Origin of the sequence: Longimicrobium sp. (genome assembly GCF_036388275.1) — a bacterium.
Taxonomy (GTDB): domain Bacteria; phylum Gemmatimonadota; class Gemmatimonadetes; order Longimicrobiales; family Longimicrobiaceae; genus Longimicrobium.
In genome coordinates this window covers 1-43,366 of the sequence record NZ_DASVSF010000080.1, presented here as the reverse complement: position 1 = coordinate 43,366, position 43,366 = coordinate 1, and the positions used below count along the sequence as shown (strand labels likewise).

Annotated in this window: 44 protein-coding genes; 15 read left to right on the top strand and 29 right to left on the bottom strand. The window is 68.9% G+C overall.

Annotated features, from left to right (window positions below):
* Positions 1-477 precede the first annotated feature (477 nt).
* On the bottom strand, positions 478-2,424 hold the full coding sequence (locus tag VF632_RS16850; protein ID WP_331024091.1) for a M1 family metallopeptidase: 1,947 nt from the start codon (positions 2,422-2,424) through the stop codon (positions 478-480).
* Between the two features lie 162 nt (positions 2,425-2,586).
* Here VF632_RS16850 and rocF point away from each other — a divergent pair, with 162 nt between their 5' ends.
* Entirely contained in the window at positions 2,587-3,528 is a 942-nt protein-coding gene (rocF, locus tag VF632_RS16845) for an arginase (protein ID WP_331024090.1), read from the top strand.
* Positions 3,529-3,550: 22 nt separating this feature from the next.
* On the opposite strand, the gene VF632_RS16840 is transcribed toward rocF, so the two are convergent.
* Positions 3,551-4,351 (bottom strand): DUF5715 family protein, encoded by an 801-nt coding sequence (locus VF632_RS16840; protein ID WP_331024089.1) that lies wholly within the window; start codon positions 4,349-4,351, stop codon positions 3,551-3,553.
* A gap of 196 nt (positions 4,352-4,547) precedes the next feature.
* On the opposite strand from VF632_RS16840, the gene VF632_RS16835 reads away from it, so the two are divergent.
* Both VF632_RS16835 and VF632_RS16830 read left to right on the top strand, forming a co-directional pair.
* Positions 4,548-6,932, top strand: coding sequence for a glutamine--tRNA ligase/YqeY domain fusion protein (locus VF632_RS16835; RefSeq protein WP_331024088.1), 2,385 nt, complete (start codon positions 4,548-4,550; stop codon positions 6,930-6,932).
* Positions 6,933-7,068: 136 nt separating this feature from the next.
* Positions 7,069-7,281, top strand: coding sequence for a hypothetical protein (locus VF632_RS16830; RefSeq protein ID WP_331024087.1), 213 nt, complete (start codon positions 7,069-7,071; stop codon positions 7,279-7,281).
* Positions 7,282-7,600: 319 nt separating this feature from the next.
* Here VF632_RS16830 and VF632_RS16825 read toward each other — a convergent pair whose 3' ends face one another.
* The 4 genes from VF632_RS16825 to VF632_RS16810 all read right to left on the bottom strand — a co-directional run bounded on the left by VF632_RS16825 (position 7,601) and on the right by VF632_RS16810 (position 9,372).
* On the bottom strand, positions 7,601-7,810 hold the full coding sequence (locus VF632_RS16825; RefSeq protein ID WP_331024086.1) for a YegP family protein: 210 nt from the start codon (positions 7,808-7,810) through the stop codon (positions 7,601-7,603).
* Between the two features lie 89 nt (positions 7,811-7,899).
* Positions 7,900-8,175: a type II toxin-antitoxin system prevent-host-death family antitoxin gene (locus VF632_RS16820; protein WP_331024085.1), complete on the bottom strand. Its 276-nt coding sequence runs from the start codon at positions 8,173-8,175 to the stop codon at positions 7,900-7,902.
* 69 nt (positions 8,176-8,244) lie between these two features.
* Positions 8,245-8,919 (bottom strand): hypothetical protein, encoded by a 675-nt coding sequence (locus VF632_RS16815; protein WP_331024084.1) that lies wholly within the window; start codon positions 8,917-8,919, stop codon positions 8,245-8,247.
* A gap of 174 nt (positions 8,920-9,093) precedes the next feature.
* Positions 9,094-9,372: an RICIN domain-containing protein gene (locus VF632_RS16810; protein WP_331024083.1), complete on the bottom strand. Its 279-nt coding sequence runs from the start codon at positions 9,370-9,372 to the stop codon at positions 9,094-9,096.
* Positions 9,373-9,818: 446 nt separating this feature from the next.
* Between VF632_RS16810 and VF632_RS16805 the strand changes: the two genes are divergently transcribed.
* A complete protein-coding gene (locus tag VF632_RS16805; protein WP_331024082.1) occupies positions 9,819-10,001 on the top strand; it encodes a hypothetical protein in 183 nt (60 codons plus the stop codon).
* A 114-nt stretch (positions 10,002-10,115) separates the two neighbouring features.
* On the opposite strand, the gene VF632_RS16800 is transcribed toward VF632_RS16805, so the two are convergent.
* The 4 genes from VF632_RS16800 to VF632_RS16785 form a co-directional block, all read right to left on the bottom strand.
* Positions 10,116-11,975, bottom strand: coding sequence for an RICIN domain-containing protein (locus tag VF632_RS16800; RefSeq protein ID WP_331024081.1), 1,860 nt, complete (start codon positions 11,973-11,975; stop codon positions 10,116-10,118).
* 159 nt (positions 11,976-12,134) lie between these two features.
* Complete coding sequence (locus tag VF632_RS16795) at positions 12,135-12,257, bottom strand: hypothetical protein (RefSeq protein ID WP_331024080.1); 123 nt, start codon at positions 12,255-12,257, stop codon at positions 12,135-12,137.
* A gap of 142 nt (positions 12,258-12,399) precedes the next feature.
* Positions 12,400-12,627, bottom strand: coding sequence for a hypothetical protein (locus tag VF632_RS16790; RefSeq protein ID WP_331024079.1), 228 nt, complete (start codon positions 12,625-12,627; stop codon positions 12,400-12,402).
* Positions 12,628-12,768: 141 nt separating this feature from the next.
* Entirely contained in the window at positions 12,769-13,455 is a 687-nt protein-coding gene (locus VF632_RS16785) for an Ig-like domain-containing protein (protein WP_331024078.1), read from the bottom strand.
* A gap of 281 nt (positions 13,456-13,736) precedes the next feature.
* On the opposite strand from VF632_RS16785, the gene VF632_RS16780 reads away from it, so the two are divergent.
* Positions 13,737-14,201: a hypothetical protein gene (locus VF632_RS16780; protein WP_331024077.1), complete on the top strand. Its 465-nt coding sequence runs from the start codon at positions 13,737-13,739 to the stop codon at positions 14,199-14,201.
* A gap of 691 nt (positions 14,202-14,892) precedes the next feature.
* Here the strand turns inward: VF632_RS16780 and VF632_RS16775 are convergent.
* From VF632_RS16775 to VF632_RS16750, 6 genes are all read right to left on the bottom strand, one after another.
* Positions 14,893-15,609 (bottom strand): hypothetical protein, encoded by a 717-nt coding sequence (locus VF632_RS16775; protein ID WP_331024076.1) that lies wholly within the window; start codon positions 15,607-15,609, stop codon positions 14,893-14,895.
* Positions 15,606-16,481 carry a hypothetical protein gene (locus VF632_RS16770; RefSeq protein WP_331024075.1) on the bottom strand — a complete coding sequence of 292 codons (876 nt, stop codon included), beginning with the start codon at positions 16,479-16,481 and terminating at the stop codon, positions 15,606-15,608. Before VF632_RS16770 ends, VF632_RS16775 begins: the two co-directional genes overlap by 4 nt.
* Before the next feature lie 129 nt (positions 16,482-16,610).
* Positions 16,611-17,114 carry an isoprenylcysteine carboxylmethyltransferase family protein gene (locus VF632_RS16765; protein ID WP_331024074.1) on the bottom strand — a complete coding sequence of 168 codons (504 nt, stop codon included), beginning with the start codon at positions 17,112-17,114 and terminating at the stop codon, positions 16,611-16,613.
* A gap of 37 nt (positions 17,115-17,151) precedes the next feature.
* Positions 17,152-17,568 (bottom strand): VOC family protein, encoded by a 417-nt coding sequence (locus VF632_RS16760; protein ID WP_331024073.1) that lies wholly within the window; start codon positions 17,566-17,568, stop codon positions 17,152-17,154.
* A 138-nt stretch (positions 17,569-17,706) separates the two neighbouring features.
* Positions 17,707-18,762, bottom strand: a complete 1,056-nt coding sequence (locus VF632_RS16755) for a hypothetical protein (protein ID WP_331024072.1) — start codon at positions 18,760-18,762, stop codon at positions 17,707-17,709.
* Positions 18,759-20,330 carry an N-acetylmuramoyl-L-alanine amidase gene (locus VF632_RS16750; RefSeq protein WP_331024071.1) on the bottom strand — a complete coding sequence of 524 codons (1,572 nt, stop codon included), beginning with the start codon at positions 20,328-20,330 and terminating at the stop codon, positions 18,759-18,761. The genes VF632_RS16755 and VF632_RS16750 overlap by 4 nt, the downstream gene beginning before the upstream one ends.
* 397 nt (positions 20,331-20,727) lie before the next feature.
* On the opposite strand from VF632_RS16750, the gene VF632_RS16745 reads away from it, so the two are divergent.
* Complete coding sequence (locus tag VF632_RS16745) at positions 20,728-21,993, top strand: phospholipase D-like domain-containing protein (RefSeq protein WP_331024070.1); 1,266 nt, start codon at positions 20,728-20,730, stop codon at positions 21,991-21,993.
* A gap of 474 nt (positions 21,994-22,467) precedes the next feature.
* On the opposite strand, the gene VF632_RS16740 is transcribed toward VF632_RS16745, so the two are convergent.
* Both VF632_RS16740 and VF632_RS16735 read right to left on the bottom strand, forming a co-directional pair.
* Positions 22,468-24,285, bottom strand: a complete 1,818-nt coding sequence (locus tag VF632_RS16740) for an alpha-keto acid decarboxylase family protein (protein ID WP_331024069.1) — start codon at positions 24,283-24,285, stop codon at positions 22,468-22,470.
* Positions 24,282-26,270, bottom strand: coding sequence for a flavin monoamine oxidase family protein (locus VF632_RS16735; protein WP_331024068.1), 1,989 nt, complete (start codon positions 26,268-26,270; stop codon positions 24,282-24,284). Before VF632_RS16735 ends, VF632_RS16740 begins: the two co-directional genes overlap by 4 nt.
* 252 nt (positions 26,271-26,522) lie before the next feature.
* On the opposite strand from VF632_RS16735, the gene VF632_RS16730 reads away from it, so the two are divergent.
* The 3 genes from VF632_RS16730 (at position 26,523) to VF632_RS16725 (ending at position 28,161) form a co-directional block, all read left to right on the top strand.
* On the top strand, positions 26,523-27,512 hold the full coding sequence (locus VF632_RS16730; RefSeq protein ID WP_331024067.1) for a hypothetical protein: 990 nt from the start codon (positions 26,523-26,525) through the stop codon (positions 27,510-27,512).
* A gap of 122 nt (positions 27,513-27,634) precedes the next feature.
* The gene (locus VF632_RS28090) at positions 27,635-27,910 is read left to right on the top strand and encodes a BrnT family toxin (protein ID WP_349264006.1); all 276 of its coding nucleotides are present in this window, start codon (positions 27,635-27,637) and stop codon (positions 27,908-27,910) included.
* Positions 27,907-28,161, top strand: coding sequence for a BrnA antitoxin family protein (locus VF632_RS16725; protein ID WP_331024066.1), 255 nt, complete (start codon positions 27,907-27,909; stop codon positions 28,159-28,161). The genes VF632_RS28090 and VF632_RS16725 overlap by 4 nt, the downstream gene beginning before the upstream one ends.
* A 164-nt stretch (positions 28,162-28,325) precedes the next feature.
* On the opposite strand, the gene VF632_RS16720 is transcribed toward VF632_RS16725, so the two are convergent.
* Complete coding sequence (locus VF632_RS16720) at positions 28,326-28,607, bottom strand: hypothetical protein (RefSeq protein WP_331024065.1); 282 nt, start codon at positions 28,605-28,607, stop codon at positions 28,326-28,328.
* Positions 28,608-28,792: 185 nt separating this feature from the next.
* Between VF632_RS16720 and VF632_RS16715 the strand changes: the two genes are divergently transcribed.
* Both VF632_RS16715 and VF632_RS16710 read left to right on the top strand, forming a co-directional pair.
* Entirely contained in the window at positions 28,793-29,488 is a 696-nt protein-coding gene (locus VF632_RS16715) for a hypothetical protein (RefSeq protein WP_331024064.1), read from the top strand.
* A gap of 61 nt (positions 29,489-29,549) precedes the next feature.
* Complete coding sequence (locus VF632_RS16710) at positions 29,550-30,020, top strand: hypothetical protein (RefSeq protein WP_331024063.1); 471 nt, start codon at positions 29,550-29,552, stop codon at positions 30,018-30,020.
* A gap of 319 nt (positions 30,021-30,339) precedes the next feature.
* Here VF632_RS16710 and VF632_RS16705 read toward each other — a convergent pair whose 3' ends face one another.
* A complete protein-coding gene (locus VF632_RS16705; protein ID WP_331024062.1) occupies positions 30,340-30,570 on the bottom strand; it encodes a hypothetical protein in 231 nt (76 codons plus the stop codon).
* 392 nt (positions 30,571-30,962) lie between these two features.
* Positions 30,963-31,643 (bottom strand): hypothetical protein, encoded by a 681-nt coding sequence (locus tag VF632_RS16700; RefSeq protein ID WP_331024061.1) that lies wholly within the window; start codon positions 31,641-31,643, stop codon positions 30,963-30,965.
* Positions 31,644-31,870: 227 nt separating this feature from the next.
* On the opposite strand from VF632_RS16700, the gene VF632_RS16695 reads away from it, so the two are divergent.
* Positions 31,871-32,101: a hypothetical protein gene (locus VF632_RS16695; protein ID WP_331024060.1), complete on the top strand. Its 231-nt coding sequence runs from the start codon at positions 31,871-31,873 to the stop codon at positions 32,099-32,101.
* A 97-nt stretch (positions 32,102-32,198) separates the two neighbouring features.
* Here VF632_RS16695 and VF632_RS16690 read toward each other — a convergent pair whose 3' ends face one another.
* The 6 genes from VF632_RS16690 to VF632_RS16665 form a co-directional block, all read right to left on the bottom strand.
* Positions 32,199-32,705: a DUF2059 domain-containing protein gene (locus VF632_RS16690; RefSeq protein ID WP_331024059.1), complete on the bottom strand. Its 507-nt coding sequence runs from the start codon at positions 32,703-32,705 to the stop codon at positions 32,199-32,201.
* 76 nt (positions 32,706-32,781) lie between these two features.
* Positions 32,782-33,615, bottom strand: coding sequence for an SDR family oxidoreductase (locus tag VF632_RS16685; protein WP_331024058.1), 834 nt, complete (start codon positions 33,613-33,615; stop codon positions 32,782-32,784).
* A gap of 42 nt (positions 33,616-33,657) precedes the next feature.
* Entirely contained in the window at positions 33,658-34,104 is a 447-nt protein-coding gene (locus VF632_RS16680) for a putative molybdenum carrier protein (RefSeq protein ID WP_331024057.1), read from the bottom strand.
* A 31-nt stretch (positions 34,105-34,135) separates the two neighbouring features.
* Positions 34,136-34,621: a GAF domain-containing protein gene (locus VF632_RS16675; RefSeq protein ID WP_331024092.1), complete on the bottom strand. Its 486-nt coding sequence runs from the start codon at positions 34,619-34,621 to the stop codon at positions 34,136-34,138.
* A gap of 112 nt (positions 34,622-34,733) precedes the next feature.
* Positions 34,734-35,591, bottom strand: coding sequence for an HD domain-containing protein (locus tag VF632_RS16670; RefSeq protein ID WP_331024056.1), 858 nt, complete (start codon positions 35,589-35,591; stop codon positions 34,734-34,736).
* 48 nt (positions 35,592-35,639) lie between these two features.
* Entirely contained in the window at positions 35,640-36,653 is a 1,014-nt protein-coding gene (locus tag VF632_RS16665) for a hydrolase (RefSeq protein WP_331024055.1), read from the bottom strand.
* Between the two features lie 114 nt (positions 36,654-36,767).
* Here VF632_RS16665 and VF632_RS16660 point away from each other — a divergent pair, with 114 nt between their 5' ends.
* Complete coding sequence (locus VF632_RS16660) at positions 36,768-38,081, top strand: 1-acyl-sn-glycerol-3-phosphate acyltransferase (RefSeq protein WP_331024054.1); 1,314 nt, start codon at positions 36,768-36,770, stop codon at positions 38,079-38,081.
* Positions 38,082-38,139: 58 nt separating this feature from the next.
* Here the strand turns inward: VF632_RS16660 and VF632_RS16655 are convergent, their stop codons facing one another.
* Together VF632_RS16655 and VF632_RS16650 are read right to left on the bottom strand one after the other, a co-directional pair.
* Positions 38,140-39,531, bottom strand: a complete 1,392-nt coding sequence (locus VF632_RS16655; protein WP_331024053.1) for a sodium:solute symporter family protein — start codon at positions 39,529-39,531, stop codon at positions 38,140-38,142.
* A 205-nt stretch (positions 39,532-39,736) separates the two neighbouring features.
* Positions 39,737-41,119, bottom strand: a complete 1,383-nt coding sequence (locus VF632_RS16650) for an MFS transporter (protein WP_331024052.1) — start codon at positions 41,117-41,119, stop codon at positions 39,737-39,739.
* 45 nt (positions 41,120-41,164) lie between these two features.
* Between VF632_RS16650 and VF632_RS16645 the strand changes: the two genes are divergently transcribed.
* Complete coding sequence (locus VF632_RS16645) at positions 41,165-42,442, top strand: App1 family protein (RefSeq protein ID WP_331024051.1); 1,278 nt, start codon at positions 41,165-41,167, stop codon at positions 42,440-42,442.
* An 88-nt stretch (positions 42,443-42,530) separates the two neighbouring features.
* Positions 42,531-43,013, top strand: a complete 483-nt coding sequence (locus VF632_RS16640) for a hypothetical protein (protein ID WP_331024050.1) — start codon at positions 42,531-42,533, stop codon at positions 43,011-43,013.
* Positions 43,014-43,366: the final 353 nt, after the last annotated feature.

The following is a 43,366-nucleotide window of genomic DNA, read 5'->3' as shown; positions in this document are numbered from 1 at the left end:
GCGCCACCTGCCAGCAGCAGAAGGTGCACCCGCTCGACTTCATTGCTCTTTCCATCGCCGCCCTGCGCTCCGGCAACGCTGCACCCAAGCTCCTGGCTGCTGCCACCTGAACGGTTACGCCGCGACTTCAGTCGCCCCAGCGGGGCCGAGGCTTCTGCTTATGTGCTGCCGCCGCACCGCATTCCTGAAGTGTACCCCCTCTCCCACGCTGTTTGTGGGAGAGGGTGGCACGCGTGTCAGCGCGGCCGGGTGAGGGCCCCACGGCAGCCGAGGCCTCGGATATGGTGACCGCTGCCGCGCCCCGGCTTGTACGTATCCGCGGCTAGATCCTTCGGCCCGCGAGGCCTGTACTGCGGGCTGGTACTGTGCGCCTGGGCCTCAGGATGACAGGCTGTGGCGCGTTCGCCTGTCGATGACGAGGGTGCGTCGGGATGACCCCTGTCGCGCCCCAGCAGGGCCGGGGTCGGGGCCGCGCCCCTACTTCACGATCGCGTCCACCGAGCCCGAGGTCACCGGGTGGTAGCCCGGCCGCGCGATGGCGTAGATGCGGCGGGCGTGGCCCCTGCCCCACTCGCCCTGCTCCATCAGCGCCGCGAAGAGCGGGCGCACGAACTTGCGGCGGCCCTGGCTGGTCAGGAACTGCTCCAGCGCCGGGAGCGCCGGCTCGTAGCGGTTGCGCACCGCGATGGTCAGCCATCCGAACAGGATTTCACTGTTCCCCTGCCGCGACAGGCCGAACGCGCGGTCCAGGTCCGCCAGCTGCGCCCGCGTCAGCCGCTGCGGCAGCGAGCCCAGGAAGTGCTGCCACTCCTGCGTGCTCCACCCGCTCGTCTGCAGCCGCGCCGCCGCCGTCCCCTGCCCGAAGGCGCGCGCCTGCGCTTCCACGCGGGCGAAGGCGCCCGACTGCGGCTGCACCGCGTTGGCCGGCACGCCGGGCTGGTACGCCCACTGCTCCAGCCCGATCCGCCGCTCCAGCTCCGCGTCGCCGCGGGTGAGGTTGGCGCGCAGGTCGGCCAGGAACGTCTCCGTGGTCATCGGCCGGAAGGCGTGTCGGTCGAAGTACGAACGCAGGTACGCGTCCCACCGCTCGCGGCCAACGACCTGCTCGACAGTCCGCAGGAACGCCGCGCCCTTCTCGTACGCGATGTCCGTCATCCCCGCGTCGGGGTCGCGCCCTGCCAAGTCGATGTGGAGCCGCGTGTCGGCGCCCGTGGGGCCGCCGGCGTCCACCACCGCCGACTGCAGCCCGCGCCACCCCAGGCTCGCCAGCATGGCGGCGCGCTCCGGGCCGAACATCGCCTCCATGATGCGGTTCTCGAAGTAGGTGGTGAACCCCTCGTTCAGCCAGAAGTCGGCCCAGGTGGCGTTCGTCACCAAGTTGCCCGACCACGAGTGCGCCAGCTCGTGCGCGATCAGCGACACCAGCGAGCGGTCCCCCGCCAGGATGGTGGGCGTGGCGAAGGTCAGGCGCGGGTTTTCCATCCCGCCGAAGGGGAAGGACGGCGGCAGCACCAGCACGTCGTAGCGGCCCCAGCGGTAGGGCCCGTAGAGCGACTCGGCGGCGTCGACGAACTTCTCCAGCTCGGCCAGCTCGTTGGCGCTGCGCTCCAGCATCCCGGGCTCGGTGTAGACGCCGGTGCGGGGGCCCAGCGGACGGAACGCCAGGTCGCCCACGGCCAGCGCGATCAGGTACGGCGGAACCGCCTCACCCATCCGGAAACGGAAGGCGCGGCCGCCGGACACCGGTTCGCCCTGGGGCGTCAGCATCTCGGCGCTCATCACCGCCTTCAGCTCGGCGGGAACCACGATGCGGGCGCTGTACGTCTGGCGGATCCCCGGGCTGTCCTGCGTAGGAATCCACGTCCGCGTGAGGATGGCTTGGCCCTGCGAGAACAGGTACGGATGGCGCTTGCCGGCCGTCTGCTCCGGCGTCAGCCACTGCAGCGCGCTGGCGGTGGGGCTGGTCTGGTAGCGGATGACCAGCACGTGGTCGCCCCCGCCCGGCAATTGCACCGTCAGCGGCTGGCCCAGGATGCTGTCCGCCGCGCCGAGCGCCCAGCGGAGGGGCTGGCCGGCGCGGTCCGTCACCGACTGGATGGCGAGCCCCTTGGTGTCGAGCACCACGTCGTCGGCGCCGGCGGCCGCGGCCACGTTCAGGCTGGCGGTGCCGGACAGCGTCTTGGCGGCGAAGTCGGCGCGCAGGTCCAAGTCCACGTGCCGCACGCGCGCTTCGTTGGGCTGCGCGAACGAGTGGATGTCGCGCACCAGCGGCTGCAGGGCCATGGGCGGCGCCTCGGGCGACGGTTGGGGCGGGACGTCGTTGGGGCCGCACAGGGGCTCGGGCATGGAGCGCGTGGCGGCGGGAACGCACGCGCCGGTCAGCAGCGCGGCGGCGGCCAGCGGAAGAAAGGTTCGAACGGTCATTCGGGTCTGTTGCTCGGGTGCTCGATGCGATATATCCGGCCTGGCGAAGATGCATGACTTCGGCCTCGCGCGACAGAACCCGGCGGACGGCCCGGTGTTCCGCACGAAGCCCGCCGCGCACCCGTACGGCCGCGCGGCGGCGAAACCAGCAATGAACAGGGTATGCAGATCGATGTAATCGGAGTGCCGCTGGACTACGGTGCCGGGCGGCGCGGCGTGGACATGGGGCCGGCGGCGGTGCGGCACGCGGGGCTCTTCGACCGGCTGCGCAAGCTGGGGCACGACGTGAACGACCGCGGCAACGTCTTCGTTCCCCTGCGCGAGAACGTGAAGGTGGCGGAGCCCACGCTGCGCTTCGTGGACGCCATCCTCCCCGTGCTGGCGTCCCTTTCGGACGCGGTGGAGCAGAGCGTGAAGTCGGGTGGATTTCCCGTGGTGGTGGGCGGGGACCACTCGGTTGCGCTGGGGTCCATCGGCGGGCACGCCCGCGTCCGCAAGGTCGGCGTGGTGTGGGTGGATACGCACGGCGACTGGAACACGCCCGAAACCACGCCATCCGGCAACATCCACGGAATGCCGATGGCCGCGCTGTGCGGCTTCGGCGATCCGCGGCTGACCGGGCTGGGGTCGGGCGACCCGGCCGTGCGCAGCATCGACCCGCGGAACGTGGCGTTCGTGGGGACGCGCGACCTGGACGCCGGCGAGCGCGCGCTGATGCGCGAGGCGGGGGTGACGGTGTTCTCGATGGAGTCCATCGACCGCTACGGCATTGCCGCGGTGATGGAGGCGGCGCTGGCGGTGGCGACGGAGGGGACGGAGGGCATCCACGTCAGCTTCGACATGGACGTGCTGGACCCGCAGTTCGCGCCGGGCGTGGGCACCCCGGTTTCCGGCGGGCTGACCGTCCGCGAGGCGCACCTGGCCATGGAGATGCTGGGCAGCAGCGGGATGGTGCGGGGGCTGGACGTAGTGGAGGTGAACCCCATCCTGGACCAGCGCAACCTGACGGCGGAACTGGCGGTGGACCTGGCGCTTTCGTGCCTGGGGCTGCGCGTATGGCCAGACGCCCCGGCCATTCTTCCGGCCAGGGCGCGCGTGGGATGATCTCGGGGGCGGGGCCGCGGCGTCAGGCCCTGCGGACCCGCCGCTTGCGGCCCGCGAAGGCGATGGACACCAGCACGCAGACGGTGAGCACCGCCAGCACGCCGCTCTCGTCGTCATCGGCCGGCGTCGTCACCATCCGCGCGGCGGCGACGGTCGTCTTGGGCCGGGCGGGCGGGGTGCGCGTGGAGGCGGCCTCCAGGCTGGCCGGCCTGGGCCTGGACGCGCTGGCGAACTGCGCGGGGGCGCTCGTCCCGCCGGCCCGCTCCAGGTAGGCCGAGTAGGCGCCCGGGAACACCGCGATGTGGTAGTGCGGCGGAGTACGCTCGCGCGTCACGTCGAGCACGCTGCGGCTTTCCAGCGCCAGCAGGGTGCCTTCCAGCCAGGCGCGGCAGTCCGCGTCGCGGCTGATGCGCAGGTCTACCGCCATCCCCGCCGGGTGCACCGACAGCTTGTGCGCGTTGCTGGGCTGGTTGCCCACGGGCCGCGTGAGGCTGGTGACCACCAGGCGCTCGTTGCAGGCGTCGCGGTACTGCGCGCTCAGCCGCTCGATGAAGGTGACCACCTCGGGCCGGGCGTACGGGTGCGACACGTTGGCCAGGCGAAAGTCGTCCGTGGGCTTCACGCGCTGCAGGTAGCCGGCGTCGGCCAGGCGCTTCACCTCGGCCGCGTCGCGCAGGAACGAGTAGTCGCTGGCCTTGGCCACCTCGTGCTGGCGCACCATGGACGAGGGCGAGCCGCGCAGCGTGGGCTCCACCGCATGGGCCGGGGCGGCGGCGAGCGTGCCGGCCACCGCAGCCGCGGAAAGAACGCGCATGATCTTCATTCGGGCTCCTTCCTTCGGGTCCGGGGCGATTCCGCGTGTATGTCGTTGTGTCCAATCAATTTAACACATGTTCAAGCGAATGTGCAGTCCCCCTCCCCACGTTGTCGGCCCGGCCCCGGTTTGCTAGTATGCGCTAGCACGTACTAACACCCGCCCGGTTGCCGCGCGGGCTTCTTTGGACAGGCAGAGCTCGATCGTGACCGAGAACAGCAACGAGGGTCGTTCGCCGGCGGAGGCGTTCGCCGCGCGCGAGGGGCTGGACTTCATCCGTTCCATCGTGGCGGACGACCTCCGCGCGGGGAAGTACCCGGCCATCGTCACGCGCTTTCCGCCGGAGCCCAATGGCTACCTGCACATCGGCCACGCCAAGTCCATCGTCCTGAACTACGGGATCGCCAGGGAGACGGGCGGGCGCTTCAACCTGCGCTTCGACGACACCAATCCCGAGACCGAGGACGTCAGCTACGTCGAGTCCATCGTCGACACCGTCCGCTGGCTGGGCGCGGACTTCCGCGACGAGGTGCTGCACGCGGCGGACTATTTCGACGACATGTACCGCTTCGCCGAGTTCCTGGTGACGCGCGGGCAGGCGTACGTGGACAGCTCGTCGGACGAGGAGATCCGCGAGGCGCGCGGCACCGTCACCGAGCCGGGGCGGCCGACGGCGTTCCGGGACCGGTCCGTCGAGGAGAATCTCGATCTCTTCCGGCGGATGAAGGCGGGCGAGTTTCCCGACGGCTCGCACGTGCTGCGGGCGAAGATCGACCTGTCGTCGCCCAACATGCTGCTGCGCGACCCGCTGCTGTACCGCATCCGCCACGCGCACCACTACCGCACGGGCGACAAGTGGTGCATCTACCCGCTGTACGACTACGCGCACCCCATCGAAGACGCCATCGAGGGGATCACGCACTCGCTCTGCACCCTGGAGTTCGAGAACAACCGCGCCATCTACGACTGGACGGTCGATCACTGGCAGGACTTCGTGCGCTCCGAGGGCGGCACGCCGGCCCGGCCGCACCAGTACGAGTTCGCGCGCGGCAACATCGACTACACGGTGATGAGCAAACGCAAGCTGCTGGAGCTGGTGAAGGGCGGCTTCGTGAGCGGCTGGGACGATCCGCGCATGCCCACGCTGGCCGGCATCCGCCGCCGCGGCGCCACGGCCGAGGCGGTGCGCGCGTTCTGGGAGCGGATGGGCGTCACCAAGGCCAGCACCCGCGCCGAGGTCGGCAAGCTGGAGTGGGCCATCCGCGAAGACCTGAACCCCAAGGCGCCGCGCGTGCTGTGCGTGCTGCGGCCGCTAAAGGTGACCATCACCAACTATCCCGAGGGGCAGACGGAGGAGCTGGACGCGCCGCTCTGGCCGCACGACGTGCCCAACGAGGGGTCGCGTCCCCTGCCCTTCTCTGGTACGCTGTTCATCGAGCACGACGACTTCGCCGAGAACCCGCCCAAGGGGTTCCACCGCCTGGTGCCCGGGGGCGAGGTGCGGCTGCGGTACGCGTACGTCATCCGCTGCGACGAAGTGGTCAAGGACGATGCGGGGGAGATCGTGGAGCTGCGCTGCTCGTACGACCCGGCCACGCGCGGCGGAAACACGCCGGACGGGCGGCAGGTGAAGGGCACCATCCACTGGGTGAGCGCGGAGCACGGCGTGCCCGCCGAGGTGCGGCTGTACGACCGCCTTTTCAGAGTGCCCGATCCCGATGCCGGCGAGGGCGACTTCAAGGACCACCTGAACCCCGAGTCGCTGGTCGTCATCCCCGGCGCGATCGTGGAGCCCAGCATCCGCAACGCGGAGCCGGGGAGCCGCTGGCAGTTCGAGCGGCTGGGCTACTTCTGCGCGGACGTGGTGGATTCGAAGCCGGGCGCGCTCGTCTTCAACCGCACCGTCACCCTGCGCGACACCTGGGCGGCGAAGTCCACGCAGGCCGCCCCGGCTCCGAAGGCGGAGAAGAAGCCGAAGGAGAGCGTCGCGCCGGATGGTGAGAAGCGCGCCAAGGCGCCCGCCGCGGAGGTGCAGCGGACGCCGGAGATGGAGGCCCGCCGCGCGCGCTACGCCGACGAGCTCGCCCTCTCCGCGACGGAGGCCGACATCCTGACCCGCGACGTGGGGATTTCGAACCTCTTCGAGTCGACTGTCGACCTCGGCGCGCGGCCGAAGAGCGTGGCGAGCTGGATCGTGAACGTGGTGCTGCTGGAAACGAAGGAGCGCGGCATCAACGAAATCGCGTTCACCCCGGCGGAGCTGAACCGCCTGATCGAACTGGTGGACGACGGGACGATCTCCAGCGGTGGCGGCAAGGCGGTGCTGGCGGAGATGGTGCGCGGCGGCGGCGCGCCGGACGACATCGTGGAGCGCCGCGGGCTGCGACAGGTGAGCGACCCCGGCGCCATCGGCCCCATCGTGGACGAGGTGATCAACGCGAATGCCAAGAAGGCCGACGAGTACCGCCAGGGCAAGACGGGCCTGCTGGGCTTCTTCGTAGGCCAGGTGATGCGCCAGAGCGGCGGCAGCGCCAACCCGGAGCTGGTCAGCAGGCTCGTGAAGGAGCGGCTGGAGGCGGACGCGCCGTGAGCATCGGCGAAACGGCCGACGATCCCTCTGAATCGCCGGCCGACCCCTTTGCGGCAACGCCAACCCCGCGCTCGTGGACCAGCTGGTGCAGTAGCGGCTGGGCGGGTGATCGTGATCGAAACCTGAATGGGAGCGGATGATGAGCGATGGAGCTGAACGTGAATGGCTGGTATACCTGGTAGGGCCGGCGGGGACGATCGAGGTAACGGTGAAAAGCAGCACCGGACCAGATATTGGAAACAACGAGGTGCGCCTCGGCGAAAGCCGGTTTCTGCGCGAAATGTTCGCGGGTGCGCTGCCCTACGACATGGTGAGCAAGGCCAACGTTTATCCCAGGTCGCCGGGCTGATCATCGCAAACCGAAGAAGCCGGGCCGGCAACATCTGCCGCCGCGGCTTCTTCGTGAGCCAGATGATGCGCCAGTCCGGCGGCAATGTGAACCCCGCGTGGTCGTTCCCGCGGGGCGCTGGTGTACCTCACGGTGTACAAGCGCGGCGCGGAAGAGGTGGTGCGGCGGCTTTGCGCGTGAACGACAGGGCTGAATAGGACGGCCGGCGCTCCGAAGGGATCGCCGGCCGTTTTCGTTGTTCCCCAAGGCTAGCCGTTCGAGCGCGGAAACTCAGACTCTTGCGTCCTCAACCCCGGCTGCGCTTGCCTTTTCATGATATCTACACCCCGGGGACCAGTTTGGGGGTTGATTCGGACGCGTCGTACACCGAAGCGCCGGGCGCGTCCCGCTTCACGCGAGTGATGGCGTCCAGGCAGCTGTCGCGGCGGACGTAGCCCTCACCCGAATCCGCGATCTTCTTGTTGTTGTCGGCCAGGAGCGCCCACCGCCACTCACCCGCCTTGTCTTTGGTCATCCAGAACTTCGCCATGGGAACACCTCTCCACCAGGGTGAATCTCGGGTCGCCAAACGAGCGACCTTGAGGCCAGCAACCGGTACTGCGACTTGCCGACGCTTCCCTAGTCGGACGTATCCTCGCTATTTCCCCTTCTGCCTGCGGCGGTTTCGCACGATTCACGCTGAAGGTGCCTCCAAGCCTCGTCTTCCTCCGGGCGTAGCCAGTCCCGCAGCGAGTCCTCCGCCATGAGGGCCGCTTCGTTACCGCCGCTGATTGTGAGGACTCTAGCCACCGGCTCTCCGCCTTCTGTCAGGATTACCTCTTCCCCGGCAGCCGCACGGCGGATCAACTCCGGAAGCGGCACCGGTTCGACGATGTTGATCGCGTACTCCGCCATCAGGATTCCCCGGTCCCGGCGCCACGACGCGCGCGGTGAGCGGCAGGCCCCCCGCTCCGAATCGTCCCCTCAGGCAATCAGCACGCGGGCGCGGGCGGCAATGCGCTCCATCTGCTCCTCGCGCGCGTCGGCCCAGCGGGGGAGCCGGATGGCGTTCATCGCGAGGGCAATGGCGCCCATCAGGGAGAATACGAGCAGCACGACCAGGTCCTCGTCCAGCACTTCGGCGAACAGCAGGACGCCGAGGACCAGCCCCGCGAACAGGCTCGCCAGTCCCATCTGGCTGGCCGCCACCGCGGTGCCCTTGCTGGTGCCCAGGCGCAGGCGGTAGCCGGCTTCCGTGGGCTCCACGTACGCGTGCAGGTTGCCATTGGTCCAGATGCGCACCCCACCGCTCGACCGGTCCTTGCCGCGCGCACCGAACGTCTCGCGCAGATCCGCGAGGAGCATTTCCCACTCGCGGTCGGTGGGCGCCCGCGGCAGATCGACCGTCCGGCCGACCGCAACCGGCATTCCCAGGTGCGTGCGCCGGCGTGGCGCGTCGACGCGGTGCACGTCCAGCGCCGCGGCCGCCTCGGCTACGCGCTCCGGCGCGATGCCCACCTCGGTGCCGATGGACTGGAGTTCGGCCAGGGAGAAGCCGCTCTCGGGAGCCGGCGCGTGCCCGGCGGACGCGCGGGGGCTCGCCGCGTACTGGAAGATCTCAGCGACCTCGGCCTCTCCGTACCGACGCTGATTCGTCATCGCTCACTCCAGGTCCAGTGGAAACGTTGGGTGCATGATGGACGCACGGAGCCTCGCGGGCAAGGCGCGCGACGCCGGACTACGCCATCCACGCGCCCGAGTTTCAGCGCAACGAACCGCGAGCGGGAGGAGTGCGGGTCGGACGATGACAGGAGCGGCCGGCGATCCGCCGCCCTACGGCGTCCGGGTGATGCGGACGGTCTGCTTGGCGCGCTCGTCCGCGCAGCCGTTCACCACGTCCCACCTCTGGCAGTCGTTGGCCAGCCAGGGCCAGGTGATCACGTCCGCGCCCTCCGCCGTGGAGCCGCCGCCTACGTCCAGCGCCTTGCCGCTGTGCGCCGCGGTGATCTTGTGCCCGTCCGACTGCCGCGCGACGTCTACTCCTGGCAGTGCGCGGTGCGGCGGCGGGTGCGCCTCAGGGTCGGGCTGATCTTGGTCGCGCGGGAGGAACATAAGGTCAGCAATCTGGAGCTTGGGTTGCAGACAGCCCCGCGACCCCTGGTATCAACCCCGTTCCGGCTCCGTATTTCCGAGCCTGCCGACCGCGAGCGGCGAGCCCGCGCCGTGAACACGGGCGAACGCGTAATCTCAGCGACCGGGCGAGTTGTCGCGAAGACGCCGAAGCCGTACAGTACAATAGAGGTTGGCTGGCGACGGCTTCCCATACTCGATCGGAACGTAGCATGCGCCGTTCGCCCGGTTGGAGCCGCTCTTTAGGGCTGGTGCTCGCAACCGCAGTCCTGACTTTTGTGCACCCATCGACCCGACGCGAGGTCCTCGGCGATCGGTGCTCCGGCGAGTCCTCGGCCAGGGCTTCCGTACATGTCATGGCGCTCGACGCGGGCCGGCCGCTCTCGAAGGAACTGCAATGGCGGAGCGCGCTCATCGTACGAGACGGAATGTACGTCGACAGCAGCACCGTTGCGTACGGCGCCGCGCGGGAGAGGGCTGGCACGTACGACGTCGTGGTACGCGCACCCGGCTACCGCGAGTGGAGCCGCGCCGGCGTGCGGGTGCCCCAGCGGCTGTGCGACCTGAAGCGCGCTTGGCTCCGGGCAGACCTCCAGCCAATCACCCAATAGCAATGCGTCCTCAAGAAATCGCGGGGCCGTGTCTCGAAAGGACACGGCCCCACGATCGGTTATTGGGGGAATGCAACAGCGGATAGAAGGAGGTAGCCCGCGCACCCTCAGCGCCTACGGCGTCGTCTCGATGCGCCACCTCTGGCAGTCTGCGCCGGTGTAGGTGCGGACGATGGCGTCGGCGCCGTTGGCGGTGGAGCAGCTGGCGACGTCAAGCGACTTGCCGCTGTGCTTGGCGGTGATGCGGTAGTAGTCGCCGCCTACGTCCACCACGTCCCACTTCTGGCAGTCGTTGGCCGCCCAAGGCCAGGTGATCACGTTCGCGCCCTCCGCCGTGGAGCAGCCGCCCACGTCCAGCGCCTTGCCGCTGTGCGCCGCGGTGATCTTGTAGAAGCCGTCCGTCTGCCGCTCGAAGTTCCACTGCTGGCAGGTGCCGCCCCAGTACGGCCAGGTGATGGCGTCGGCCCCATCCGCCGTGGAGCATCCTGCCACGTCCAGCGCCTGCCCGCTGTGCCGGGCCAGCAGCTTGTAGCGCCCGTTGGGGACGACGGTCGCCGTCTGCCGGATGGTCCACTGCTGGCAGAGCAGGCCCGTGTACGTCCAGACGATCACGTCGGCCCCGTTCGCGGTGCTGCACCCGGCCACGTCCAGCGCCTTGCCGCTGTGCTTGGCGACCAGCTTGAAGGCGTCGGGGCCGGTCTTCACCACCTGCCAGCGCTGGCAGTCGGCGCCGCTCCAGGGCCACTGGATCACGTCGGCGCCGTCGGCCGTGGAGCAGCCGCCCACGTCGAGCGCCTTGCCGCTGTGCGCGGCGGTGATCTTGTAGTGCCCGTCCGTCTGCCGCGCGAAGTCCCACTGCTGGCATCCCGCGCCCGAGTACGGCCAGCTGATGACGTCCGCGCCGTCGGCCGCGGAGCAGCCGCCCACGTCCAGCGCGTTGCCGTTGTGCCGCGCGAACAGCTTGTAGCGGCCGTTGGGGACGGCGCCCGTCATCGTCACGCGCTGGATGGTGCTGCCGCTGTACGTAAGCCGGTCGATGGCCGTGGCGCGGCGCTTGGCGTTGAACTCGGTGCCGTCCTCGTAGCGGTGGTACACGATGTACCAGTCGTCGCCGCCGCGGTTCAGGATGGCGTGGTGCCCGGGGCCGGTGTAGTTGAAGTCCTTGGACAGGATCTGCGCCCCGTACGTCCACGGGCCGGTGGGTGACGAACTGGTGGCGTAGCGGACGTTGTAGTCCGCCGTGTTCCAGCCGCCGTTGCTGTAGCTGAGGTAGTAGATGCCGTTGCGCTTGTGCACGAACGGCCCCTCGGTGAAATACGAGGGCTTCTGCACGATCCGCGAGCCGCTGAGCGAGGTCATGTCGGCGTTCAGGCGGTGGATGCCCATGTTGCCCCTGCCCGCCGACCCGCCGTAGTACAGGTACGCCTGCCCGTCGCCGTCGATGAACACCATGGGGTCGATCGCCTCCAGCGGCACCGCCGCGTCACTGTGCACCAACGGCCGGCCGATGTCGGTGAACGGCCCCCGCGGCGAGGTGCCCACGGCCACGCCGATCTTGCTGTCGGGGTGCGGCCCGTTGGCGCTGTAGTAGAAGTAGTAGTTGCCGTTGCGATGGGCGATGGCGGGCGCCCAGCCGTTGCGGTCCGTCCAGCTCACGCCGGGGCCCAGGTCCAGCACCACTCCTTCGTCCACCCAGTTCACCAGGTCGGTGGACGAATACGCATGAAAGCGCTGGCCGCCCTTCGAGGTGGGATAGATCCAGTACTTGCCCTCGAACTGCGCCACGTGCGGATCCGGCGCGTCAGGACCCAAGATGGGGTTCCGATAGCCGATTGCGACGGATTGGGATGGCGGAGCTTCGGGCGAGATGAGCCGCGGGGACGGGCCGCTGACCTCGTCGCAGCCGGAGTGAAGCAGGCCGGCCACAAGCGGAACGAGCAGTGCGCGGAGCAGCGATGGAACACCTGCCGGCATGGTGCCTCCTTGGGGAGCGTGAAGGCCTCTAACGTACGTGACCGTCTGCAGAACACGCCGCGAAGCGTGCGAACGGGGTGGAGGGGGATGGATGTGGTGGAGAAGCACGGCCCGCGCTCCACCCCAGGAGCACGGGCCGCCCTGGATCTCGTAGCTTACTTACGGGCAGGTGTACGTGCAGCGATCGGTCCACGCAGCGTCGGCCGCTGCCTCACCGTTCGAAATCGCGGTGAGGAACGAATCGACGTGCAGATCTTCCAGGCGGAGGTGAAGCTTGTTCATCGTAGCCTCGCAGCAAAGGGGAAAGATGCGCCGTTCCTTGATCATATACGCCGAAGCCTCTCCGCGCAAACATGTCTGAAACGGTGAGCATCTTCGACGATCACGCCGACGCCTGCGTCCTCACCAGCACCAGGCGTACCGATCACATGTGATCGCTGAAATCGTCGAGTGGCGCGTCGAAGTCGTCCGCCATGTGGATCAGGCCCTTGGCGCTGCCAAACTCGCGCTGACCCTTTGCACGCGTGATCGGGATGATCCTGGCGATCGGCTCGCCGCCGTCCGTGAGGATCAGGTCGTCCCCACGCGCAGCATCGCGGATGAATTCCAGTAGACGAGACTCGTTACCGATTTCGAAAGCACGCTCACCCATATTCCGCTCCGCCTCACAACCAGGTTCGGATGCTCAGATATAACGTAATCGCATCCGCCCGTCCGTAATACGGCCCAAGCAAAACGGCCGGCGATCACATCGGGATGGCCGGCCGCTCGTCATCTGGAACCCACCGCAGGGTCAGGGCACCGGGCAGGCCCCACCGTTGAAGCGGTAGCAGGCGGTCTGGCGGTAGTTGAGCGAGCCGGGCTCGCGCGTGTAGACGATCACCCAGTCCACGTCGGGGGCCGACCGCACTGGAACCAGGAAGCTCGCGGTCACGTCCAGCCCCGGCTGAACCTCCACCGGCTGCGAGTCGGCGAAGTGGTGGTGAGCCCCCGAAGGCGACGTGCGCAGGCCCCAGAACTCGATGAAGAACGTGCCGCGCCCGCCGGTGTTCTGCAGGCGCAGCGTCACCCGGTCGCGCGCGATGTCGGCGGCGGCCACGGTGCCCGACACCACGGTCACGGCCGCCGCGGGGCGGACGACGACGTTGGCCGTGGCCGAAACACCCCCCACCGTGGCGCGCACGGTGCCCTGCCCCGGCGCGACGGCGGTCACCTTGCCCGCGCTGTTCACCGAAACGATCGACGGCGTCGTCGACTGCCAGGTCGGCGTCTGCGTACTGCCCGTCACCTGCGCGGAGAGCGTCAGCTCGTCACCGACCGCGTCGAGTGTGTCGACGGCGGGCGTAAGGGAAAGCGTGGAATCGGCCTTTGCGGTCGGGCTGTCGCCACAAGCGACGGCGGTGGCAAGGGCACACAGGGCAGCGCCGGCGCGGAGCGCAGGGCAAAGATTCCAGAACGTGCTTCCGGTGATTGCGGTCATCAATCCATGCAACTTCTTATGGGCGCTCAAGATGCCGAGACTTTCAAGCGCGGCTGAGCGGAGGAGGAATTACCAATTATACCGTAAACATACGTTCTCGGCAAACGTCGCGGCCTCCTCACCTCGACTGCTGGCAGTCGCGCCGGGCGGAACGACGCCACGGCCGGGCACAAGAGGCCGGGCACCGGCTCGGAGCCGAACTTGCCTGCTCCGCGGTCGGTCACCTGCCCCGCGGATCCTCGCGCCCACTCGTGAACGTGTGCCAGATGCGATCGACATGCTTGCCGCTCCTCCTTCTCGCCCTGGCTGCCTGCCAGAAGAACGATCCCCCGCCCGCCGCGTCCGACACCGCCGCCGCGGCTGCGACCGCGCCCGCCGCTTCGCCACCTGCTTCATCGGGTGCCGTTGCCTCGCTTCCACGCTGGCTGCCGGGTGAGGGCGGCGAGGTGCAGGAAGCGCTGGTGACGGGAACCCTGGTGGTGGAGAACGGCTGCTTGGTGGTGCGCACCGGCGCGGACGAGCGGTACGCGGTGCTCTGGCCGCCGCACGTGGACCTTGCCCTGGAACCACGCGGCAGGGCCGTCCGCGACACGCAGACCGGAGTCATGGCCAAGGTGGACGGGCCGGTGCGCCTGAGCGGCGGGGAAGCCCCGGGATCGTCCGGTGATGCCGGGCACCTGCGCGACGACCTGCCGGCGGGCTGCCCGGGCAAGCTCTGGCTGGCCGGGGGGATACAGACGCCCTAGGCAAGTGGGGAGGTGGAGATAGAAGACCGGCCGACGAATCGATCTGCGATTGTCGGCCGGTGCAGAATGCCGATGGGATTCACCTACTCCCTGCTCCTCCGGTACGCCGCTTGAATCCTGGGATCCACAGAGGGCAAGCCGTAGAGCAAGCCCATGTCCTGCTGCAACTTGTGGATCTCCCGCTCTTGCGCGGCGGCATGTCCCCACGCCTGGACGGCCATCTGAAGCGACAGCTCCGAATCCCACAATCAAGGTCAGCGCGGCAAGGCTGCGCGCAAACAAGAAGGCCCTCCACCAGCGAGGCTCCACCGGCCGCGTGCCGTCCCCGAGCAGGAGTTCCCGTAAAGGACCCGGGTACTCGATCGGCTTCCCGGATATGTCGAGCGCCGTATGCGTGCCGAGCACCCACGACAGCACTATGCCAAGGAAACCGACCAGCGCGGTCCATCCGGCAGCACCCAGAAAAAATGCGGGTACGGCGGCGATGCCCAGCATCAAGCCGTACAGTCCGAGCGCTACGCTCGCCCGAGGATGGGACGTCATTCGGGATTGAGAGAAAGACATGGCGTGCGCGCGATCAGTTCAGGTCAGTCATTCTAGCCGCCAAGCGTCCCGACGGTAGCCATGGGTCGTGCACCGGCAGCAGATAACCGCCCCTCCGCGCCTCCCGTTCATCGTACCTCGATGTCGTCTACGCTGTGGGGCCTGACGAATTCCGCAGCCACCCCGCGGTTGTGATCATCAACACACCTACGATGGCAGTGACGATCGTGATGAACACGGGGGAGCCCGCGACGATCGGCTGGGCCAGGAAGCCGTCGCGCAGCAGCCCGTTGAAGAGCACGAACAGCAGCGTTCCAGTCAGCACCATCGGCAGCAGGAGGATCGCCGCGAAGGTCGCAGCGCGCCAGCGGATTCCGCGCGTCACCCTCCATCCCGCCACGATTCCGGCGCCGCAGATGAGCGTGACGAGCGCAACCGTCATCCAGTAGACCGTCGGGCTGATCGTCTGCCCGCCAGACAACGTGCGCGCGACCACTAGCTCGTCGCCGCCGCGCATTCCCACCGTGATGATGCGGGCCAGCGGGTTGGCGGCAAAGATCAGCGCCAGCCCCAGCCACCGCGCGTTCCACTCCGCCCTGCGCGTGAGCACGATGCCGATGGCGATCACCAGGTAGCTGAACAGCGGGCCCGCCGCGGTGGGAGCCGGGGTCGTGCACCCGGCGGACAGGCTCCACTCGTTGAAGTCGCGCGTCGCCCACTCGCCGCACATTAGCCGGCCGGTGATCGTGTGCGCCAGCTCGTGCGCCTCGTGCACGGCCAGGATCAGGATGCAGAACGCGGCCAGCCAGCGCAGGCCCATCCGCGTGGTCGCCGTGTCCCTCGGCGTCGTAGTGGCGGCGGTCATCGGGCCCCAGCGAGGGCGCAGTGCAGCGCGGCAGCTTGCGCGGGAACGTGGTCGCGGCCCACGACGGCGAACACGCGGTCACCGCGGGCGGCGGCGGTGGCCAGGACCGTGTACATGTGCCGGTTGCGGAACTCGCTCGAGGCGCGGTTCACGTCGTTGGTGAAGATGCCGCCCGTCTCCGCGGACGACTTCAGCGGATCGAACCAGCGCGTCGGCGCCTGCCACCACGCCGCCGGCTCGCTCCAGTAACGCCGGTACGCCGCGTCCAGGTCGTCGATCGTCCACGCCGCCCCGAACTGCTCGCCGAACATGGCGTTCGCCTGCTGCAGCAATCGCCCGACGCCCGCTTTCAGCTCCGCCTCCCCCATGCCCTGGCGCTCGCGAAGGCGCGCCGTTTCGCGAAGGAGGTAGAAGAGCTTCACCTGGTCCTGCGGAAAGCGCTCCAGCATCGCCGCGACTTCGGCCTGGGGCGACGGCTCGAGGCGCTCCACGCGTGCACCCGCCTGCTGCGCGAGAAAGCGGACGTAGCCGGATTCTCCATACTGGCGGATGGTCTCGTCGCCCGTTTCGGCCACGGGACGGGCGGGACCCTCGTAGAACGCCACGGTCGGCCGGCGCTGCTCCCACAGCTGGCGGATCGCGGCGAATTGCGGGTGTTCGGGATCGCGCGAGTGCGACGCGCCGAAATAGCTGAGGTGGCCCGTCGCGGACGAGATCTCCAGCGGCGGAAGTTCCTCCGGCGCCGGGGCGCGGTCGGCGTAAGGGACAAGCAGATCCGCGCAGGCGGCGATGGGATCGGCGGCGGCAGCTTGGCCAGCCGCGGGAACCGCTGCACCGAAAGCGGCGCACGAGGCCGCGACAAGGATACGCATCGTAGTCGTCAGGTAAGGAGAATGGGCATTACCCGCGGCCGCGCACTGGCGGCACGCAGCGACTACGATGGTGTGAGCGGCAGGTTTCAGCGTTGGTGCTCCGGCTTGCCGACGCGGGGAGCACCGCGCTCAGCCGCGCCAGGGACGCAGCCGGGGAATCCACCGCGGAACGTGGGCCCGGTACGCGCGGTAGCTGTCGCCGAAGCGGCGCTGCAGCCCCGGCTCTTCCGAGAGCAGGAAGTACGTGTGGTTGATCAGCACGAACGCGCAGGCCCACAGCGCCAGCCGCCCTGAGCGCCAGAACAGGACCTCGCCCAGCAGCATCGTCGCGACGCCGCTGATCATGGGGTTGCGCACGTGGCGATACGGTCCGACGGCCACGAGGCGCCGGGTGGGGTCCCACGGCGCGAGCGTGCCCTGCCCCACGCGCGCGAACAGCAACAGGCACCAGGCAAACAGCGCGAACCCGACGCCGAACAGCACCCCACCCGCCACGCGCGACACCAGATCGAGCCCCGCCCCACCGCCCCAGCCGCCCGGCGCATCACCCGTCCGCAGCAGCAGGAACGGGATGACCACGACCACGGTAACGGGCAGCAGCAGGATGGAAATCGCGTGGCGAAGGATCGTCATCAGCGGCGCCTTGAGCCCGCTGCCGTATCGCGGGCGATCAGCCCTGGACGTGCGCGGGATTCATCCAGACCACTTCCCAGATGTGGCCGTCCGGGTCCTGGAAGCTCCAGCCGTACATGAACCCGTGGTCCTGCGGATCGTTTGCGGGCGAGCCGCCGGACGCCAGCGCCGTGTGGACCATCGCGTCCACGTCTTCCCTGCTTTCGGCGGAAAGCGCCACGAGCACCTCCGTCTGCGTGGTGGAATCCACGATCTGCTTCTTCGTGAAATCCTGGAAGCGTCCGTGCACCAGCAGCATCACGAACGCCTCGTCGCTGACGATCATGCAGGTGGCCGTCTCGTCGGTGAACTGCTGGTTGAAGCTGAAGCCGAGCTTCGTAAAGAATTCCACGGACCGGGCGAGGTCCTTTACGGCGAGGTTCACGAAGATCTTGCGGGAGGTTCGGGTCGCCATGAGCTGCTCCGTCGGGAGGTAGGCCTGCGAATGCGCGGCGGGTGGAAGGCGCATCGGCCGCTAAAGTGCGCCGCTCCCGGCACACTGGCAAGGCGAAACGAGAGCGGCGGCCGAATCAGGCCGCCGCGTCGTGTTCGTTCACCGGACCCACCGCGGAAGCCAGTCCGCGCCGGGCGCGCGGGTCAGCCGGCGGGGATGGCTGCCATCGGGGCGCGCCAGGTAGAGCTCCGGGTCGCCGTCGTGCTCCCAGCTGAAGGCGAGCCACTTTCCGTCCGGCGACCACGCGGGGCTCTCCTGCGCACCGGCCGCGAGGGCGTCCGCCGACGAGGCGATGCTCGCCGGCGTGCCACCCTCCAGGCTGGCGATGCGGACGCGGGCGCGCTTGCCGCGGGCCAGCTCCACGTACGCGATCCGCTGTCCATCGGGCGCCCAGACGGGGGCGGACTGCAGGACGCCCGCGTTCCGCGGGGTACCGGTCAGCGCGCGCAGCCCCGTTCCATCCGCGCCGACGAGGTAGATGCGGTCTTCACCCTCGCGGTCGCTGATGAACGCCAGCTGGCGCCCGTCCGGCGACCAGCGCGCGCCCCAGTCGTCGCGGCGGTACGCCGTCAGCCGGCGGACCTCGCCGCCATCCGCCCGCATCACGTACAGCTCGGCGTCGCCGTCGCGGCTGGAGGTGAAGGCGATCCACTGGCCGTCGGGCGACACGGCCGGCTCGAAGTTGCCCTCGCGATCGTCCGTCAGCCGGCGGACGGCCCCGCCGTCGCGGTCCATGCGGTATAGGTCGCTGAACCCGTGGCTGCTGGCCTCGAACACGAACCAGGTTCCATCCGGCGCCCAACTGGGGTTGCGCACCCGGGCCCCGCGCGGGCCGATGGGAATGGCCGCGCCGCCATCCACCGGCACCAGCGACATGCGTTCGGCGCTGCCGGCGGGCGTCTGCTCGGCCGAGACCACCAGGAGGGCGCGCCCGTCCGGGGACACCGCCGCGGGATAGTCGTCGGCCTCGCTGCTCGTCAGGCGCACCTCCCCGCCCCGCAGGTTCACCACGCGCACCTCGCGGTTGCCGTCGCGCTCGGAAACGAACGCGATCCGCCCGTCGCCCGGGTCCCCGCATCCTCCGAGGACCAAGGCCAGGAGCAGGGCCCCGAAGCGCATCCGGGACCCGCCCATCGTCCGGAAATCCACCATCACCGGATGCGCACGGCGTCGGCCACCACGTACGACCCGTCCGCCGTCCAGCGCGAAAGCTGGATCTTGTTCCATCCCGCGGTGAAGCTCCACGTGCCGAGCGTGTTCCACTTGCCGCCGTTCACCTGCTGGTTGGCGGTGGCGCGCCCCACCTCGGTGCCGCTGGCGTTGTAGGCCAGGTACGGCGCGCTGATGGAGCGGTTGGCCAGGTCCGTCCACCAGGCATCCACCGTCTTGGTGGCCGCCGCGGGAAGGTAGAACCAGAACGTAGCCGGGTCCGACACGGCCGCGGTGGGGGCGTGATAGTAGCCGCCGCCGTAGTACTCGGGGATGTTGTCGGACTGTGTCCACCCGGTGCCGATCTCGAACTTTTCCTTGGCGGGATCGTTGAGGCTGTTGTTGTTGTCGACGATCAGCGCCTCGCCCGCGTCGCATGCCGTGTTGATGCGGCTCATGTAGTCCGTCCACGGCCAGTTGGCGCCGGGGTCGGTGCGGTCGTACGGCTGCAGCCGCGCGTGGCTGACGATGTGGTTGCGGTCGCGCGGAACGTCGTGCCGCTTGCTGATCTGGCAGGCCAGGATGGCCGACTCGCGGATCTGCCCCGACGGCCAGGACGTTTGCGAGGCGTAGCCCGCGGGCTCGATGCCCACGGTGAAGTAGTTGCTCTGCACCCCGTCCCACCGGCAGTCGGTGCTGTTGTTGCGCGAGCAGTAGTAGGTGGCGCCCACGTGCCACGCCTTCTGGCTCTCGTACACCAGCTTGCTGATCTCGCTGCCCGTGGTGTTGACCACGTAGTGGGCGCTGGCCTGGGCCGACGAGTTGGTCAGCCAGCTCCAGCAGCTGCTGTAGCTGCTTTCGCACGAGTGGATGACCACCATGTGCACGGGATAGCTGCCGCGCGAGCTGTAGTTGGGCGACGGGCGCCAGACCACGTTGGCGGAAAGCGTCGCCCCCGCGCGCGGACCGGAGGGCGCGGGCGCCACGGCCGGGCGCGGGAACCCGGGAGCCACGCGGCGCGCGCCGAGCGTGGCGCGCCCCCCGGCGTGATCCGCGGGCACGCCGGCGTTCAGCACGGCGTACACACCTTCGTGCACGTACGCCGCCTGCCCCTCGGGCGCGACGATGCCGCTGTAGCGCGCCACGGCCGGCGCCCACGCGGCGTAGTCGGCGCGGTTGACCTGCAGCTCGTCCGCGAGCGAGGCGAGCACGGCGGCGGCGGCGCGGATGTTGGCCTCGGGGCGAAAGCGCGCCTCCGCGGCCGACACGCCGGCCAGCGCGGCGCCACGCTCCAGGTGCGCGCCGCGCAGGGCCATCACACCGAACGCACGCGGCTGGCCGACAAACTCGGCCTCGCCGCGCACCATCTGCCACCCGGTTTCGGCGAATCCCACCGCCTTCAGCAGGTCTACCGGCACGCCGAACTCGACGGCGGCGTGGTTGAAGATGGGGTCCAGCTGAAGCTCGCCGGCCACCGCGACGGGCGCGGCGCGGGGCGTAGTGGGCTGGTCGGCGCAGGCGGAGAGCACGCCGGCCGCCACGAAAGCCAACGCGAGGACACGGAAGGGACGCATGCGGGTCCTTTCAAGGGGAGAAACCGGTCTGCCGGGAGCCCGCCAGGACCGCAGTTTCAGGACCCGCGATCCGCGCCGCGGATGCGCTCGCCGCAACCGCGTGGGGTGGCACGGCTTGCGGGATATTTCGCGGTTTCTTCCGAAGATGTGCGCACCCCGCCGAGTGCACCGTCGCGGTGCGGCCTGCTCCAGAGCGGTGCACGTGACACGATCGTCTCCGGAGAATTCCACAGGCTTCGGCACGGCTGACGGTGGTGGCCAGCGTCGCCCGATGCGCCGCGGCCTTCCTCGCGGACCGAATCACCAGCCCGTTCCGGATGGATGCCGCGCCTGGAACGTTTCTGGCGGCAAACCTCTGCATCCCCATCCCGCAGGTTCCCCCGATCCACGAAGCACCATGAATCCATCATTCCCCAGCCGCCGCCTTGCCGTGGCCGCGGCGGCCGCGCTCGCGCTCGTCGCCTGCGACGCCGGGCCGCGTGTCGTCGCACCCGCGCGCGAGTCCATCCCCGCTCCGCAAGCGCCCTCGCGGGTGATGGCCGCGGCCACCTCCGGCACCGTGCGGATGGAGGCGCACTTCACCGACCTGCGCGCCGGGGCCACGCAGGACATGTCCATCCTCAACCACGTCATCTACCTGATCGACAACGCCCCGGCGGGCTCCACCATCCGCACGGCCATCCACAACATCAGCGCGAACGTGGTGCAGGCGGCGCTGCAGCGGGCGAAGGACCGCGGCGTGACGGTGTACGTGGTGATGAGCGGCAACCATCACCCGGGCGACCCCGCGGACGACGACGACACCTCGCCGGAGAACCTGCAGGCGTATCTGGACGGCGGATCGGGAACGCGCTTCCGCTGGTGCGTGAACGGGGGCACCTACACGGGCGAGGGATGGGATGGATGCATCGCGCGCCACGCCAGCGCCATCATGCACTCCAAGCTGTTCCTTTTCAGCCGGACCAAGGACGCCACGGGCGTGCTGCGCGACAACGTGAGCTGGTTCGGGTCCGCCAACCTCACGTACGCCACCGGCGCCAACACGTACAACAACACGGTGACGGTGTACGGCGACAAGACGCTGTACGACAACTTCGTGAACAAATACTGGGCGCCGCTGTGGGCCAAGGCCAGCTATGCCAACAACGACTTCTACGACTCGTCGTCGGGACGTGGATATTTCGGCGGAAGCACCTTCAACCTGCAGGTGTACGCGTCGCCGGAGCAGGAGACGGACCTGGTCTACAACCGCATCAACTACGTGGAGCCCGACACCGCCTGCGCCATCCGCGTGGCCGAGGCCATGTTCAACGACACGCGCAACAACGTCGCGCAGCTGCTGGTATCCAAGAAGCAGCAGGGGTGCTGGGTCTCGGTCGCGGTGGGCTCCATCGGATCGCAGGTGCTGGCCACGCTGCGCAACGCGGGGATCGCCGTACGCAGGATCAACACGCACGACAAGTTCATCCTGGTGAAGGGCCGCTATGCGGGGTCCACGACGACGCGGCGCATCGTGTTCACCGGCTCGCACAACCTGTCGCACTCGGCCAACTACCTCAACGACGAGCTGTTCGTAAAGCTGGAGGACGACACCATCTACGCCGCCTTCCGCTACTCGTGGGAGCGCATGACGGCCGACGAGGACGTCTACACCTATCCCTGACGGCGAACGGCATCACGCGGAGGCGCGGAGGAAACGATGAGCCGCGGAGGGGCTGGGTGCCCTCCGCGGCTCTCGCTCTCCCCCGCTCCGTCCGGGGCCTGCGGGCGGGAACCTGCGGCTGGAACAGCGGAAAGCCCCGACACGGGCCGCTGGCGCGTCCCGTTCGGGGCTTCACCTGCACGCGCGCCCCACCTGCCGACGCGCGGGATGTCATCCCGATGGAGCGGCCCCGGCGAACCTGCCCATCCGCCGTACTCCGCAGCGACTGAGGGATCCGCCACACATTCCGGGCGCGCCACACGGGCTTCCCCACACGGGAACAAGCCAGTCCGCGCAGGCGGACTTCGTGTGGTTATTGCAGCGAATTCATTCGCCCGACCGAGCCGAGGCCGCGACCCAGAGCCGGGTAAGCCCGCGGCTGGAGCCGCGGAGGGCTGGGTGCCCCTCCGCGGCTCGTCTTTCCATCGAGCTCCGTCAGTGCTTGCCGGAGCCGCAGTTCTTCTTCACCTCGTAGTGGATGGCGCGCGGATAGTCCTCCCGCGGCAGGCGCACCTGCACCAGCACGGGGCCGGCGTTGATGGCGTCGCCCTCGTCCGCCAGCCGGCCGAGCAGCGCGTTCAACTCGCCGTGCGTGCCTACCACCACGCCCGTCATCGGCGTGTCGGGGCCGGAGAACACCTCCGCCAGCCGGCTGTACTTCCACTTGTGGAGCACGTTGTAGAAGCCGGCCTCCTCGCCCGAGGCGGGATCGTAGAAGCACGGGTGCACCAGCATCTGCTCGATGCCGTAGAAGTCGTCGTTGTTCATCACGAAGACCACGTTGTCCTGCCGCAGCCGCGTGTGGGTGGAAAGCTCCTGGCAGGTTTCCTGGAACGATCCGTCGCCCACGAACACCAGCGCCCGCTTCTCCGGCAGCGCCGCCTTCACCCCCGTGACCGCGCCCACCGAGTAGCCGATGGCCAGCCACGAGCCCTGGCAGAAGTAGGTGCGCGGCTGCGGCATCTTCAGGTTCTGCGAGCCCAGCAGCGAAAAGCCGGCGTCCGAGACCACCACGTACGGCGACGTGGCCGCGGTGCCCTCGCCCGACGCGGACGCGTCCAGGAAGGCGCTGATCCGCGCGAAAAATCCGTCGTAGGTGAGCCCCTCGTCGGCGGAGGGCGCGGCGGCCGGCTCGCCCACGGCCTCCTCGCGCGAGCCCTCCGTTGCACTGTAGTAGTCCGCCGGGGCATCCGCGCTCTCCGCGGTGATCCGACGCTGCACCAGCGCGTCGCGCAGGCTGGTGATGAACTCGCCCAGCTTGACGTCCGGGAAGTAGCGCGGCCCCACGCTGACGCCCTGGTGCGCCGCCACGATCCAGTCGTCGCCCACGGAGCGGGTGCCGCCCAGGTTCTTGGAGGTGGCCCACGACCCCAGCCCCACGCGGCAACCCGCGACGTCCTGGAACATCCGGTAGATCTCCGGCAGGCTGGCCTTGCCGTTGTACACGCCGTGGAACAGCGGGTGGTTCTCCGACATCACGGACTTGCCGCCGATGGTAGTGCAGAACGGCAGCCCCGTGGCGTCGACCAGCGACTCGAACTCCGCGCGAAGGCCGTAGCGGTCGATCTCTTCCCCGCCCCACAGGATGGGGCACCCCAGCTTTTCCATCAGCGCGACCGCCTCGTCAACCGCGGCCGTCCGCATCCGGTCCATGGCTGCGGAAGTGGGCCGAGGGCGAGCGGTGACGGGGCCGGCGGGCGGGTCGCACTCCCCGTCCCACACGTTCTCCCAAACTTCGAGATAGACGGGACGCCGCTCCGTCAGGCACGCCGTCAGCACACCGTCGATCTGCACGGGCGCCATGCGGCTGCTGGTAACCACCTGCGCATCCGCCGTCACCTGCCGGAAGGCGTCGACGTTGCTGCGCGTGTTCGGGCTCATGTGGCTGGTCAGCAGGCCGATGGCCTTCAGGTTCTGCCACTGCTCGTACGTCGGCGCGCCGGTGATGACCACGAGCGGAATCTGCTCCACGTACGCGCCGCCCACGGGCTGAATGACGGACAGCGCGCCCACACCGTAGGTGACGGCGACGGCGCCCAGCCGCCCCGTCGCCCGCGCGTACCCATCCGCCGCGTACCCGCCGTTGATCTCGTTGCAGTTGCCCACCCAGCGGATGCCGGCCTGGCGCGCCACGGGAAGAAAGGGGCCCAGGTGGTTGCCCGGAACGCCGAACAGGTCGGTGACGCCCAGCTCCGCCAGGCGCGCCGACAGGTAGCGCGCCACCGTCCACCGATCGCCAACGGGGCCGCTCACGCGCTCACCTCGCCATTCACCTCGAGAGCCACGCGCACGGCGGACTCCAGCGAGCCCTCGATCCACGCGTGCTTCAGCGAGGTGTGCTCGCCGGCAAAGTGCACCGGCCCCTCGACCGTGGGGATGTGAAGGTGAAGCTGCGTGACCTGCCCCGGGGTGAACACCGCCGCCTCGCCAAAGGCGTAGCGGTTGCGCAGCCAGCTCTGCGTCTGCCCCTTGCCCGTGTAGAACACCTCGATGCGCCGGCCGTGCAGCGACTGCAGGCCGCGTAGGGCAAAGGCGTACCGCTCGTCGTCGGACATGGAGTCCCACCGCGCGGCGTCGTCGGCCCAGCTGTAGCTGGCCAGCACCACGCCCCCGTCGCTGCCCGGCACCGGGTGCGACGGGTAGTACATGAAGCGGTTGGGATTGTCGGTGATGGACCCGCCGCCGAACACGTGCGTGGCCTCGCGGTCGGGAGCCTCCTGGTGGCGAAGCTCGGCGTAGAACGCCTTTTCGCGCTTGGCGATGCGGGTTTCGTCCACGTCGGGGTCCGCGCCCAGCAGCGCCGTTCCCTTCGCCTGGCTCTCACTCGCGTGCTCCTCGTACAGCCCCGGGCGGATGGCGTTCATCTCGCGCTTCCAGTCGGCCTCACTGAACTCCCACCAGCGCTTGCTGAACTCCAGCAGCACCTTGGTAGCCGAGTCGTAGTGAAGCTCGATTACCGCCCTGCCCTTCTTGTAGCTGAACAGCGGGTCCACGATCACGTGGCGCAGGCTGCTGAAGGGAATGGTGACGATGGCCACGTCGCCCGTGAACTCCTGGAACTCCGGCGGCGGCCGGCTGCCGCCGCGGTCCTCGTCGGCGTGCTCGTCCACCGTCTTGATCCATACGGCCGGGCCGTCGGGTCCCACGTGCGTGCACCCCGAGCAGTCGCGGTCGGGGTGCCAGTACTCCATCTGCACCAGCCGCCGCCCCATGACGATCTCATCGCGCAGAAAGGAGAGAAACGCGTACGGCAGCCGCCAGCTTCCGCCCTCGATCTCCCAGTACGTGGCCTTCGGATTGATGTCGCTGCGCCCGAGGAAGCTGTGGAAGAACGACAGCGGCAGCCGCGACGTGAGGTTCTCGATGGTCCCCACCGCCTCGATGGTGCCATCCGCGAACTTTCCGTGCTCCTTGAGGAACCCCCACATGGAGTACTGGTCGAAGTCGTAGATCACCCGCGCCCAGCCCTCCACCCACTCCCCGAACGGCTTGCTCTTCCGCTCGCGGGTCACCGGGTCCACCGTGGAGTAGTAGTCGCGAACCTTGTCGACGACGTCGTTCACCAGCTGGTTCGTCGTCTTGCTCCGCAGATCTTCGGGCATGCCGAACGTGGCGTTGATCGCGCGCGGGTCCTTCTCGTACTCGCTCTTGCGAACCTGCTTTCCGTTCACGCGGATCCAGGCGTTGTTCACCTTGTCCGGCGGGGTGAACGGGACGTCGGGGCCGTTGCGCCACTCCTGGCCGGTGAACGACTTGTAGACCACCGGGGGCACGGTGCCGCTGCCGGTGCCGGGCTTTACGTCGACGTTGTAGAACAGGCGGCGCTTCAGCCCCAGCTTGTCCACCAGGGCAAGGACCAGCGGGTGGAAGTTGGGAAGCCGCATGGCGCCGGCCTCGGCGTACTGGCGCGGATCGCGGAAGGGCGCCGGCAGGTCCGGGCGCCACTGGTCGTAGCGAAAGGTCTTCAGCCGTCCGCCCACGCGGTTGCCGTTGGCCTCGATGATGGTGACGTGGTGGCCGGCTTCCTTCAGCAGCCACGCGGAAACCAGCCCCGCGATCCCCGCGCCCACGACCAGCACCTTCTTCGGCTTGTCGGTCTTCGTCAGCCCGCGGTCGATCAGGACGTCCAGGTACTTGAGCACCAGGTCGCCGTCGTCGTCGCCTACCATCAGCAGGGTGCGGGCGAGCTTCACGCAGGTTGCCCAGCGCTCGGGGTCCAGCTTCTCGGTTTCGGTCATCGGATGGGGTGCGGTGGAGTGGATTACGTGCGGCGGGACGGGGCGGCGAGCCTGGGGAAGGCGAGTGCTGAGGCTGCCGGATGCGGAAAGTACGTGCGAGCGCCGGGCGGGACAACCACGGCGATGCGCGTCCCACCGACCCGCTGCCGATGGACGTGCACAGGGAGCTTGCGGGCCGGCCCGGCGGCGCAGATACTGAACGCACCGCACGCTCCACCGTCGTTGCCCGTCCACCCGCCCGGAGGCCAACCGATGCTGATTCCCCGCTACTGGTCGCGCGCAGAGTCCCAGGCCGTCACCCCCGCCGGCAAGCCGGTGCGGTTCCACGTCTGGCGAGGCTCGCGAAGCAGCCCAGCCGAGGCGCAGTCGCTGGCGCAGGAGGCGGTGGGGCGTGTGGCGGCACGCATCCAGGCGGGGGAGGGCTTTCCCCAGCGCTACACGTATGGCGACCGCCCGCTGCGGGAGGAGGTGGTACGCGAGTTTCCCGCCGCCTCCTCGGCCGACGCGCCGGATGCGGCCATCACCCGCAACTCGTACGGCGCGCTGGTGCTGAACACCGCGCGGGCGTTCTTCATCGATGTCGACGTTCCCGCCGCGGACGCCCAGCCCGCATCGCGGCCCGCCACGCCGCCGGCGACCTCGCACCCGCTGTGGGGGCTGGTGGATGCGCTGCCGGTGCCGCCGGGACTCAAGTCCATTGCCGAGACCTTCCTGGGCCCGCGCACCCCGGCGCCGGCCGCGCCCCCGCCCGCCGCAACGCCCGCCGGGTGGACGCCGGGAGATCCGCCCACCGCGCCCCTGGCACGGCTGCGCAACTGGATCGCGTCTCACCCGGACTGGCGGGTACGCGTGTACCGCACGCACTCGGGAATGCGCTACCTGGTGACGCACGCGCCGTTTTCGCCCACCGATGCCCAGGTGCAGGCCACCATGACGGCGCTGGGGGCGGATCCGCAGTACATCCGGCTGTGCCAGGTGCAAAAGAGCTTTCGCGCGCGGCTGACGCCCAAGCCGTGGCGCGTGGATGTCGAGAACCCGCCCGTCACCTTTCCGTACGAAACCGGCGCGGACGAGCAGTCGATGCGCGAATGGGAGCGGCGCTACGACGCAGCCTCCGGCGGCCGCGCGACGTGCCTGTTCGTGGAGGAGCTGGGCAGCGGTGTAGAACACCCCGACATCGCCCCGTTCCGCGCGCTTCATGACGAGCAGACGCGCGCCACGTCGGGTCTGCCGCTGGCGTAGGGTGCTGCGTCAGCTGTAAGCCGGCTCGCCACACGCAACACAATTCGCCTAAGCGCCGTCCCCGTCAGGACGGCGCTTCTCCCTTTACCCTTGACCGGGTGCACAGACGTGCATACACTCCGATGCGATTTGAATGGGATCCGAAGAAGGCACGCACCAACGCCGCGAAGCATGGAGTTCGGTTTGCTGACGCCGTAGGTGCGCTGCAGGACGAGGACGCGATCACGGTAGAGGACCCACACCCAGAGGAGGAGCGCTACGCCACGATCGGCACTGACAGCTTGGGCCGAATCGTCGTGGTGGTTTACACGTGGCGAGGAATAGGAACGGTGCGTTTGATTTCCGCGCGCCGGGCGTCGCGAACAGAGCGACTTGTCTATGATCGAGGTAAGCAATGAAAGACGAGTACGATTTCAGCGCGGGGCGGCGAGGCGCGATCGACCCCTCTCCCGCGGGAAAGACGCGGATCACAATCCGGCTGGACAACGAGGTGCTGGATTGGTTTCGTGCGCAGGTGGATGCGGCGGGTGGCGGCAATTACCAGAGCCTCATCAACTCGGCCCTGCGGGAACACGTACGCCACGCGGCAGAACCGCTGGAAGAGACGCTTCGCCGCGTGCTGCGCGAGGAACTGCGGCAGAGCGCCTGATCCACCGCTACCAGCGTGGACGGGGTTCCCCCTCCCCCGGCCCCTCCCCCGCAAACAGCGCGGGAGAGGGGAGAATTTCGAGCGGCGATTCCGTTCGTTCGATAGCCCATTCGTCACTAACCCTTGACCCGCCCCTTTCGCGTTTTAACGTACACCGTTCGCGGCTATTCGGTTGTGCCGGGCGTTATGGTACGCACTCGCGCGGCTGCCGATTCAGAGACGCGGGAAAGCGCCGTCAGCAGTTCACCATAGAAGAACACATCGGGCTCTCTGTTGTCGCTGTAGAGCTCGTCGGCGATCCGGGTTGCATCTGAAGCAGAAACCAGCTGCTGCAAGGCTGCTTGAACCTCGTCGCGCGAAAAAAGCGAGGTATGGTCAGCGTTGGGAAGCGATTCCCGCTGTTCCGCCGTGAGCGGGGTCCAGCCTACGGGTTCTCTGTTGGTCATTTCTTTATCGCTCCTGCCGGGGTTGCACGCGGGGCCGCATTGCTTCGCTTGCTTGCTTGTTCACTTGTTCACTTGCTTGTTCACACACACCCTACGCGAAAGGAGGTGCCGCGCACAAGGTAAGCGGGTCGCACCGTGTTGGTCATCCTAGTCCACTTTACGTTAATGAGAGGAGAACTCGTCCGATGAGTACGAAGCGTAGCCGATCCCTCCTCCTCGTGTGGGCCCTCGCGAGCGTTACTCTGACAACCGCTTGCGCGGACAGCCCGGCCGGTCCGGCCTCCGTAGTGACGCCGCCGCCGGAGCACGCGCCGCTGAGCAATTTCCAGATCGTGGACGATGGCAGCGGGGTGGAGTACGAGATGGACACCGGGGAGATGGCCTGTCCCGCGATCCTGAACTCTCACGTCCAGTACTGGGTCAACATCAACGCCGTGGGTCCGCGACTGTTCACCTTCTTCGCTCCCCATACTCGTATCGGCTATCTCGGCGGGGGCGTCTATCGCTACCGGATGACGCTGGGCCGCTCGGCCGACAACGAGTGGCTTGCGGAGGGGTCATGGACGGGCAAGTGCTTTGGGTACGGTCAGTGGGGGATCGGCAAAGTGGTGTCCTTCGAGGGCACCGTCTGGCAGGTTGGCGACGACGGGTGGGGCGACGGGTGCGGCGACGGCGGCTCGGACGGATACTCCCTGGATACCTACGATCCGTACTCTGCTACGCCGGATTGCGGCGGGGACGGCGACGGGGGCGGGAGCGAGGGAGGCGGTGACGGCGGCGGCGACTCCTGCTCTTGGGAATTCATCGTGATCGAGATTTCAAACGATGGCGGCCGAACTTGGCAGCAGTACTGGTCCGGCTGGGCGGAAGTTTGTCAATGAGGTGCAACCTGGCTTCCCCCCCGGCGCGTCTTGGAAAACCTGAACCCGTTAAGGTAGAAATATGCGTTCGCTGATTCGCGCGTTGCTGCTGGCCGTCGCGGTGGCGGTCGTGCCGCAATCCTTCTGCATGGCCCAGCAGGCACACGGCACGGCACAGGCCCGCGTGCCCGCGCTGGTCGCGATCTCGCCCGAGTTGCAGGGAGCGGAGACGCCGTTCCGGCTGGAACGGTTCGGCGGCAGATCTCCGCAAGATGTCATTCTGTTGGCGCCCGACGCGGACGCGGCCACGCTGACGCAGGCGGTGGAAGCGCTGATGGCCGTACGTCGTGCGACTGGCGATGCTGCCAGCGGAAGCGCAACGTTCCGCGTGCAGCAGGCCCAGCGGCCTCGGGTTCTGCCGTGGGCGGCACGCGTGCTGCAAGATGTGCGGGGCGCAGCCCCGCGCGCAATTCCGGGGATCGGACGACTGCGGGCGGTGCAGATTTGGCTTCCTGCGCAGCGGGGGGCGCGGGGGGCACCGGATTCCCGGTAACTAACGGGGGCCGAACTAGCACGAGAAACCCCGCCGGTCCCGGTCCGGCGGGGTTTCAATTTTACCGTGCGGCGGGGGAGTGGGGGGCTTGTCCCCCCCGAGCCCGCCGTCCGAACTTTTTTACGCGGGGACCTTTCGGTTTTCCGGCGGGGCGGGAGCATGCGTCCGGGGCCCACGACCTCGGCCACGACGGCCCGAGCGAAGGGCCATGCCCGATCCTGGGCCGGTGCCCCGGGCGTTGCCTTCCGGGGTAGGTCACTGAGGCGCACTTGTGGCTCGCGTCCTTCCGTTCCTGCGGCCATTAGTTTGCCCTCCCGAATCAGCCGCCGCAGGTGTGCGCGCGTACCCGGACAGTTCGGCGGCGATGCTGAGTGCAACCGTAAGCCATCGCATCCGCTGCGGTGCTCGCTTCCAGTTCGGCGGCCATCTGCTCTAGCAGCCGGGCGCGGCTGGTCGCGCCGTAGCGGCGCAGCACCTGGGCGTCCTCTCGCCAGCGGGCGGCGAGCGCCGCCGGTCCGGGCGGGTAGTGGGGGGCGATCATGCGCGGCATACCCTGCTGGTGCGACTAATGTGGCTCGGTGGGCTCTTATCCAAGTACCGGGGATCGCGCGCGGCCGTTCTATCGGCTCGCTCGCTTTAGCCCCCTCGGTTACCTATACCCCGCACGCACCCATCGGAGACTAGAATCTCGTGGGAACGAAACAGCCCGCCGGGCGACTCCCGGCAGGCGATTCTGTCCGTTGCGCTGTCCGTTCGTCGGAAAGGATGCACGTTCCGGCGGTTTAGTGAGTGCGGGTTGCGCGCGCACACCTAGTATTTTCGCCGTTTCCGTGCATCTTGTTTGATCATGGTGTCTAAGGCTGATTCTGCCGCGACTTCAGTCGCCCCAGCGAGGCCCGCGTGCTCCCTCACCGCCCCGAACGAGAGAACCCTGTCGTGCGTCTAAGCAGCCGGCTCGTTCGGGTGCGGGAGGGCACGGCTGGTGAGCCGGGCCAGCAGGTCGCGCCCCAGTTCCAGCAGCGCGGGCACTTCTTCGGCGCTCGCCAGCGTCGCGGAGCGCCAGAGCAGCAGGTCGGACCCCGCGCCGGTAGTGCAGTGCCCGCGGTTGGCTTCGTAGAACGCCACCACGTCGGGCTCGAACACGGCCCGGATGGAGCTTTCGTCCTGGCCCTGCAACAGGTACTCGCCTGAAAACGCGGGATGGCCCTCGATGTCGATGTCGTGGTGCCCCACCAGCTTGCCGATGCGATGAAGCAGGTTCTCCGGCCGCAGCAAAAAGAGCGGAAGGTCCAGCCGCGGCGAGTGCACGTGGAGCACCGTCTGGCTATAGGTTTTCTGCATGTTTCCGCTGCCCGTCACGTACGAGTAGTCGAACACGGCGAACCGGTCGCCGCCGCTCTCGCCCGCCAGGGAGTTGCGGATTCTTCGATCGCGGCCCTGCCTGAACAGCTCGAACCGCTCCACGTGGGGGATGATGGTGACCGGCGGCGCATCCTGGAAGCTCCATCCCAGCCGCGTCGCGAGATCCCGGAGCGCGTCGATGCGGTCCTGCTTGGTCTGGTGGGCCAGGACGGAGAGCGCGTAGAGGATCACGACGAACACCACACCGCCGACGATCTCCATCGAGTGCTCCGTGGGGCCGGCGGGGATTGGGAACGACGAGGTGCGGGAACGGCGCGGATCGAGAGGATACACGTGCCGCGCGCGCCGCGCCAGCGAGTTGCACCCGGTGCGCGCACCGGAGTTCCCGGACGACGATGACGACGCGTTTTCGCCTCCGGCACGCGGCCCCTGTCTTGCGCAGGGCGCACGCGGCAGTTGAGGCACGAACCTTATCAGGAGAACGCTCGATGTCGGACAGCACGGGCAACACGGGTACCGGAGACCTGACGTACAACCTGGTCAGCATTCTCTTCCACGCGCTGCAGGGCGCCGAGACGTACGACCAGTACATCCGCGACGCCGAGGAAGAGGGCGACAGCAACCTGGCCGAGTTCTTCCGCTCGGTGAAGCAGGAGAACAGCGCGCGGGCGGACCGTGCCAAGGTGCTGCTGCACGCGCGCCTTCACCCCGCGTCGTAGGCGGAACGGCGCCCGCCGCGCGGGAGCCCTGACGCCGGACAGCCGGCGGTCCCCCTGCGGGGATCGCCGGCTGTCGTCGTTCAGGCGGTGCAAATGCTCAGTTCTGCTTGCGAGGGGGAGCCTTCTGCTGCTCCGCCTGCAGCATCTGCATCAACTCGCCTTGGTTCTCCTCCGCCAGCCGCTTTCCCACCTCTGACCCGCGCCGCGCCAGCTCTCCTTGCGCGGCGGCGAACCGCCGGCCCGAGGGCGTGCGCATGAACGTGACGAGGTCGCGAAGCTCCGCCTCGGTGAACGCCTCCGCATAGATGCGGGCGAACGCCACGGCCGCCTCTTCCGTCGAAAAGATCGTGCGCGCCCACCGCTGCAGGACGGCGCGGAACTGGGCGAGTTCCGGGTTCTGCGCTTGCATGGCGTCGAGCATCACGTCGACGCCCACGCTGGCGTTCCCCGCCAGGTCCATCAGCGTCGTGAGCTCGCGGGCCAGCGACAACGACGCGGCCGAGACCGTCGTCGCCGGCTGCGCCGGGGTGGTGGTGGGCTGGGCGGCGGCAACGGCGGGCACCATCAATCCGCAGGCGATCAACAGGGTTCGCATCATTCGCATGGGGGAGACCTCCAGCATTTTCGGGGGAAGGGTCTGCTCCCGCTGAAGCTCGGCGGCCGCGGCGGCACACGCAAGGTCATCGCGGCGGGAACAGCGCGGCGCTGATGGGCCGGGCGCGGGTGCGCAGCTCGCGGTCGGCGCGGGGCGTAAGCAGGCGCAGGTCGCGCGGGCGCGGCACGGGCGACGAGGCGCTGGGCACGGGGGTGATGCCGTCCGGGTTCAGCCCGTGGCGGGTGGCGAGCAGGACGCCCAGTGCGTACCGGCTGACGGCCTCGGGCGCCACCAGGTGCCACACCCCCGCACGCCGGTCCACCGGCAGCTGCGCCACCTCCCACACCTGCGCGGCGAGATCTTCGACGGCGGTCGGGCAGCGCAGCTCGTCCGTGAACAGGCGCACGGGCTCGCCGCGGCGCAGTGCGTCGATCACGGTGGCGCTTCCCCCGTCCGGCGGGTCCGCGCGCACGATCAGTGACGTGCGGACGACGGCGGCGGTGGGCCTCGCCGCGCGGACGTGAAACTCCGCGCGCGCCTTCCATCGGCCGTACTCGTGCACCGGGTCCGGCTCCGCATCCTCCCCGTACGGCCCGCTTTCTCCGTCCAGCAGCGCGTCGGTGCTCATGTGCACGAGCGCCGCGCCCGTCTCAAGACAGGCCGCGACCACGCTCTCCGTCGCCCGCCAAATGTCGCGCTCCCCCTCCCGCGCCGAGTACGCCGTATGGATCACCAGATCCGGACGCACAGCCGCGAAGAGCGCCCGGACGGCGGCCGCGTCGGACAGGTCGACTTCGTGCGAGGGCGCGCCGTGCACAGGCGACGAGCGGCGGGTGGCGTGCACCTCCACCTCCGCGGGCGCCTGGCGGATCAGCTCGCCGCCCAGCAGCCCGCCGCCGCCGGTGATCAGGACACGCACGATGTTTCGCTCATGGGAAAGTACGAGGATCGCGGACGCCATTCAGGGAAGGACCGCGCGCAGGTAGTCGCGGGCCGCGTCGTAGATGCCGGGCGACTCGCTTTCGCGCGGGCCGGCGACGTTCAGGACCGTGATCCTGTGGGCGCGGAGCCAGCGGCGAAAGTGGTCCACGTTGGGAAGGGCGTCCAGACGGGAAATGTGGAGAGGCTGCCCGAACCGTTGGGCGGCCTCACGCGTCAGCTCCGTCCCCGCGCTGGCGGCATCCGTCACCAGCAGCAGGGTGCCGTGCGAGTCGCGCACGTTCCACTCGGTGCGCTGCGCCGGGTCTGCGGACGGGGTTTCGCGGAGCGGATAGTCCGGCGCGATCGGCCCGTCCTCTGCCCAGCGGCCGGCCGGGCACCATCCTCCGACTGCCATCCCCCGCTCCATCGCCACGTCCAGCGCGGCCCGGTCCACCCCCGTCTGCCCGCCGCTCACCAGCGTCAGCATGGCGGGCGCGATTGCGCCACGACGCGAACCGTCAGGCCGCGACGGGGGCGGGGCGCCACTCCGTCCGGTGCACCGCCTGCACCAGGATAGGACCCACCGTCTCCAGCATGTACACCTCGTCCTCGTCGAAGGGCACCGGCTGGTAATCGAAGTGGCAGATGGTCCCGAAGAGTGTGCCGTCGTCTTCCATCAGCGGCACGCCGCAGTACGACTGCACCACCGGCTGCTTGGGATGGCCGACAACGCGCTCGTCGTTGGTGGAGTCGGCCGTCAGGAAGGTGCGGGCGGTCTCGCGCACGTAGATGCAGTACGAATCCAGCACCGGCTGGTCCGGGCAGCGCTCGACCGTGGGGTCGTCGCGGTCGATCAGGTGCAGGTTGCGCAGGGTGCCGCCCTCGAAGCGGAAAACGGCGGTGAACCGGTGCGGCCCCAGGCTGTTCAGGTACCGTAGCGCCGGCCGCACGCCCTCGCGGCCCAGCACGTCCCGAAAGTGGGCGACGGCCTCACGACGTTCCATCACTCGGCATCTCGTTTCGAAAGTCCACGACGGTGAAGCGAGGCGCCGACCCTTTGCAAACCTTGCACCAGCAAGAAGTTGCGTCCGAAAACCGCTAGCGGGCGACCCGGCCCTACAAACGGTAGGCGGTCTGCACCAGGCGCTTTTCCTCCTCGCCCTCGATCAGCGCCTCCACCTCCACGTACGACTCCAGCCCGCTTCCCTTCAGCTTTTCGCGGAACAGCTGGTCCAGCTGAAAGATGCCGGCCGAGTTGCTCATCTCCACCCGAATCCGTACGGGCTTTTCCACTCCCGCCTCGATGTGCACGGCCTCGATCGCGGCGGCGGAGATGGAGTGGATGCTCATCGTCCCCTCGATGCCCATGGAGATGCGCGATCGGCCCTTGGCCATGTCCAGCGCATCGGCCACGCGCACCACGCCCGCCTCCAGCGTCAACGGGTTGCCGCCCGAGCGGTGGCCGATGATGGCGTGCAGCACCTCGGAGCGCACGATGGCGGCCGTTCCTGCATGGGGATAGATCTCCGGCAGCAGTTCGCGAAGCTTCATCTGCGCAACAAAGAGCGAGAACTCCTCGTGGTCCTTGCGGTGGATGCTCATTCCCGCGTCGTGAAGGAGCGACGCCAGCACCACCACCACCTCGGCATCCTCGGGCGTCATCCCGTAGTTCACCACCACGCCGGGCTGAACGCCGGCCGCCATCACCACGCGCAGCAGCTTGCTGGCGAGGTTCATCACGATCTTCACGTGCACCGGCCCGTGATCCGTCATCTGCAGGCGCTCGACGGCGTTCACGTTCGCGGCCAGCCACAGCGCGTACATCTCATCGTCGGCGTTCAGCCGCTCGATCAGCCGCTCGACCTTGGGATTTCCGCGCGAGGGCACGTTCAGCGTAAGGCGATGCGAGAACCGCTCTTCGACCGTACGGCCGAAGGTGGCCCGCGGGTCCGTCGGTTCCAGGATATCCGTCATTCGTTCCGTCTCCGTCAGTTCCGGGTGTGTCCGTGTTCCGCCATATGATTACGCACGTTCGGTTCCGGCCTGCGCCGCAAGGAACCGCGCGGCCTCGCCCTCTGCCCAGAAGCGCGGACGCCGGGGCGAGCCGGCGATGAATCCCACATGCCCCCCGTGCGGCGTGAAGGCGGTGTAGAGGCAGGGATTGGCCTGGATGTCGGCGTGGGGGATGGCGCGCTCGTCCACGAACGGGTCGTCCGTCGCGTGCACCAGCAGGGTGGGAACGCGAATGCGCGCCACGTACCCCGCCGAGCTGGAGCGGGAGTAGTAGTCCTGGGCGTCACGGAAGCCGTGCAGCAGCGCCGTGGCCGCGTCGTCGAACTCGCGGAAGCTGCGCGCACGGCGGATGCGCTCCGCGTCCAGCCGGTCGCCGATCTGGTCCTGCTTGCCCAGGAACTTGCCCCGCAGCCGGCGGACGAAGTGGCGCACGTACAGCCGCCCCATGAACGACGCGTTCAGCTTGTCGCTGCCGGCGCCCAGGTCGAAGGGGATGGAGATGGCCGCCGCGGCGCGCATGCGTGAGTCGGCGCCGCGCTCGCCCAGGTACTTCAGCAGCACGTTGGCGCCGAGGGAGAAGCCGACGCCCAGGAGCGTGGCGCGGGGGTAGCGCGCGGCGAGCAGATCCAGCAGAAAGGCCGTGTCGCCCGTCTCTCCCGCGTGGTAGAAGCGCACGGCGCGGTTAGGCTCGCCGCTGCACCCGCGGAAGTTCATGGCCACGGAACGAATGCCGTGGCGGGCCAGCGCCCGGCAGGTTTCCAGCATGTACGACGAGTTGCTGCTCCCCTCGAGCCCGTGGATCACCAGGCAGAGCGGCGAATCGTCCCCCGCGGCGGGCGCGCCGTCCACCGTGGCGAAGTCCAGGTCCAGGAAGTCGCCGTCCGGCGTTTCCACGCGCTCGCGGCGGTACGCCACCCCGTGCGGCGGGCGGATGAAGCGGCCGGCGACGGTCTGCGCGTGGGCCCCGGGAAGCCAGCGGGCGGGGCGAAAGGGCGTGGGCGTGAACGGAATGCGATCGGTCATGTCGGCAATCTATCAGCAAACCCCTTTCCGCCGGCACCCGGCCGCGCGATAATTTGGAACGGGCTGCGTCACGAGATCGTGTCGCCATCCGCTCCCCTTCCCCGCTCTCCCGCCGTGTGGCTCCTTCCGTTCTTCGCGCACGTGTCGTCGCTGGCCGTCCGCACCTTCTACCGCCTGACCGTGGCGGGGAAGCAGGTGCCGCCGGACGGCCCCGTGCTGATCGTGGCCAACCATCCCAACTCGCTGGTAGACCCGGCCGCCGTGGCCGCCGTCGCCGGCCGCCCCGTGCGGTTCCTGGCCAAGGCGCCGCTGTTCACCGACCCCGCCGTCGGCTGGCTGGTGCGCGGGTCGGGCGCCATTCCCGTGTACCGCCACGCCGACAACCCGGCCGAGGTGGGAAAGAACGAGGACACCTTTCGCGCCGTACACCAGGCGCTCGCCGACGGCGCGGCGGTCGGCATCTTTCCCGAGGGGGTGAGCCACAGCGAGCCGTCCCTGGTTCCGCTGAAGACGGGGGCGGCACGCATCGCTCTGGGTGCGGCGGCGATCCTGGGCGGGTCGTTCCCCGTGGTCGCCGTGGGGCTGACGTTCCGCAAGAAGCAGCAGTTTCGCTCCGAGGCGCTGGTGATGGTGGGCAAGCCGGTGGAGTGGGACGACCTGGCCGGCCGCGGCATGGACGACCGCGAGGCGGTGGACCAATTGACGGAGCGCATCGACCGGGCGCTGCACCGGGTGACGCTGAACCTGGAGCGCTGGGAAGACCAGCCGCTGGTGGAAACGGCCGAGGCGGTGTACGCGGCGGAGTTCCCGGTAGACCCGTCACCCGCGTCTCGCGTCGCCCGGCTGCGCGAGACGGCGGACGGACTGGCGCGCCTGCGGTCGGAGGAGCGCGGCGGATGGGAGCAGGTGGCGTCCGCCGTGTCGTCGCACGCGCGGGCGTTGCGGGTGCTGCGGATGACCCCGGTGGAGCTGAAGGCGTCCGTCGGAAAGGTGGAGGCAGGCAAGTGGGTGGCGCGCCAGCTGGGCGTGCTGCGTGCGCTGATCCCCATCGCCATCGTGGGGATCATCATCTTCTACATCCCCTACCGCGCCACCGGGTTCGCCGAGGCGCGCGCCCGCCCCCCGCAGGACATCCGCGCGACCTTCAAGACGCTCGTGGGCACGGTGCTGCACGCGGTGTGGACCATCGTCCTGGCCGTGGCCATTTGGTGGCGCTGGGGATGGAAGTACGGCCTCGCGGCGCTGGTGCTGCTCCCCATCCTGGCCTGGGTGACGCTGTGGACGGTCGACATGTGGAACCGTGCCCGGGGCGAGGCGCGCCGCTTCTACCTCCGCGCCCGCCGCGCGGAAGCCATCGAGGACCTGCGCATCCGCCAGCGCGCGCTCGCGGAGCGGCTGGCGGCGCTGTGGGAGAGCGTGAAGGTGTGAGGGGAGTGCGTTAGTGCGTTAGTGCGTTAGTGCGGAAGTACCAGGCGCGAAGTGAAGATCAGGCCTCGGCGGGGGCCATGGCGGCTTCCGGGGCGCGGCCCTCCAACGCCGCGACGGCCAGGTAGGCGCCGGCGGCGGCCGCAAGCGACGCCAAGTATGGGTACGGCAACGCGAGCACGTACGCGCCGAGAATCCATGACACGACGCCCGCCACCAGCGAGGCGGCCGCGCTCCACGCGCCGCCCCAGCGCGTGAACAGGCCGATCACGATCACCACGAAGATCCCCGCCGACCCGAACGCCGACGCCTCCTCCACCAGCGCGTACACCCCGTCTGCGTGCATCGCCAGGGCGTAGGCCACGACGCCGAACGTGGCCACGCCGATCCGCGCCATCCGCACCTTGGCGGCTTCTGACATCCCGGGGCGCAGCGGCACCACGATGTTGTGCGAAACGAGGGACGACGCCACCAGCAGGGCGCTGTCCACCGTGGATAGGATGGCCGACACCAGGGCGCCCGCGAAGACCACGTACAGGCCGGTGGACAGGTAGGCCCGCGCCAGCTGCGGCAGCGCCTGCTCGGGATCGGCCAGGCCGGGGACCAGCGTGGGCGCCAGGAGGCCCAGCGAAACGGGGATCATCCCGAACACCAGGTACATTCCCGCGGCCACCAGCGTAGAGCGCTGCGCGATCTGCGGCGACCGCGAGGCGATCACCCGCGCCACCAGCTCGGCGGCCATCACCGATCCGCACACCGGGATGGCCCACTGCTCCACGACGGCCAGCCCCGACACGCCCGGCCCGCCGAACAGGCGCAGCCGCTCCGGCGGTATGCTCGCCAGGGCACCAAAGCCCACGCGGCTGATCACCGCGGCGAATACGACCACCAGCCCCAGGATGAGCGCGATCCCCTGCACCAGGTCCGTCCACGCGTCGGCCAGCATGCCCCCGAACGCGGTGTACGCGATCACGATCAGCGCCGCCACCGCGATCATGGTCTGCACCTGGAACCCCGACGACGACGCCAGCACCTGCCCGAACGCCCGGATCTGCGCTGCCGCCCACAGCACCGACGTGGGCACCATCAGCATCACGGCGAGCTTCTCCACGGCCAGCGAGTAGCGCACGCGAAAGAGGTCGGCGACGGTGGTCAGCCGACGCCGCCAGAGCGGGACGGCGAACACGGCCCCCATCAGCAGCAGGCAGGCAGCGTAGCCGAAGGGGTCGGCCGTGGCGCCCCCCAGGCCGCCTTCGTAAATGGCTCCCGCGGCGCCGATGGTGGTCTCCGCGCCGAACCACGTCGCGAAGATGGTGAAGATCGCCAGCGGGTACCCCAGGCTGCGGCCCGCGACGATGTAGTCGCTCTCGGTGCGGATGCGGCGCGATACGTACATCCCGACCGCAAACTGCAGCAGGATGTAGCCCAGAACGCCCAGGAAGACGATGTTCACGGGAAGCGGGATCGGGAGTGGACAAGCGGGTGGGCGGCAAGCTCAGGCCGGGGCGCCCGCCGCGCAAGCCCGGGTATCGCCTCCCTCCAACAAAAAAGAGTTTCACGCGGAGGACGCAGAGATGATTGAGAGGACGCAGAGGGGCTGGTGAAGCCTCTGCGTCCTCTCTGTTTCCTCTGCGTCCTCTGCGTGAAACCGCCGTTCGTCAGCCCGGGACGATCACGCCACCCGCGACCGCCGCCTCCTCCGCGCGGGCCACACGCTGCCCCTCTTCCACGTCCACGCGCGAAAGCAGGTACCCGCCGATCAGGAAGAACGACGCGATCGCCAGGATGGCCGTGCGGCTGGACCCGGCCAGGCTCAGCACCAGACCGAAGATCAGGGGCCCGAAGATGCCGGCGAACTTCTCGAACACCCCCCAGAACCCGAAGAACTCGCCGGACCGGTGACGCGGGATCATGCTGGCGAACAGCGATCGGCTGAGCGCTTGAGTCCCGCCCTGCACCATCCCCACGAACAGGGCCAGGATCAGGAACTGCGTCGCGGTCGTGATGAAGTATCCGTAGATGCTGATTCCCACGTACGCCGCGAGTCCGATGAAGATCGACCGCTTGGCCCCGATCCTCCCGGCGATCGTGCCGAACAGGAAGGCGAAGGGAATGCCCACGAACTGCACGATCATGATGGTGCCGATCAGCATCCCCCGACCAATGCCCAGCTCCGTCCCGAAGATGGTGGCCATGCGGATGATCGTACCGATCCCGTCGTTGTAGATCAGGAAGGCCACCAGCATCAGGAACGCCTGCCTGTAGCCGCGCAGCGCCCGGAACGTCTCCCCCAGCCGCTGGAAGGCGACGCCGACGGGGCTCTGCCCCGGCCGCTCGTCGGACTCGCGCGTCACGGGCGGCTCGGGCACGCGCCGGAAGAGCGGGATGGAGAACAGCACCCACCAGACGGCCACCGACAGGAAGGCGAGGCGCGTGGGCAGCGTGGCCTGCGCGGAGCTGAGCCCCTCGCCGGAGGGCAGGCCGAACAGCCCGGGCTTGAGAATCCACGCCAGGTTCAGCGCCAGCAGCAGGCCCCCGCCGATATAGCCCATGGCGTACGCCGCGGTAGACACGCGGTCCATCTCGTCTTCACGCGCCACGTGCGGCAGCAGCGACTCGTAGAATACGAAGCTGCCGTTCACCCCGATGTTGGCCAGGATGAACAGGATGGAAGCCAGCATCAGGTCGCCGCGCTGGATCAGGAACATCAGCGCCGTCGCCGTCACGCCGATGCCCATGAAGGTCGCCAGCATGCGCTTCTTGATGGCGATGTAATCCGCCAGCGTCCCCAGGATGGGAGCCAGGACCGCAATGATGGCGAGCCCAATGGTGGTCGCGATGCTGTACCGCACGCCGGCCTCCGCCGCCGGGACCCCCGCGCCGGCCACCTGCACGTAGTAGATGGGAAAGACGGCCGTGGTGATGACGGTGATCATCCCCGAGTTGGCCCAGTCGTACATGGCCCAGGCACGCAGCTCCGGGCGGTGAAGCCCCAGCGCGGTCAGCATTCCGCGGCGCTCGGCGGGTACGGTGGATGGCATCCGTGCGTGGAGTCAGGGGGAGCTGGGGCGTAGACGGCGGGATTCTTGATCGCCAATATGCTCCGCGTGCGCCCGGCGGGCCAGTGCCGCGGGCTGAACCCCAACCTCAAGCCAGGGCGCCACGAGATGGCAGACTGGAAGAACACGATCGCGAAGTTCGTCCACCGCGTGGAAGAAAAGGTGGACGCGCAGCGGCAGAAGTTCGGCGCCATGGGCGACGGCACCGCGCGCATCGAGGCGTACCGCGGCTACGGCTGCGCCGACCGGGCGTACCTGCGCGGCCGGGTGGTGCGCGGGGCCGCCGTCCCCGCCGCCGTGGCGGAGCAGGGCATTGCCATGAACCTGGCGGCGATGATCCAGCGCTTCGAAAGCGACGAGGTGGCCGGCGCGAAGGTCCGCGTCGTCTACCCCGGCGGCCAGGCGGCCGTCACCACGGACGAGGAGGGCTACTTCGAGGCGTGGCTCCACCCCAAGCCACCCTTCAGCGCCGACAACCTGTGGCACGAGGTGGTGATCGAGCTGGTGGAGCCCGCCGAGTCCGATCCGCCGCACCGTGCGCTCGCACAGCTGCTCGTTCCGCCGCCCACCGCCGCGTTCGGGGTGATCAGCGACATCGACGACACCGTGGTGAAGACCGATGCCACGTCGGTGCTGCGGATGGCGAGAAACGTCTTTCTGAGCAACGCCCACACGCGGGTGCCGTTTCCCGGCGTGGCGCCGTTCTACCGGGCGCTGCAGCAGGGCGCGGGCGAGTCGCCTTTCAACCCCATCTTCTACGTCAGCAGCAGCCCGTGGAACCTCCACGACACGCTGACGGAGTTCCTGATGGTACAGAAGATTCCCCTCGGCCCGCTGATGCTGCGCGACTGGGGCGTCAGCGCGCAGGAAGCCCTGCCCACGGGGCACGCAAGCCACAAGCTCGAAGCCATCCGCCGCATCCTGGACCTGTTCCCCGCCCTGCCCTTCATCCTGATCGGCGACAGCGGGCAGGAAGATCCCGAGATCTACCATCGCGTGGTGCGCGACTACCCGGACCGCATCCTCGCCGTGTACATCCGCAACGTCGTCCCGCGGCCGGACCGCGTGGGCGCCATCCGCAAGCTGGCGGCAGAGGTGGAACACGCCGGCAGCGCCCTCATCCTGGCAGACGACACACTGGCGGCGGCCCGGCACGCGGCCGAAAAAGGCTGGATCCGCCCGCAGGCGCTCGGTGAGATCGGCGAGGTGGCGCGCGAGGAGCACGAGCCTACGCCCGCCGGCACCAATCAGGCGAACCGGGAGCTGAGCACGGAGGGACCCGGGACAGGCCCGCAGGCACGTTGAGAAAACCTTGGGCATACCTTCTGCACCAGGCGTTTACCCCCGTCGCCGTTCGGGCGGCGGGGGATCGAATCAATGGAAGGCAGAGCAAATGCACGAGGGCCGAGATTTCCTGCGCGCGCAGGTCAGCAACTGCGTGATGCAGCACAAGACGCTCCTGGAGAGCCTGGAAGACCACGCGAAGCAGGCGGAGGACGCCGCGTTCCGCACGCTGTGCGAGCGCTACATTCCCCGCATGCAGCAGCACCAGCAGACGTTGAATGCGTATCGGGCCACGCTGGGCGAGGAAGGGGGCCAGGGGCTGAAGGGTGCGCTGGGATTCGTGCTGGGCAAGGCTAAGGACGTAGCCGACAGCCTGCGCACGGACGACTTCCTGCGCGTGGTGGAGGACATCGTGATGATCCGCCAGGCCCAGGACACCTTCGCGACCTTTGCCGCCGCGGGCGACCGGATCGGCGAGCCGCGGCTGAGCGAGATCGGCCGGACGTGCGAGACGGAGCACGACCAGATGCAGCGCGACTTCAACGGCCTGGTGCAGGAGATGTTCGTGCGGCAGGCGAAGAAGAGTGCGTAGGGGAAGTGCGTGAGTGCGTTGGTGCGGGAGTGATAACCGACGAACCGCATTGCCTAGGCGCTTTCTCCTGATGCGCCAGGTGATGCGGTTCGGTCCTCTACGGCGGCGCGTCTCGAAGAGTGTGTGGCGGATCCTTCGGTCGCTGCGGATCGCGGTGCAGAGGCGGGCTCGTCGTGGCCGCTCGCTCAGGATGACAGCCGGGCCCGCCGTGCGGCGCTCGCACTTCCGCACTTCCGCATTCCGCACTTCCGCACTTCCGCACTTCCGCACTTCCGCACTTCCGCACTTCCGCACTTCCGCACTTCCGCACTTCCGCACTTCCGCACTTCCGCACTTCCGCACTTCCGCACTGC

What these genes read in the sequence shown, in the direction of transcription:
- VF632_RS16850 (WP_331024091.1), bottom strand. Translation starts at nt 2,424, where the DNA reads ATGACCGTTCGAACCTTTCTTCCGCTGGCCGCCGCCGCGCTGCTGACC.
- rocF (WP_331024090.1), top strand. Translation starts at nt 2,587, where the DNA reads ATGCAGATCGATGTAATCGGAGTGCCGCTGGACTACGGTGCCGGGCGG.
- VF632_RS16840 (WP_331024089.1), bottom strand. Translation starts at nt 4,351, where the DNA reads ATGAAGATCATGCGCGTTCTTTCCGCGGCTGCGGTGGCCGGCACGCTC.
- VF632_RS16830 (WP_331024087.1), top strand. Translation starts at nt 7,069, where the DNA reads ATGATGAGCGATGGAGCTGAACGTGAATGGCTGGTATACCTGGTAGGG.
- VF632_RS16825 (WP_331024086.1), bottom strand. Translation starts at nt 7,810, where the DNA reads ATGGCGAAGTTCTGGATGACCAAAGACAAGGCGGGTGAGTGGCGGTGG.
- VF632_RS16820 (WP_331024085.1), bottom strand. Translation starts at nt 8,175, where the DNA reads ATGGCGGAGTACGCGATCAACATCGTCGAACCGGTGCCGCTTCCGGAG.
- VF632_RS16815 (WP_331024084.1), bottom strand. Translation starts at nt 8,919, where the DNA reads ATGACGAATCAGCGTCGGTACGGAGAGGCCGAGGTCGCTGAGATCTTC.
- VF632_RS16810 (WP_331024083.1), bottom strand. Translation starts at nt 9,372, where the DNA reads ATGTTCCTCCCGCGCGACCAAGATCAGCCCGACCCTGAGGCGCACCCG.
- VF632_RS16805 (WP_331024082.1), top strand. Translation starts at nt 9,819, where the DNA reads ATGTACGTCGACAGCAGCACCGTTGCGTACGGCGCCGCGCGGGAGAGG.
- VF632_RS16800 (WP_331024081.1), bottom strand. Translation starts at nt 11,975, where the DNA reads ATGCCGGCAGGTGTTCCATCGCTGCTCCGCGCACTGCTCGTTCCGCTT.
- VF632_RS16795 (WP_331024080.1), bottom strand. Translation starts at nt 12,257, where the DNA reads ATGAACAAGCTTCACCTCCGCCTGGAAGATCTGCACGTCGATTCGTTC.
- VF632_RS16790 (WP_331024079.1), bottom strand. Translation starts at nt 12,627, where the DNA reads ATGGGTGAGCGTGCTTTCGAAATCGGTAACGAGTCTCGTCTACTGGAA.
- VF632_RS16785 (WP_331024078.1), bottom strand. Translation starts at nt 13,455, where the DNA reads ATGACCGCAATCACCGGAAGCACGTTCTGGAATCTTTGCCCTGCGCTC.
- VF632_RS16775 (WP_331024076.1), bottom strand. Translation starts at nt 15,609, where the DNA reads ATGACCGCCGCCACTACGACGCCGAGGGACACGGCGACCACGCGGATG.
- VF632_RS16770 (WP_331024075.1), bottom strand. Translation starts at nt 16,481, where the DNA reads ATGCGTATCCTTGTCGCGGCCTCGTGCGCCGCTTTCGGTGCAGCGGTT.
- VF632_RS16765 (WP_331024074.1), bottom strand. Translation starts at nt 17,114, where the DNA reads ATGACGATCCTTCGCCACGCGATTTCCATCCTGCTGCTGCCCGTTACC.
- VF632_RS16760 (WP_331024073.1), bottom strand. Translation starts at nt 17,568, where the DNA reads ATGGCGACCCGAACCTCCCGCAAGATCTTCGTGAACCTCGCCGTAAAG.
- VF632_RS16750 (WP_331024071.1), bottom strand. Translation starts at nt 20,330, where the DNA reads ATGCGTCCCTTCCGTGTCCTCGCGTTGGCTTTCGTGGCGGCCGGCGTG.
- VF632_RS16745 (WP_331024070.1), top strand. Translation starts at nt 20,728, where the DNA reads ATGAATCCATCATTCCCCAGCCGCCGCCTTGCCGTGGCCGCGGCGGCC.
- VF632_RS16735 (WP_331024068.1), bottom strand. Translation starts at nt 26,270, where the DNA reads ATGACCGAAACCGAGAAGCTGGACCCCGAGCGCTGGGCAACCTGCGTG.
- VF632_RS16730 (WP_331024067.1), top strand. Translation starts at nt 26,523, where the DNA reads ATGCTGATTCCCCGCTACTGGTCGCGCGCAGAGTCCCAGGCCGTCACC.
- VF632_RS28090 (WP_349264006.1), top strand. Translation starts at nt 27,635, where the DNA reads ATGCGATTTGAATGGGATCCGAAGAAGGCACGCACCAACGCCGCGAAG.
- VF632_RS16725 (WP_331024066.1), top strand. Translation starts at nt 27,907, where the DNA reads ATGAAAGACGAGTACGATTTCAGCGCGGGGCGGCGAGGCGCGATCGAC.
- VF632_RS16720 (WP_331024065.1), bottom strand. Translation starts at nt 28,607, where the DNA reads ATGACCAACAGAGAACCCGTAGGCTGGACCCCGCTCACGGCGGAACAG.
- VF632_RS16715 (WP_331024064.1), top strand. Translation starts at nt 28,793, where the DNA reads ATGAGTACGAAGCGTAGCCGATCCCTCCTCCTCGTGTGGGCCCTCGCG.
- VF632_RS16710 (WP_331024063.1), top strand. Translation starts at nt 29,550, where the DNA reads ATGCGTTCGCTGATTCGCGCGTTGCTGCTGGCCGTCGCGGTGGCGGTC.
- VF632_RS16705 (WP_331024062.1), bottom strand. Translation starts at nt 30,570, where the DNA reads ATGCCGCGCATGATCGCCCCCCACTACCCGCCCGGACCGGCGGCGCTC.
- VF632_RS16700 (WP_331024061.1), bottom strand. Translation starts at nt 31,643, where the DNA reads ATGGAGATCGTCGGCGGTGTGGTGTTCGTCGTGATCCTCTACGCGCTC.
- VF632_RS16695 (WP_331024060.1), top strand. Translation starts at nt 31,871, where the DNA reads ATGTCGGACAGCACGGGCAACACGGGTACCGGAGACCTGACGTACAAC.
- VF632_RS16690 (WP_331024059.1), bottom strand. Translation starts at nt 32,705, where the DNA reads ATGCGAATGATGCGAACCCTGTTGATCGCCTGCGGATTGATGGTGCCC.
- VF632_RS16680 (WP_331024057.1), bottom strand. Translation starts at nt 34,104, where the DNA reads ATGCTGACGCTGGTGAGCGGCGGGCAGACGGGGGTGGACCGGGCCGCG.
- VF632_RS16675 (WP_331024092.1), bottom strand. Translation starts at nt 34,621, where the DNA reads ATGGAACGTCGTGAGGCCGTCGCCCACTTTCGGGACGTGCTGGGCCGC.
- VF632_RS16670 (WP_331024056.1), bottom strand. Translation starts at nt 35,591, where the DNA reads ATGACGGATATCCTGGAACCGACGGACCCGCGGGCCACCTTCGGCCGT.
- VF632_RS16665 (WP_331024055.1), bottom strand. Translation starts at nt 36,653, where the DNA reads ATGACCGATCGCATTCCGTTCACGCCCACGCCCTTTCGCCCCGCCCGC.
- VF632_RS16650 (WP_331024052.1), bottom strand. Translation starts at nt 41,119, where the DNA reads ATGCCATCCACCGTACCCGCCGAGCGCCGCGGAATGCTGACCGCGCTG.
- VF632_RS16640 (WP_331024050.1), top strand. Translation starts at nt 42,531, where the DNA reads ATGCACGAGGGCCGAGATTTCCTGCGCGCGCAGGTCAGCAACTGCGTG.